Consider the following 57671-nt stretch of genomic DNA (forward strand, 5'->3'; position numbering starts at 1 on the left):
CGGGCGGGGGCCGCGGACTGCTCGATCGCCGCGCGCAGGCGGTGCAGGCCGCGGCGGGCGTGGCTCTTGACCGTGCCCAGGGGCAGACCGGTCCGTTCTGCTATCTGCGCCTGCGTCAGGTCCTCGTAGAACGCCATGCAGAGCACCTCGCGCTGCGGTCGCGGCAGGCGGGCCAGGGCGTCGACGAGCAGCACCCGGTCCAGGACGCGGTCCGGAGCGGCGTCGGCGTCCCCCCGGTCGGAGGCGTGGGCGGCCGAGTCGATGAGCGTCAGGCGCCTCGTACGGGCCGCCAGCGCGTCGACGATCTTGCGGCGGGTGATGCCGACCAACCAGGCGCCGAGCGGCCCCCGTTCCGGGCGGAAGCCGGCCCGGCCGTGCCAGGCGCCGAGGAAGACCTGCTGGGTGACGTCCTCCGCCTCGTGAGTGTCGCCGAGCAACCGGGTGGCCATGGTGTGGACGAGTGAGCCCCAACGGCGGTAGATCGCGGCGAAGGCTTCCTCGTCGGCGGCGAGGAGGCCACGGGCCAGCTCCTCCTCGTACCGCGTCTCCTCCACGGGCGGGGCGAGGTCCGTGCGTCGCGTGTTGGTGATCATGGCCTGGTTCCTCCTGCCGGGCGTCGTGCGGGACGGGAGACCGTCTGTCTGCCGGACCGCACCGGTCGCTGTGCGAAGCGGCGACCCTGCGCTCGACGCCAGTGTTCGGCGCACAAACGACGCGCGACAACATGCGTCGTTTGTGCGTCGTACAGTGAGTGGTATGGCTGGACAGGGACGAAACGACGAGGACCTGCCGAGGGGCGGCGGTGGGCCGGCTGGCGGTGAGTCGGCCGATGGTGGGGCGGCCGGTGGCGGCTCGGTCGGTGGTGGGGCGGTCGGTGGTGGTCTCACCACCGGCGAAGTGGCCAGGCGGCTGGGCGTCGCGCCCACCACCGTCCGCACCTGGGACCGCCGCTACGGCCTCGGGCCCGACGCGCACACCGGCGGCCGGCACCGGCGCTGGACCGCCGGGGACGTGGCACGCCTGGAGCGGATGTGCGCCCTGACGGCGACCGGGATACCGCCCGCCGAGGCGGCGCGCATGGTGCGGGAGGAAGTGCCGCCGGACGTGGGCCCGGCCCCGGCCGGACGCGCCGCCGGAGCCGCGCCGGGAGCGGGCGAAGCCGGGCCTCCCCGCGGAGCCGTGCCGGAGGTGCACCCGGCCGGGCGTCCCGCCGGCGCCGTGCCGGATCTGGCTCCGGCCGGCCCCGGCCCCGGCCCCGGCTCCGGGCCCGGAGCCGGCACGTCGCCGCCTCGCTCCGCGTCCGGGGCGACCCCCACGCCCGTCCCCACCCGCACCCGTGCCCGAAGCCGCGCCGGCAGCGGGCTGCGTCTGGGCGACGTACGCCAGGAGTGCAAGGGCATCGCCCGTGCCGCCCTGCGCCTCGACGCCGCCGCCCTGGACGAACTGCTCCAGTCCGCCATCGACGAGCACGGGCTGGTCACCGCCTGGACCGAAGTGATCACGCCGACGCTCCAGGCGGTCGGCCGCAAGTGGGAGAGCTCCGGCGAGAAGTACGTCGAGGTCGAGCACTTCCTGTCCTGGCACGTCTCCGGCGCGCTGCGGCGCAGCGCCTCCGCCCCGGTCGCCGACCGCCCGGGCGCCCTCACGGTGCTCGCCTGCGTCCCGGGGGAGAACCACACGCTGCCGTTGGAGGTCCTGGCCGCCGCCCTGGCCGAACGGGGCCTGCCGGTACGGATGTTCGGCGGCGCACTGCCCGTCGAGTCGCTCGTCACGGCCGTACGCCGAACGGGACCGGCCGCTGTGGCGCTGTGGGCGCAGTCCCGCGGCACGGCCAGTCGTCCGCTGGCTCAGCACGTGGCCGCGATGGAATGGGGGGTACGCGGTGCCCGGCGCAAGCCGGCCGTCCTGACGATCGGGCCCGGCTGGGCCGGCGGCCGGGCGGTGCCGGGCCTGCCGCGTCCGACGGGGCTGGCCGAGGCGGTCGCGGTGTTGGAGTCGGTCGTGTCGCGGTAGTGCGGAGGTGGTGGTGCGGGGTGGTGGCGCGGGGGTGGTACGGAAGGGCGCCGGTGCATCCAGCCCCGCCCCTCGGCCCGAAGCGGTGACGGAGCAGAACGGAGCGCGGTGGTGTCGTCGACGCAGTGGTGGGAGCGGAGAGTGGACGTGATCGGCGCGCGGGCCGCGGTCGGCACAGAGCGAGGGGCCCGGTGAGCCGCGCCGCCGATGCCACCTCGGACGGGGACCCCACCCCGAGCGGGGACCCCACCCCGAGCGGGGACCCCACCCCGAGCGGGGACCCCACCCCGAGCGGGGACCCCACCCCGAATGGGGACCCCGCACCGAACGGGGACCCCGCACCGAACGGGGACGTCACCCCGCCCGGGGACCCCACCTCGGACGACGACCTCACCTCCGACGTGGTCGTCGTCGGCGGCGGTGCCGCCGGGCTCGGTCTGGCGTACCGGCTGATCCGCACCCGCACCGCGACCGTGACCGTGGTCGAGCCGCCGGACGGCCCCGTACGACCGGCCGAACGGACCTGGTGTTACTGGGACTGGGACGAGGGCCCCGGCGACTTCGCCGAGGCCGTCACCGCCACCTGGCCCCTGCTGCGCGTGCACGCCCCCGACGGCGAGGCGCTCACCCTCGACCCGGCCCCGGCGCGCTACCGCATGGTGCGGTCCACGGCGTTCGAACGGCTGGTGCACGCGCGGCTGGCCGAGGCGCCCGGCGGGCGGCTGCTGCGGGCGACCGCGGACACCGTGCGCGAGGTGCCCGGAGGCGCCGAGGTGCGGTGTACGGACCCCGACGGCCGGACCCTGACCCTGCGCGCCCGGCACGTCTTCGACTCGCGGCCCCTGCCCGCGCTGCCGCCCGCCAGGACACGGTTGCTGCAGCACTTCCGCGGCTGGTTCGTCCGTACGGCCGCCGACCGGTTCGACCCCGCCGTCGCCGACCTCATGGACTTCCGCGTGCCCCAGCCCCGGCACGGTCTCGCCTTCGGCTACGTCCTCCCGCTGGCCCCGGACCGGGCGCTCGTCGAGTACACCGAGTTCTCCCGGGCCCCGCTCACCACCGAGGCGTACGAGGCCGCCCTCGGGCACTACGTCCGCGAGGTGCTGGGCCTGGGCGCGTTCGCCGTGGAGGCGGCGGAACAGGGCGTCATCCCCATGACCGACGCGCGCTTCCCCCGGCGGAGCGGCAGGTCCGTCTTCCGGATCGGGACCGCGGGCGGCGCGACCCGCCCCGCCACCGGGTACACCTTCGCCGCCGCCCAGCGGCACAGCCGGGCCATCGCCGCCGCCCTGCGCGAGGGCCGCGACCCGGTCCCGCCCCCGCACGGGCGGCGGGCGCTCGCCATGGACGCGGTGCTGCTGCGGGCCCTGGACACCGGGCGCGTCGACGGACCCGCGTTCTTCACCGGCTTGTTCCGTAAAACCCCGACCCACCGTCTGCTGCGCTTCCTCGACGGCGCCACCTCGTTGCGGGAGGAGTGGGGCATCGGACTGCGCACCCCGGTGGGCCCGATGCTCCGCACCGCGGTCGAACTGCCCTTCCTGCCCCGCCGAACCCACCCCGCCCCCGGAACCGGAGAGAGCCCGCGATGACCCTGCTGCGCGACCACGACCTGGCACGCGCCTTCGACCACGCGTCCCGCACCTACGACCGGCTCACCGCCCTCAACCCCGGATACCGCACCGACCTGCTGCGCTCGGCCCGCCGGCTGCGGCTGCCCCGGGACGGAGCCGGGCTGCACGTCCTGGACCTCGGGTGCGGCACCGGCGCCTCCACCCGGGCCCTGCTGCGGGCCGCGCCCCGGGCGCGCGTCACCGCGGTGGACGCCTCGGCGGGCATGCTGCGGCGGGCGCTGTCCAAGCCGTGGCCGGAGTCCGTGCGGTTCCTGCACCTGAGCGCAGAGGAGCTGACGACGACCGGTGAAGGCCCGTTCGACGCGGTCTTCGCGGCCTACTTGTTCCGCAACGTCTCCGACCCGGACGCGCTCCTGCGCTCGGTGCGGACGCTGCTGCGGCCGGGCGGACGCCTGGCCGTGCACGAGTACAGCCTCGGCGGTTCCCCGGCGCACCGGGCGCTGTGGACGGCCGTGTGCGGGGGAGTGGTCGTCCCGGCGGGCACGCTCACCGGCGACCGGGCCCTGTACCGGCACCTGTACCGCAGCGTCCTCGCCTTCGACACCGCGTCCGCCTTCACCGCCCGGCTGGCCCGCGCCGGGTTCACGGACGCGCGAACCCTGCCCCTCGCCGGGTGGCAGACCGGCATCACCCACACCTTCGTCGCCCGCAACGGCGCCGCCGCGGCGGGGGAGGGCGCCCGATGAGCACCCGCACCCCCGGCACCGCCCGTCACGGCACCGCCCGCCACAGCACCGCCCGTCGCGGCGCCGCCCGTCGCGGCCGCGACCGCAAGGCCGAGGTGCTGACGCCCGCCCCCGGCCGTGACCGGTTCGACCCCGCCGACGCGCCCGCCGTCGCGGTGGTCGGGGGCGGGATCGCCGGTCTCGCCGCGGCCACCGGACTGGCCGAACGCGGCGCCCGCGTCACCCTCTACGAACGCGGGGAGTCCCTCGGTGGACGCCTCGCCGGTCACCGCACCCTGCTGGCCGACGGCTCCGAGGTCACCATGAGCCGCGGCTTCCACGCCTTCTTCCGCCAGTACTACAACCTGCGCGGCCTGCTGCGGCGCACCGACCCCGCCCTCGCCCGCCTCACCCCCCTGCCCGACTACCCCCTGCGGCACAGCGGCGGACTGACCGACAGCTTCGCCCGCGTCCCGCGCACCCCGCCCCTGAGCGCCCTCGGCTTCGTCGCGCTCAGCCCCACCTTCGGCTGGCGCGACCTCACCGCGATGGACGCCCGGGCGGCGCTGCCGTTGCTGGACGTGCGGGTGCCGGAGGTGTACGAGCGCTTCGACGGGGTCGGCGCGACGGACTTCCTGCACCGCGTCCGCTTCCCCGAGGCCGCGCACCACCTGGCCTTCGAGGTGTTCTCGCGCAGCTTCTTCGCCGACCCGCGCGAACTGTCCGCCGCCGAGCTGATGCTGATGTTCCACATCTACTTCCTCGGCTCGGCGGAAGGCCTGCTCTTCGACGTGCCCGACGAGCCCTTCCCGCAGGCCCTGTGGGACCCGCTCGGTGCCTACCTGCGGCGCCTCGGCGCGAACCTGCGCACCGGCACGCCCGTCGACGCGGTGGAACCCGCCGGCACCGGCGGGGCCGAGGTGCGCAGCGGCACCGGAACCGACCGGTACGACGCGGTGGTGCTCGCCCTCGACACCGCCGGACTGCAACGGCTCGTCGCCGCCTCGCCGGCCCTGGGCACCGGCCCCTGGCGCGACGGCATCGCCGCCCTGCGCACCGCCCCGCCCTTCCTGGTCTCCCGGTTCTGGCTCGACCGCCCGGTCCGCGACGACCGGCCCGGCTTCCTCGGCACCAGCGGCTACGGCGGCCTGGACAACATCAGCGTCCTGGAGCGCTACGAGGGCGAGGCCGCCCGCTGGGCCGGGAAGAACGGCGGCTCCGTCGTCGAACTGCACGCCTACGCCGTGGCCGCCGGGGCGGACCCGCGGACCGCGCAGGACGACCTGCTCGGGCAACTGCGGCGGGTGTACCCGGAGACCCGCGAGGCGCGGGTCGTCGACGCCCGGCACGAGTGGCGGGAGGACTGCCCACTGTTCCGGGCCGGCACGTACGGGAGCAGGCCCACCGTGCGCTCCCCGCACCCCTGGCTGACGCTGGCCGGCGACGGGATCCGCTGCGACCTGCCCGTGGCCCTGATGGAACGCGCCGCCACCACCGGTTTCCTGGCCTCCAACGCCCTGCTCGCCGGGTGGGGTGTGCGCGGCCAGGTGCTGTGGACGGTGCCCCGGGCGGGCCGTTCCCGGGCGCTGCGGGCCCTCAACGCCCTGGCGGGACACCCGGCCCATCGCTGAAACGGACCCGCCGGGGACGGGCCGGGGGCGCCCCGCACAGGCCCGTCCGGCGAAGCAACCCCGACCGGGCCCCCCGGCCCACCCGGGCCGGGCCCCCAGACTCACGTCACCCCGGGAAGCGCCCAGTGCTCCGGAGCGTCCAGCGCCGCTCCGCGTACGCCAGGTCGTCGCGCCACAGGCGCCCGGCCGTGTGCCGCATCAGCGGCCGCAGTACGGGCGCGGCGGCCCGGGCCAGGGCGAAACCGCGGCGGTCCGAGGCGGCCACGACCGCCTCGATCACGGCCGTGCGGGGCCGTGCGTCGCCTTCGGCGGTCAGCGGCGTGGCGTGGGTCTCCACGACGGACGTGGCACCCTCCCCGTCGACGATGCGCATGACGACCGTGCGCGGCTCCGGCGCGGTGAACTCCGCCCGCACCGGCACGACCAGACGCCCCGCCACCCGGAAGGAGACGTCGACCGCGAAGGCGTCGTCGTCCTCGCCCCGCGGCTCCCGGACGACCGTCAGGTCGACGAACGAGTAGGGGTGGAACCAGGACCCGTGCCACGGATCGAGCCGGTTGGCCACCACGTCCTGCGGCTCGCACCGCCCGACCGCCGAGAACACCGCGTCCACCCCGCTGCCCGCCGCGGGCCGCGCCGGGACCACGGGCAGCTCCGTGGGCTCCTCGCCGCCGACCGCGTCCAGCCGCACCCACACCAGCACCCCGTCGTCGTGGACGGGATACGGCTGCCAGCCGGCGAACGGGGAGCCGTCCAGGGCCAGTCCGTGCCAGTGGCACACCAGCGTGCCGCACACCACCCGGCTGTCCCGCAGCGGGGCGCCGAGGTGCGGGCAGACGCCGGCGCCGCCGCGCAGCTCACCCGAGTCCGAGCGCCACAGCACCACCTCCACACCGCCGACGGTCCGGCCGCAGGGGCCGCCCGGGCGGACGTCCCGGGAGGAGCCGACCACGAACCAGTTGCCGGAGGGCCGGGCTGAGGCCCGCTTGAGCGCGTCGGCGATCAGGCCCGGCCGGGCCGCGCGCCAGGTCGGCTCCTGCTGCGCCCAGCCGGGTCCGCGGCGCCGCCGCAGCGGTGAGGTCCAGCGCGTCTTCTCAGGTCGGTCAGCCACGGCCCGTCTCCTTCCCTTCCAGCCCTTCCAGCCCTTCCAGCCCTTCCAGCCCTTCCAGGCCTTCCAGCGGCGCGGCACCCGGCGCGGGCGCCGCGTGCGGCAGCCGGGCGCGCCACCGCGCGCCGGCCACCCGCGCCACCCCGGCCGCCGCGGTGGCCGCCCGGCGGCGGCGCGGCACCACCGCGCGGCGGTGCAGCACGGTGTAGTCGTGCCGCGCGATCGCGTCGAGGATGCCGCCGTACAGCGTGAACGCGGCGCGGATGCAGGGCCGTACCCGCGGGTCGAGCATCGCGATGCCGGGCTCCGCCGCCCGGTACACGTCCCGGGTCAAGGCCTCGGCCGCGACCAACGCCGCCCGGATCCGCGGATCGGTGCGCCCGGTGCGCCTGCTCCACTCCAGCAGCGCGCGGTCGACGCCGTGCGCGGCGAGCAGGTCGGCGGGCAGGTAGACGCGGCCCCGGTCGAGGTCCTCGCCCACGTCCCGCAGGAAGTTGGTGAGCTGGAACGCCACGCCGAGGGCCGCCGCGTGCGGTGCGGCCTCCTCGCGTGGGACGACCGTGCCGAGCACGGGCAGCATCTGCAGGCCGATCACCGCGGCCGAGCCGTGCATGTAGGCCCGCAGGTCGGCGTAGGTCGGGTAGTCCGTGACGGTCAGGTCGGCCCGCATGGAGGCCAGGAAGTCGGCGAACAGGGTGACGTCGATGGCGTACCGCTCGGCGGTGTCGGACACGGCCCGCACCACCGGCTCCGCACCGCCCCCGCTGCGCAGCGCGTGCGCGAGGTCGCCCTCCAGCCGCTTCAGCAACAGGTCGCGTTCGTCGGGCGTGCGGTCGCGGTCCAGGTCGTCGACGATGTCGTCGGCCCAGCGGGCGAAGCCGTACAGCGCGTGCACGGCCGAGCGGCGCTCCAGCGGCAGCAGGCGCGTGGCCAGGAAGTAGGTCCGGCCGTGCCGGGCGTTGAGCCGCCGGCACCGGGCGTAGGCGGCACGCAGGTCCGGGCCGGTGATCCCGGCGGCGTCCAGTTCACGACGGGTCATGGGCACCTGCGCTGGTCGGGGCGGTGGTCGGGGCGTTGGCCGGGGTGGTCGGGTGGCGGTCCGCGGCACGGGCCGGCCGGGGCGTCCGGCCGCGGGCGCCGGTGACGCGGGCGGCGGCGAGCTTCCCGCTGATGAGCACGGTCGGCACGCCCACGCCCGGTGTGGTCCCGCAGCCGGCCAGCACGACGTTGTCCAGCCCGCGCACGAGGTTGCGCGGCCGGAACGGACCGGTCTGGGCGAAGGTGTGGGAGACGGAGAACGGCGTGCCCGCCGCGTGGCCCTGGGCCGTCCAGTCCAGCGGGGTCACCAGGGCCTCCTCCTCGACGCTGTCCGCGAAGCCGTCGAGACCGCGCCGCTCCAGCTCGGCGACCAGGCTGTCGCGGTAGCGCGGGCCCAGCTGCCGCCAGGCGGCGGCGGAGGGGCCCACCTCCGTGTTGGGGCAGGGCGCCAGGACGTAGTGGAGGTGGCGGCCCGGCGGCGCCAGGGAGGGGTCGTGCGCCGTCGGCCGGGTGATCAGCAGCGACGGGTCGCTCATCAGCGCTCCCGTGCGGGTCAGTTCGTCGAAGGTCCGCTCCCAGGCGGCGCCGAACGACAGCGTGTGGTGGGCGAGGTGGGGCCAGGTCCGGTCGGTGCCCGCGTGCAGGATCACCGCGGACGGGGAGTGCCGCAGCGGGACCGGGCGCGCCGGTGCCCGGCCCAGGAGCCGGTGCGCGGTGGACAGTTCGCAGCTGAGGACCACCGCGTCGCACGGGATGCGCTCGCCCGAGGCGAGGTGCACGGCCCGTACCCGGCCCGCCGCGCGTTCCAGCCCGCTCACCTCGGACGACCAGCGCAGCTCGGCACCGGCGGCGGCCGCCGCGCCGGCCATCGCGCGGGGCAGCGCGTGCATGCCGCCCTTGGGGAACCAGACGCCGGCCACCGTGTCCATGTAGGCGATCACCGCGTAGGCGGCCAGCGCCCGGGCCGGGGCGACCCCGGCGTACAGGGCCTGGAAGGAGAAGACCCGGCGCAGACGGGCGTCGGAGAGGAAGCGGCCGATCCGGGCGTCCAGCCGCCCGAAGCCGCCGAGCGCCGCCAGCCGGGCCAGGTCCGGGTGCGCGAGCTGGAACGGCGAGTCGAAGTTGGTGTCGATGAACCGGCGCATCTGGGCCCGGTAGAGCCGTTCCAGCCAGTGCCGCAGCCTGCGGTAGCCCGCCGCCTCGGCCGGTCCGGCGAAGCGGCGCACCTCGGCCTCCATGGCGTCGCCGTCGGTGTGCACGTCGAGCCGGGTCCCGTCGGCGAAGCCGGCCCGGTAGGCCGGGTGCAGGGGCACCAGCTCCACCCGGCGGGCGAGGCTGTCGCCGACGGCCGCGAACGCCTCGTCGGCCAGGTGCGGCATCGTCAGCACGGTGGGCCCGGTGTCCACCAGGAAGTCCCCGAGCCGCAGCCGGCCCGCCCGGCCGCCGGGGCCGGCGTCGCGTTCGACGAGCGTGACCCGGCGCCCGGCGCCCAGCAGGTGCAACGCGCAGGCCAGTCCCGACAGCCCCGCCCCCACCACCACGACGTGGTCGGTCGGCCCGGTCACGGTCCTCATACGAGTTCCCCGGCGGGGCGCGGGGCGACGCCCGCGGCCCGCTCCACCAGGGCGGCGAACTCCCGCCGCACGCCGGGTCCCGCGCCGGTCGCCTCGAAGTGCCGCAGGGCGGCGGCCGCGAGCTGCCGGGTCCGCGCCTCCAGCTCGGCCCGGGCGCCCGTCCGCTCCAGCGCCGCCCGCATCCGCTCCACGGTGTGGTCCGGCCGGGCGTGCGCGCCCGGGGCGAGCACCTCGGCGGCCTCGCGGTCCCCGGTGGCGTCGGCGAGCCGGACGGCGGCGGCGAGCAGCGGGGTGAGCTTGCGGGACCGCAGGTCGTCGTCGGCCGGTTTCCCCGTCAGGGCCGGGTCGCCGAAGGCGCCGAGGAGGTCGTCGCGCAGCTGGAAGGCCAGGCCCGCGCAGTGGCCGGCGGACCGCAGCGCCTGCGTCGTACCGGTGTCGGCGCCGGCCAGGCACGCGCCCAGGGCCAGGGGACGCGCGACCGTGTACCGGGCGCTCTTCAGCACGGCGATGGCCTGCGCCTCCTCGCCGTCGGACGAACCGCTCGCCTGGGCGAGCAGGTCGCGGTACTGCCCGGCGACCATCTCGGTGCGCGTCGCCCGCCACTCGTGGTGCAGCCGGGCGCCCTGCGGCGATCCGAGCGCCGTCTCCGTCAGCAGGTCGTCCGCCCACGCCAGCGCCAGATCACCCGCGAGCACGGCGGCCGACGCTCCGAACGACCCGGCGGACGCGCTGAACGACCCGGAAGACTCTGCGCCCGATGCGCCGAGCGGCCCGGCGGGCGCCGCGCCCGGCGCGCCGAACGCCGCGGCGGGCCCGGCCGGGTGCCTCCCGGCGAACTCCACGTGCAGGGCCGGGCCTCCGCGCCGCACGGGGGATCCGTCCATCACGTCGTCGTGGACGAGGGCGCAGGCCTGGAGCAGTTCGAGTGCAGCGCCCGTGCGCAGCACCGCCGTGGCGTCGCCCGAGCCGCCCGCGGCCCGCCAGCCGCACCAGGCGAACGCCGTCCGCAGCCGCTTGCCGCCCCGCAGGACGAACGCGGCGACGCGCTCGGCCACGTCGCGGGCGAACACCGCGTCGACACCGCGGGCCTGCCGCAGCCGTGCGTCGAGCACCTGTTCCAGGACGGTCTCCACGGCGCCCGTGGCCCAGCGAGCGGTGAGCGTCGCGTCGTCTCCGTCCGCCGGTCCGGCCACCATCGGCCGCGGTCCAAGCATGCGCAACCCCTTCTCGTCCGTTCATCCGCACCTGTGTGCTTCCACCGCCGGCGGCGCACTGGATGCGCCCGCCACCGGCCGTCCGCGCCCGCGCGCCCGCCGAGGCGGGCCGGCCGCCCGTCCCCCAGGCCGATGAGCGGCCCCGGGTACCCCGGTCGGGCGCGCTGCTGCGCCGCAAGCCGCCCGGGTTCGTGCACCGCCGCGCCGCCGACGTCCGCTCCGCGCGGTCGCCGCCGCCTGCGGTGCCACGCAGGTGCGCCTGGCCGCCGGGGTGCGGCTGCGCGTCGACCCGGACGGCACGTACGTACGCCGCTGGGTGCCCGATCCCCGCCCGGGCGACCGGGCCCGAGCGCACGACCAGCCGCCCGCCGCGGCTGCGCGGCGAGGAGTCCGGGTCGGCCAGGCAGTCGGCCAGGCAGTCGGCGGGGAAGGCGGCGCGGTCGGGCGCGTCGAAGCCGGCCGCGGGGACGGCGGGGTCGCGCGCACAGCGGCACCCCCACGTCCGCCACGTCCGCCACGTCCGCCACGTCCGCCACGTACGGCTCGTACGGCGCGGCGCGCGGCGGTGGACGGTCGTGCGGGCGCAGATCCGCGGTGCACAGGACGACCCCGACGGTCATGGCGTCACTCCTGGTGCGGTGGTGCGGAGGGCGTCCGCCGCCGGGCTCCCCGCCCGGCGCGGACGCGTGGGGCGCGCGGGCTCCGCGCGGCGCTCCGGCTCCCGCCCGGGCCCGCGGCCGCGGCCCGGGCGATGTTGCGGGCCATGCCGCCGAAGACGACGGCGTGGAACGGGGCGACGCTCCACCAGTAGGCGTGGCCCAGCAGCCCGCGCGGATGGAACAGGGCCCGCTGCCGGTAGACGGTGCCGCCCCGGTCGTCGGTCTCGGCGTACATCTCCAGCCAGGCCAGGCCCGGCAGCCGCATCTCGGCGCGCAGCCGCAGCAGCCGGCCCGGCTCGATCTCCTCCACGCGCCAGAAGTCCAGCGAGTCGCCGACCCGCAGGCGCTGGGTGTCCCGCCGCCCCCGGCGCAGCCCGACCCCGCCGGCGAACCGGTCGAGCCAGCCGCGGGCCGCCCAGGCCAGCGGGGAGGAGTACCAGCCGTTGTCGCCGCCGATGCCCTCGACCACCTGCCACAGCGCCGCCCGGGAGGCGTCGACCGGCCGCCGCCGCTCGTCCTGGTAGAGGCTGCCGCCCGCCCAGTCCGGGTCGGTGGGCAGCGGGTCGCTGGGGGCACCGGGCACCGAGGCGGAGGACCAGCGGGTGGCGACCTGCGCCTCCCGCACCCGGCGCAGCGCCAGGGCCAGCGCCTCGTCGAACGGCAGCGGACGGCCCGGGCCGTCCGGCACGTACCGGGCGATGTCGTGCTCCTGGCACACGACTTCGTGGCGCAGCGACTCGGTCAGCGGCCGGGCCAGGGACGCGGGCACCGGCGTGACCAGGCCGACCCAGTGGCTGGACAGCCGGGGGGTCAGGAAGGGGACCGGCAGGATGAACCGCCGTGGCAGACCGGCGACGGCGGCGTACCGCAGCATCATGTCCCGGTAGGTGAGGACGTCGGGACCGCCGATGTCGAAGGCCCGGTCGACGTCGTCCGGCATGGCCGCCGAGCCGACGAGGTAGCGCAGCACGTCCCGGACCCCGATGGGCTGGGTGCGGGTGTGCACCCAGCTGGGGGTGACCATGACGGGCAGGCGTTCGGTGAGGTAGCGCAGCATCTCGAAGGAGGCCGAGCCCGAGCCGATGACGACGGCCGCCCGCAGCACCGTGGCGGGCACGGGGCAGGCGAGGAAGATCTCCCCCACCTCGGCGCGCGACCGCAGGTGCGGCGAGAGCGACCGCTCGGGCACGTTCCGGGGTGTGAGCCCGCCGAGGTAGACGATCCGCCGTACGCCGGCGGCGCGCGCCTGCTCGGCGAAGATCCGGGCGGCGTCCCGGTCGGTGTCCTCGAACCGGGAGCCGCTGTTCAGGGCGTGCACCAGGTAGTAGGCGACGTCGACACCGCGCATCGCGGCGGCGACCGACGCCGCGTCCGTGACGTCTCCGCGGACCGTCTCGGCGTGCGGCGCCCAGGGGTGGTCGCGCAGCTTGCCGGGGGAGCGGGCCAGGCACCGGACGCGGTGCCCGGCCTGGAGCAGCTCCGGCACCAGGCGCCCGCCGACGTACCCGGACGCCCCGGTGACCAGGCAGTGCAGCCGCTGCCCGTCCTCGGTCATGCTCCTGCCTCCCGTCTCCGGCCGCGCTCACGGCCGGCCCCTACAGGAGACTTCGCGTCCGGCCCCCGCGGCGGATGCGCGGCACGGCGCCCGCGGCCGTTCAGCCGGACGGAGCATCGGCCCCGGCCGCCCGAGGCGCCGCCGCGTCCCGGCCGGCCGGCACGCTCGGCCACCACGCGCGCGGCCCGAGGTCGATCACCAGTGCGGGCACCAGCAGCGAGCGCACCACGAGCGTGTCCAGCAGCACGCCGAAGGAGACGATGAACGCGATCTGCACCAGGAACGCCAGGGGGATCACCATCAGGGCCGCGAACGTCGCGGCGAGCACCACGCCCGCCGAGGTGATCACCCCTCCGGTGGTGGTCAGTCCGCGCAGCACGCCCCGGCGGTTGCCGTGGACCAGCGCCTCCTCCCGCACCCGGGACATCAGGAAGATGTTGTAGTCGACGCCGAGCGCCACCAGGAACACGAAGCCGTACAACGGCACCGACGCGTCCGTGCCGCCGAAGCCGAGCAGGTGCTCGAAGACGAGCGCCGAGACGCCCAGTGTGGCCAGGAAGTTGAGCCCGACGGTCGCGACCAGCAGGACCGGCACGAGCAGGGAGCGCAGCAGCGCCACCAGGATCAGCAGGATGACGGCGAGCACGATCGGCACGATGACCGTGCGGTCCCGGGCGGCGGTGCGCTGGGTGTCGTACTGCTGCGCCGTGTACCCGCCGACCAGCGCGTCGGCCCCCGGGACCGCGTGCACCCGCGCGCGCAGCCGCTCGACCGTCGCCTTGGCCGCGTCGCTGTCGGCGGCGGCCTCCAGGGTGGCGTCGACGCGTACCCGCCCGTCCACCACGAGCGGCTCGCCCGCCCCGGGCCGTCCGGAGGCGGAGACGGCACCGGCCGACGCGACGCCCTCGGTGGCGCGCGCGGCGGCCGTCACCTCGGCGGTGCGGTCGGCGTCGGCGATGATGACGGCCGGGTTGCCGGAGCCGCCGGGGAAGTGCTCCCCGAGCGTGCGCTGCGCGGCGACGGAGGGCGCGTCGTTGACGAAGATCTCGTCGAGCGGCACGCCCCGGGACGACAGGGAGGGCGCGAAAGCCGCGCAGGCGGTCAGGACGAGCGCCGTGACCACCCAGGTCCGCCGCGGCCGGCCGTCCACCGTCGCCGCGACCCGCCGCCACACCCCGCTGCCCTCGGCGGACTCCTGGGGCGGCTTCGGCCTGGACGGCCAGTAGGCGGTACGGCCCAGCAGCGCCAGAACGGCCGGCAGGAACGTCAGGGTGGTGAGCACGGCACAGGCGATGCCGATGGCGCCGACCGGCCCGAGGGCGCGGTTGTTGGTGAGGTCGCTCGCCAGCAGGGCCAGCAGCCCGAGCGCCACGGTCGCGGCGCTGGCGGTGATCGCCCCGGACGACCGGCGCACCGCGGCCACGGCGGCCGCGCAGCGGTCCCCGCGCACGGCCAGTTCCTCACGGAAGCGCGCGGCCAGCAGCAGGGCGTAGTCGGTGGCGGCGCCGATCACCAGGATGGACAGGATGCCCTGCACCTGCCCGTCGACCCGGACCACGTCCCGCTCCGCCAGCGCGTACACCACGGCACAGGCGACGCCCAGGGCGAAGACCGATCCCAGGATGATCACGAAGGGCAGCAGCACGCTGCGGTAGACGAGCAGCAGGATCAGCAGCACCGCGCCGAGCGCCACGCCGAGCAGCAGTCCGTCGATGCCCGCGAAGGCGTCCGAGAGGTCGGCCTGGCTGGCCGCCGGTCCGGCGATCCGCGCCGTGGTGCCCGGCACGTCCCGGGCGGCCTCGCGCACCTCGCCGAGGACGGTGGGCAGGTCGTCGCCCAGGTCGGGTTCCAGCTGGACGACCGCCTGCAGCGCTTCCCGGTCGTCGGAGAGCAGGGCCGGGGAGGGACGGCCCACGACCCCGGGCTTCCCGGCGAGCGCGGCGACGGCGCGGGTGGCCTCGGCCTGCCGCTCCGCCGTGAACCGCCGCCCGTCCGCCGTCCAGACCACGACGGCCGGCACCGTCTCGGACCGGTCGAACGCCGCCCGGGCGTCGAGCACCCGGGTCGACTCGGCGCTGCGCGGCAGGAAGGCCGCCTGGTCGTTGGTGGCCACCTCGCCGAGCTTGCCCGCGTAGGGGCCGAGGGCGCCGCCCACCCCCAGCCAGACGAGCAGCAGGACGAGCGGGACGAGCCACCTGGCCCGTCGCGGTGCGGTACTCATGCGCATCCCCAGCCTAGAGACGACGGCTCACTCACAAAGTGACTCGATGATAAAGTATCTCAATCATCGAGAAATACTAGGGTGGGGACATGAGCGGTTCCGGCGTGCCCACGGCATCTCTTCCGGCGGACGACCCCATCGGGTTGCAGACCTTCGCCGTTCTGCTGCGCCGGATGAACAGCGAGTTCAACCGCATCGCCCAGGAGTTCGCCCAGGCGCAGGGCCTGCACCTGACCGACATGCAGGCGCTGATCGCGATTCTCGACGCCGACGCGGACCCCGAGGCGGAGGGCGAGCCGATGACGCCCGGGCGGCTGCGCAAGCAGCTCAACCTCACGTCCGGCGCGGTCACCGCCTGCCTGGACCGGCTGGAACGGGCCGGGCACATCCGCCGGGTGCGGGACGCCGGCGACCGGCGCGTGGTCCACCTGCACTACGCGGACGCGGCCCGGGGGCTGGCCAGGGACTACTTCCGCCCGCTGGCCCGGAGTACCGAAGCCGCCCGCGGCCGGTTCAGCACCGAGGAACTGGCGGTGGTGGTCCGCTTCCTCGCCGAGATGAACGCGGAGCTGGCGCTGCTGCGCCGCGGCTCGGGCTGAGGCCTCCGGGCACCCAGCGTCCGCCGCCGTCCGAGGCGGGGGAGCCCGCGGGAGACCGGGCCGTACGCGCCGGACGTCGCGATGACCCTCCCCATGACGAAGCCGCCCGGGACGAAAGAAGCGGCGACGGTCATGCCGAGGGCCGAGGAGAAGGTGGTCGCGCACGGGCGGCCAAACCGGGGGCGCCGGCCGGCACCCCCGGTGGGGTGCCGGCCGGCGGTGGGTCCCGGACCGGCCCCGCGGGCCGGGCGGACGTGCGGGGGCCGGGCCGCCGACGGCCCGGCCCCCGGCGCTCCGTCAGAACTGGAGCGCCCAGGCGTCGATCCGCCCGGTGTCGAAGTTCGCGTTGTCGCTGACGCGGAGCTTCCACGTGCCGTTCGCGGGCTCCGAGGAGGCGTTCACGGTGTACGTGGTGTCGATGTTGTCGGCGCTGCCGCCGGTGCCGTAGCCCTTCAGCGTGTAGGCCGTGCCGTCGGGCGCGACCAGCTGGACCTGGAGGTCACCGATGTAGGTGTGGACGATGTGCACCTCGACGGCCAGGGCCGACGGGGCGTTGCCGGAGACGCCGGAGACCGTCACCGGGGACTCGACGGTGGCGTTGTCCGCGATGGTGTGGTCGGCGGTGTTCTCGAAGCGCGGCCCGGGCGGGGTGGTCGTGCCGCCGCCGACGTACAGCAGCCGGTTGGGTGAACCGGTGCCCGGGCTGGTGACGACGCCGGTGGTGGCGGCGGCCGTCAGCGCGGCGGATACCTGCGCGGGCGTGGCCGTGGGGTTGGCGGCCAGGTGCAGGGCGGCGGCCCCGGCGACGTGCGGGCTCGCCATCGACGTACCGGAGATGGTGCTGGTCGCCGAGTCGCCCGTGCTCCACGCCGAGGTGATCGACGAGCCGGGCGCGAACAGGTCGAGCACCGAACCGTAGTTGGAGTAGCTCGCCTTGGCGTCGCTCGACGTCGTGGCGCCGACCGTGACGGCCTCGGTGACGCGTGCGGGGGACCGGGTGGAGGCGTTGGTGGACTCGTTGCCGGCCGCGACCACGAAGGTGACGCCCGAGGTGATGGCGTTGCGCACGGCCGTGTCGATGGCCGTGTCGCCCGGGCCGCCGAGGGACATGTTCGCCACGGCCGGCTTGACCGCGTTGCGGGCGACCCAGTCGATGCCGGCGACGACCTGCGCGGTGGTGCCCTGGCCGGAGTTGTTCAGCACCCGGACGCCGACGACCCTGGCCTTCTTCGCGACGCCGTAGGCGCTGCCGGCGACCGTGCCGGCGACGTGCGTGCCGTGGCCGTGACCGTCCTGGGCGGTGTTGTCGTTGTCGACGGCGTCGTAGCCGTAGGAGGCCCGGCCGCCGAAGTCGCCGTGCGTGATGCGGACGCCGGTGTCGATGACGTACGCCGTGACGCCCTGGCCCGCCGAGTCGGGGTAGGTGTACGAGCTGTTGAGCGGCAGGCTCTTCTGGTCGATGCGGTCCAGGCCCCAGGAGGGCGGGGAGGGCTGCGTCGCGGTGATGGAGAAGGTCCGGTTCTGCACGACGGACGCGACGGCCGGGTCGGCGGCGAGACGTTTCGCCTCGGACGCGGAGGCCTCGACCTCGTAGCCGTTGAGGGCCTTGGTGTAGGTCCGCTCGATGGCGGCGCCGTACTTGTGCGCGAGGGCGCGGCCCTCGGCGGAACCGGCCTTCGCGGTCTTCAGGGTGACGATGTAGCTGTCGGCGACGGCGTTGGCGGCGCCCTCGTACTGGACGCGCCCCTCGGCGGCGGCCGGAGCCGCGCCGGCGGGGAGGGCGGAGACCAGGCTCGCGACGAGCGCCGCGGTGGCCGTCGCGCCGAGCGCGGCCAGTCTTCGCCGGGTGGATCTGTGGGGAGTACGCATCACTGCCATCTGAGGGGTCCTCCTCATCGGTGGTGCGCTGTGGGGTGTGGTGCACGCCCGTTGGAGCACCCGGAAGTCATGGTCATGTCAACCAAGGGGTGACTCCGGTGCGTCAGCCGAAAGATTGAGGCCTCCACAGGAATTGCACAAGGGCCCTGCACGGGCCGCGGGATACTGGTGACGGACCGTCGGTCACGGAATCCCGTGCTCCGGCTCCCCTTCTCCCAGGCCGGGGGGACGACGGAAGGGCGTAGCCCGGGGGCTTCCGGCCCGGCACGGCGGCAACGCGGGAACCCCGCCCCGTACCGCCGTGGTGAACGGGCGTCCGCCCACCCGCCCGGTACGCGAGGCCACGCACGAGCGGCCCTCAGTGCCGGTCAAGCGGCCGCCGGATGGCGGGAGTCCACCCGGCACGGCCGCCACACGGGTCTCCTGCGCGGCCCGCCCCGGAGGCGGTCGCGGGCACGCCCGTGCCGGCCGCCCGGCCGCCCGCGTTCCGCGCCCGGGCGCCGCCGCTTACGATGCGCCGAGCCGTACCGCCCGACCCCGCCGCCTCACCCAGGAGCACCGTCCCCGTGTCGATACCCCCGCCCCCCGGGGCCCCGCAGCCCCGGGACCCGTACGCTCCGCCCCCCGCCGGCCCGTCGCGGGCCCACGGTCCGTACGGCGGCGCCGGGCGCCCGTACGGCGCACCGGTCTCCGTCAACGCCCTGGCCGTCGCCTCCCTCGTGCTCGGTGTGCTCTGCTTCGTCCCCGCCCTGGGAGCGGTGCTGGGGCTGATCGCGCTGCGTCAGGTCAAGAGGTCCGGCCAGAGCGGGCGGGGACTGGCGATCGCGGGGATGGCGCTGTCGTCCGCCGGGGTCCTGCTGTGGGCGGTGGTGCTGTCCACGGGGGCCGCGTCCAAGGCGTGGGAGGGGTTCAAGGACGGCGCGCGGGGCAACGAGAGCCTGACGCTGGACGAGGGCGACTGCTTCGACGCGCCCGGCGGCCTGGAGGGCGACACCTACGACGTCGACCCGGTCTCCTGCACGGGCCGCCACGACGGCGAGGTCTTCGGGGTCGTCACGCTGCCGGGCGGTGCCTTCCCGGGCGACGGGGCGATCACCGACATCGCCGACGAGCGGTGCTACGCGCTCCAGGACCAGTACGCCATGGATTCCTGGGCGGTGCCGGTCCACGTGGACGTGTACTACCTGCTGCCCTCCCGGGAGAGCTGGCGCTACGGCGACCGCGTGATCACCTGCGTCTTCGGCAACACCGAGGCCGGGGCCCAGCTGACCGGCTCGCTGCGCGGGGACCCCACCACGCTCGACGCCGACCAGGTCGTCTTCCTCTCCACGGCCAACGCCTTCGACACGGCGCTGTACGAGGAGCCCGAGGCCGCCCCCGAGGACGACCTCGCCGGCCACCGGGCCTGGGCCGCCCAGGTGCACGACGTGCTCGGCGAGCAGATCGAGGCGCTGCGCGGCCACTCCTGGCCGTCCGGGGCCCGGCAGCCCGTCGCCCGCCTGGTCGAGGACCTGGAGGACGCGCGCGAGGAGTGGGCCCGGGCGGGCGAGGCCCCCGACGCGGACACCTACTTCACGCACTACGACAAGGCCTACGCCTTCGTGGACGGCCCGGCGACCGTCACGGCGCGCAAGGCCCTCGGGCTGGCCGCGACCCCGCCGGTCCCCGACGAGGACGAGGGCGGTGCCTCCGCAGCGCAGGTGTGAGGGCGGCTATAGCGGGGAGAAAGTGCCTGCGTAAAGCCCTCGGGGCCACCATGTCATCACATCGAGTGATTCTCTGGCCTTTGCTTGCACGACACAACGTACGGTTGCCACGCTGTTGCTGTCTGTACAACCTGATGGGAGCGGCCAGTGACATTCGGTGAGCAGCCGGCGTACTTGCGTGTCGCGGGTGATCTCCGCAGGAAGATCGTCGACGGTCAGCTCCCCCCGCACACCCGCCTCCCCTCCCAGGCCAGGATCCGCCAGGAGTACGGCGTCTCGGACACCGTCGCCCTGGAGGCCCGCAAGGTCCTGATGGCCGAAGGGCTGGTCGAGGGCCGCTCCGGATCGGGGACGTACGTGCGCGAGCGGCCCGTGCCCCGGCGCATCTCCCGCTCCGGCTACCGCCCGACCGGCGGGGCGACGCCGTTCCGCCAGGAGCAGGCCGACGGCGAGGGGCGCGGCACCTGGGAGTCCAGCAGCGAGCAGTCCGAGGCGAGCGTCGCGGTCGCCGAGCGGCTGGGCATCGAGCCGGGCGACCGGGTGATGTGCACGAAGTACCTGTACCGCGAGAGCGGCGAGGCGATGATGCTCTCCACGTCCTGGGAGCCGCTCGCCGTGACGGGCCGTACGCCGGTGATGCTGCCGGAGGAGGGACCGCTCGGCGGCATGGGGGTCGTCGAGCGCATGCGCGCGATCGACGTGATCGTGGACAACGTCACCGAGGAGCTCGGCGCCCGCCCCGGCCTCGCGGAGGAGCTGCTGCTGCTCGGCGGCGTCCCGGGCCACGTGGTCCTGGTCATCCAGCGCACGTTCTACGCCTCGGGCCGTCCCGTCGAGACGGCCGACGTGGTCATCCCGGCCGACCGGTACCGGGTCGCCTACCACCTTCCGGTCAAGTAGCGCGCGCTCCCATCCGCCCCGTGGCGCGCTCCCCGCGCGCCCCGCTCACCCGATCACCGGCACGGCCACCGCCGCCCGGGGTCGTGCGCGACCCCGAGCCGGCCCCCGTCTGCCCAGGTCGCCCGCCGTCCCCGCGGCATGCCTCCGAACAGGTGCGCCGAGGTACCCGGACGGCGCGTTCGCCGACGTGCGCCCCCTGAGTCCTGGCTGGTTGCATACCTCTTGGTGAAAAGCCGTATTCGCTGCGTGAAGGTTAGGCGTACGCTCGGGCATATGCGCATTGCGGTTTCCTTAGCGGGTGGGGCTCGGCACAGGCCGCGGGCGGGAAGTGGAGGGGCGCGATGAACGACAGCACGGTCACTCTTCCCTGGCTCGTGATTCGTCAGGACGACAACGGCAATCGCTACCGCGTCGGTCGGTACGCGACCCGGGCCGAGGCCCAGAAGATCGCCGACAGCCTCGACGGCCGCGGCCACAAGCAGCTGTACTGGGTCGAACGACTGGGCCAGAGCGGGCCGGCCACGCACGACTGACTCGCTGCCGGGCGTCTCGCGCCCGGCCGGCTCGCTGCCGGGCCCTCGCATGCCCGGATGACTCCGCACCGGGCCGTCTCCTGCCCGGCATTCAGCGGGGCTGGCTCTGGCTCCGCGGCAGGGTCGGCTCGGTGCGGGTGGACTTCGTGGCAGGGCAGGCGCGGTGCGGGGGTGGACTTCGTGCCGGGCTGGTCCCATGCAGGGCCGACTCCGTGCCAGGCCGACTCCCGTGCCAGGCCGACTCCGTGCCAGGCCGACACCCTGCACGATCGGCCCGGGCAGGGCCGGCTCCGGGCAGGGCTGGTTCCATGCAGGGCCGGCTCCGGGCAGGCCGGCTCGGTGCGGGGTCGACTCCGTGCGGGGCCGACTCCGTGCAAGACCGACTCCGTGCGGGGCCGACTCCGTGCAAGACCGACTCCGTGTACGACTGGCTCGTGCAGGGCTGGCTCCGGTCAGGGCTGGTTCCATGCGGGCCGACTCGTCCCCGGCTGATCCCTGCCCAGTCACTCAGATCGGCTGATCCGGTGTCAGCAGGGTCGACCCTGTCTGCCCGGGGCTCGGGCCCGGGCCCGGCCGGTCCGCCCGCGGCGCCCGCCCCGCGGGTGGGCCGCGGCGCTCCCGTAGGCTCCCGGCATGACTCAGCACATCGTCGTCGTGGGGGCCGCGCTGATCGACGACGGGCGGCTGCTGGCCGCCCGGCGCAGTGCGCCCGCCGACCTGGCCGGGCGCTGGGAGCTGCCCGGAGGGAAGGTGGAGCCAGGGGAGAGGGCCGAGGCGGCGCTCGTGCGCGAGCTGCGCGAGGAACTCGGCGTCGACGCCGAGACCGGCGAGCGGATCCCGGGCGAGTGGCCCCTGCGGCCGCCCTACGTCCTGCGCGTGTGGACCGCGCGGCTGCGGCCCGGCTCGGCCGCCCCCGAGCCCCTGCAGGACCACGACGAACTGCGCTGGCTCGGCCCCGGCGAGATCTGGGACGTCGACTGGCTCGAGCAGGACGTCCCGGCCGTCCGGCAGACCCTCGCCCACCTGGGGAGCCTCCGCACGGGCGTACGGGAAGAGCCCGGCGCCTGAGACCCGCAAGGGGCGTGCGCCGCGGGGCGCCTGCCGTACGGGCGCCCCGTACGCCTTTCGTGCCACAGTGCGCCGCATCGTGCGGTACTCCGCCCCGGATATCGGGTATGTGCCCATTAACCCCACGAAACCGGACATGGGTGGGTCTGCTGGCTGGGAAGTGATCGGCGTGATCGACACCGAGGGTGACCGCGCCGACTGGACCTTCCCCGCCGAACCGGACGCCGTGCGCGCCGCACGCCAGGCCGTCCGCGGCCGGCTGCGCGGCTGGGACCTGGACAGTCTCGCCGACCTCGCGGCCCTGCTGGTCAGCGAGTTGGTCACCAACGCCCTGCGGTACGCCACCGGCCCCATCGGCGTCCGCCTGGTCCGCCCCTCCGGCCTGGACGGCGTGCTGCTGGTCGAGGTCTCCGACCCGCTGCCGGACCCGCCCCGCGAGCGGACCGCCCGGCCCGAGGACGAGAGCGGCCGCGGCCTGCAACTGGTGGCCTCGTCCTCCCGCCGCTGGGGCACCCGGCCCGGCGGCGCGGGCAAGACGGTGTGGTTCGAACTGGCGGTGCCGGAGTGAAAAAACGGTGTACGTACCCGGTACCGCTGTAGAGCGATTGGTTCAGGCCAGTGGCGGTTGCCGGCGCGAGGGATTCGACGACGTGTCCCCTGGTTAGAAGACTGGAAGTGTTCTCACGGTCCGGACCGAAAACCATCGGGACCGTGCTGTGATCGTGAACACCGTGTCGTGCGGCACCGTAGTGCTGGATACTGCGGGCAGCCGCCCCTGGTGACCGGTACCGGGCGCGGTGAGCTGGAGGGGACGGTTCGCGTGAGCGAGATACCAGCGAAGGCCACGGAGTCCGAGGACCCGTCGGAGGGCGCGAGGGCGAGGGCCGCGGACGGCCCGGCCTCCGCGGTCCCTGGTGCGCTCGCGGCCGACGCGGTGCGGCCCGGGGACGCCATGTGGCAGAGCAGTCCCCCCGGATCCATCTACGACTACATCAAGGTCGCGTCCTTCTCCATCGGCCCGGACGGGCTGGTCGACCAGTGGAGCCTGCGCGCCGAGCACCTCTTCGGCATCCCCGCCGCACGCGCCGTCGGCATGGACCCCATCGAGGCGTTCATCGACCCGCGCCACCGCGAGCGCGGCCTGCGCAAGATGGCCGAGATCCTCGACGGCCGCGAGTGGACCGGCGTGGTGCCCTTCCGGATGCCGAAGGGCGCCGAGGGGGAGTGCGGCCATGAGGGACTCGCCGAGGTGTACGTCATGCCGACGCGCACCGAGGACGGTGAGAAGGCCGCCGTGTGCATCGTCGTCGACGTGCGCACGCTGCGCACCATCGAGACCGACCTCGCCGCCTCGCAGGCCATTTTCAGTCAATCCCCGTTCGGCTTCCTGCTGATCGACACCGACCTGCGGGTGCGCCGCGTCAACCAGCGCTTCGCGTCCATCTTCGGCGGCGCGCCCGACGACCACCGCGGCAAGGGCGTCCACGACTACCTCCCGCGCGGCGAGGCCGAACGGGTCGCCGCCACGCTGCGCCGGGTCCTGGAGACCGGCAGCTCCATCACCGACATGCACGTCACGGGGTTCGTGCCGGGCTCCGACGAGCGCCGCCACTGGTCCGTCAACCTCTACCGCGTGCACAGCGGTTCGGGCCGTCCGATCGGCGTCGCCTGGCTCGGGATCGACATCACCGCCCGCCGCGCCGCCGCCCGCGAGGCCGCCGCCGCCCGGCGCAACCTGGCCCTGCTGAACGAGGCCGGCGCCCGCATCGGCAACTCCCTCGACCTGGAGACCACGGCCCGCCAGCTCCTCGACGTCGTCGTCCCCGGCTTCTGCGACCTGGCCACCGTCGACCTCTACCAGGGTCTGCTGGCCGGCGACGAGACCCCGCCCGGGCTCGCCGACGGCAGCGCCGAGCTGCGCCGCGTGGCCTTCGCGAGCGCCGTGTCCGACGCGCCGTTCGCCGGTACGGGCGCGCCCGTCACGGTCGGCGCCGTCCACCACTACCCGTTCAACTCGCCCTGCGCGGACGCCCTGCGCACGGCCCGCCCGCAGGTCGTCCCCCCCGAGGACGGCGGGCTCGTGCAGTCCACGCTCGCCGTGCCGATGGTCGCCCACGACACCGTCGTCGGACTGGTGCAGTTCGCCCGGGCCAAGGGCAGCGAGCCCTTCGGCGACCGCGACCGCGACCTGGCCGTCGAACTCGCCGCGCGCGCCGCCGTCTGCATCGACAACGCCCGCCTCTACCGGCGCGAGCACGAACGCGCGTTGATACTGCAACGGTCCCTGCTCCCGCCCGGCGACCCGGAGGCCTCCGGCCTGGACATCGCCTGCCGCTACCTGCCCGGCAACGCCAACACGGGCCGGCCCAGCGAGGTCGGCGGCGACTGGTTCGACGTCATCGAGCTGCCCGGGCACCGCACCGCCCTGGTCGTCGGCGACGTCATGGGCCGCGGCCTGCGCGCCGCCGTCGCCATGGGCGAACTGCGCACGGCCGTACGGACCCTGGCCCAGCTCGACCTCGAACCGGCCGAGGTGCTCTCGCAGCTCGACGAGATCGCCCGCAACCTCGGTGCTCCCGGGGGCCCCTCCCAGGCTTTCGGCACGGGGGGAGGCGTGCAGCAGGCGACCCGGGCGGCCCGCCGCCCCAGGGAGGCGGACCTGTCCGAGGTCTACCTCGCCACCTGCGTGTACGCCGTCTACGACTCCGTCACCCGGCGCTGCACGTTCGCCAACGCGGGCCATCTGCCGCCCGTCCTGGTCGAACCGGGCGAGGCGGCGCTGATGCTGGACGTGCCGCCGGGCATGCCGCTCGGCGTGGGCGGCGAGCCCTTCGAGGAGGTGGAGGTGGAACTGCCCGAGGGCGCCCTGCTCGCGCTCTACACGGACGGCCTGGTCGAGAGCCGCGACCATCCGCTGGACGAGGGCCTGCAGGCCTTCGTCAGCGCCCTCGCCGACCCCACCCAGCCGCTGGAGGACGTCTGCGACCACGTCCTCAACACCCTCGACACGCACCACGGCGAGGACGACATCGCGCTGCTGATGGCACGTGTCCAGGGCCTGCCCACCGAGTCCGTCGGCGACTGGACCCTGCCGCGCGAACCGCGCAGCGTGGGCCGGGCCCGGGAGTACGCGCGCGCCCAGCTGCTCAGCTGGGACATGGAGCCCCTCGTCGACACCACCGAACTGCTCGTCAGCGAACTGGTCACCAACGCCCTGCGCTATGGCGAGGGCGAGATCCGGCTCCGCCTGCTGCTGGACCGCACCCTGGTCTGCGAGGTGTGGGACTCCGGCCTGGTCCAGCCGCGCCGCCGCCGGGCCCGCGACACGGACGAGGGCGGCCGCGGCCTCCAGCTCGTCGGCCTCCTCAGCGCCGCCTGGGGCTCACGCCGCACGCCCCGCGGCAAGACGGTCTGGTTCGAACTCCCGCTGCCGGACGGCGGGAACGGCCTGCCGGACCCGGCGGAGGCGCTGCTGAGCCTGTTCTGAGCCGCGGCGAGCGGCCACCGCCGGTCCCCCCCCCCCCCCGGGGAGCGCTTCGCCGCGACGGAGGCGGACCGGCGGGCGTACGAGGAGGAGTGGGGTGAGCCGGTGATCAGCCCGCCGAGGAACGTCTCCGGATCTTGGAGCCGAGCCAGACCAGAGGGTCGTACTTGCGGTCGATCGCCCGTTCCTTCAGGGGGATCAACGCGTTGTCCGTGATCTTGATGCCCTCGGGGCAGACCTCCGTGCAGCACTTGGTGATGTTGCAGTAGCCCAGGCCGTGTTCGTCCTGGGCGGTGGACTTGCGGTCCAGGCCCGCCTCCGCCGCCGCGTCCAGCGGATGCATGTCCAGCTCCGCGACCCGCATGAGGAACCTCGGCCCGGCGAACGCCTGCTTGTTCTCCTCGTGGTCGCGCACCACGTGGCAGGTGTCCTGGCACAGGAAGCACTCGATGCACTTGCGGAACTCCTGCGGCCGGTCCACGTCCTGCTGCATCATGCGGTACTCGCCCGGGGCGAGCCCGGCCGGCGGGACGAAGGCCGGGACCTCCCTGGCCTTCTGGTAGTTGAAGCCGACGTCCGTGACCAGGTCGCGGATCACCGGGAAGGCACGCAGGGGCGTGACCGTGATCGTCTCCTCCCGGCCGAACACCGACATGCGCGTCATGCACATCAGCCGCGGCCGCCCGTTGATCTCCGCCGAGCAGGAACCGCACTTGCCGGCCTTGCAGTTCCAGCGCACGGCGAGGTCGGGCGCCTGGGTGGCCTGGAGCCGGTGGATGATGTCGAGCACCACCTCGCCCTCGTTGACCTCGACCTCGAAGTCCTCCAGGCCGCCGCCGCTCACGTCCCCGCGCCACACCTTGAAGTGGGCCGCATAGCCGCTCATTCGTACAGCTCCTCTTCGGCGAGGTACTTGACCAGCTCTTCCTTGTCGAACAGGGCGAGCAGGTCGGCACGGACGGGTTCGGTGGTCTCACGGGTGAGCGTGATCCGGCCGCGGGCCGGGTCCGTCGCCGCGGGTTCGCCCGCCGGGTCGGCGAGCGCGCACAGCAGGTTGATCCGCCGCCACTTGCGGTCCATCGACGGGTGGTCCTCGCGCGTGTGCCCGCCGCGCGACTCGGTGCGCTCCAGGGCGGCCCGCGCCACGCACTCGCTGACCAGCAGCATGTTCCGCAGGTCCAGGGCGAGGTGCCAGCCCGGATTGAACTGCCGGTGCCCCTCGACCCCGGCCCGCCGCGCCCGCACCCGCAACTCGGCCAGCTTCTCCAGGGCCTGCTTCATCTCCGTCTCGCGGCGGATGATGCCGACCAGGTCGTTCATGGTCTGCTGCAACTCCTGGTGCAGCGTGTACGGGTTCTCCGGCGGGCGCCCGGCCGCGTCCCCGGTCTCCGTCTCGGCCGAGAAGGGCCGCAGGGCCTCGGCCGCGGCGGCGTCGACCTGCTCGTCGTCGACGGCCGGGCGCGCCCCGGCCAGTCCCGCCGCGTACTCGGCCGCGTGCCGGCCTGCCCGGCGGCCGAACACCAGCAGGTCGGACAGCGAGTTGCCGCCGAGCCGGTTGGAGCCGTGCATGCCGCCGGCCACTTCACCGGCCGCGTACAGCCCGGGCACCCCGCGCGCCGCCGCCGTGTCGGACTCGACGGCGATCCCGCCCATCACGTAGTGGCAGGTGGGCCCGACCTCCATCGCCTCCGCGGTGATGTCGACGTCCGCCAGCTCCTTGAACTGGTGGTACATCGACGGCAGCCGCCGCTTGATCACCTCGGCGGGCATCCGCGTCGACACGTCGAGGAACACGCCCCCATGCGGGGAGCCGCGCCCCTCCTTCACCTCGGAGTTGATCGCCCGGGCGACCTCGTCGCGGGGGAGCAGCTCGGGGGGACGCCGGTTGTGGTCCGGGTCGTCGTACCAGCGGTCGGCCTCCTCCTCCGTCTCGGCGTACTTGTCCTTGAAGACGTCCGGGACGTAGTCGAACATGAACCGCTTGCCGTCGGAGTTGCGCAGCACGCCGCCGTCGCCGCGCACCGACTCGGTGACGAGGATGCCCTTCACCGACGGCGGCCAGACCATGCCGGTCGGATGGAACTGCACGAACTCCATGTTCAGCAGGGGAGCGCCCGCGAGGAGGGCCAGCGCGTGGCCGTCGCCGGTGTACTCCCAGGAGTTCGACGTCACCTTGAAGGACTTGCCGATGCCGCCCGTGGCGATCACCACGGCCGGTGCCTCCAGGACGAAGAAGCGGCCCGACTCGCGCTCGTAGCCGAAGACGCCGCCGACCCGTCCGTCCTCCTTGAGCACCCGCGTGACCGTGCACTCCTGGAAGACCTTCAGCCGGGACTCGTAGTCGCCGGTCTCCTCGAAGTCCTCCTGCTGGAGGGAGACGATCTTCTGCTGGAGGGTGCGGATCAGCTCCAGGCCCGTGCGGTCGCCGACGTGGGCCAGCCGCGGGTACTCGTGGCCGCCGAAGTTGCGCTGGGAGATCCGGCCGTCCCTGGTGCGGTCGAACAGCGCCCCCCAGGTCTCCAGCTCCCACACCCGCTGCGGCGCCTCCTGCGCGTGCAGCTCGGCCATCCGCCACTGGTTGAGGAACTTGCCGCCGCGCATGGTGTCGCGGAAGTGGACCCGCCAGTTGTCGTTCTCGTTCGCGTTTCCCATCGCCGCCGCGATGCCGCCCTCGGCCATCACCGTGTGCGCCTTGCCGAACAGCGACTTGCAGATCACGGCCGTGCGGGCGCCCCGCTCACGGGCCTCGATGGCGGCGCGCAGCCCGGCACCGCCCGCGCCCACCACGACGACGTCCCACTCCTGCCGGTCGACCACGGACATCAAAGCGCCTCACTCATCAGAAGAACCGCGGATCGTCGAAGACCCCGGACGCGACCAGGTAGACGTAGAGATCGGCGAGCGCCACGCTCACCAGGGACGCCCAGGCGAGCTGCATGTGCCGGGCGTTGAGCTTGCCCGCCCACTGCCACATCCGGTAGCGCACGGGGTGCTTGGAGAAGTGCTTGAGCTTGCCGCCGACGATGTGCCGGCAGGAGTGGCAGGAGATCGTGTACGCCCAGATCAGCACGATGTTGACCAGGAACACGAGCGTGCCGAGACCCATGTGGCCCCACGCGTAGTGCTCGTCGCGGAAGGCGAGCACCGTGTCGTAGGTGAGGATCCCGGCGACGAGGAGCGCGGCGTAGAAGAAGTACCGGTGGACGTTCTGCAGGATCAGCGGGAAGCGGGTCTCGCCGGTGTACTTCTTGTGCGGCTCGGCCACCGCGCAGGCCGGCGGGGACGCCCAGAAACCCCGGTAGTAGGCCTTGCGGTAGTAGTAGCAGGTCAGCCGGAAGCCCAGCGGGAAGATCAGGATGATGATCGCGGGCGAGATGCCCCACCAGCTGCCGAAGACCTCCCAGTTCGGGCCGGCCCTCATCGGCTCGCACCGCTCCGCCAGGCACGGGGAGTAGAAGGGCGAGACGTACGGCGCCGCGTAGTAGTCGGCGTCGGCGAAGGCCCGCCAGGTCGAGTAGACGATGAAGGCCAGCAGGCCCGCGGCCGTGCCGGCCGGGGCCAGCCACCAGCGGTCGGTGCGCAGGTGCGGGGCGGCGATCGCGGCGCGCGTACCCGCCCGTACGCCGCCGCTGCTGGGAAGGGGTTCGGTGGCGGGGGGTTCCGTACCAGTGGCCACGTGACGACTCCGGTCGGGTTCGGGGGAGGTGCCGGTCGCTCGACGCCCTCCCGGTCAGGGAGCGCGCCGGTCCCGGGCGCCCAGCCCCTCGTCGTCCGAGTCGATCCAGAGCGACGGGTCGTACGGCGCGTCCGAGATGGTGACGAGCTCGGGGCGCTTGGGTGCGGTCGGTGACGCGGCGGCCTCACGCAGCAGGGCGAGGCTCTCGCGCAGGTGGTTGGCGTCGGCCCGGACGCGGCGCATCTCCAGGCCGCCGGTGCCGAGCTGCTTCTCCAGGCGTCCCAGCGACCGGAGCAGGTCGTCGAGGGAGCGCTGGACCGAGGTCAGATCGTCGTGAACGGACATGACTTGCCCTCACTTCCACGGGTCCTTCGAGGCCCAAGGCGGCAACGTTCATGCGCCTGCGAGTGTTGCGCGTCACACCTTGTGCTGTGAAGGGGATGTGCATCGATTGGCCGAGGCGTGTGGGTGCATCGCGCGGTGCGTTGGGCCGCACGGGTGGCTTCCCGTCCGTGACCGCCGTGTCGCCCTGTGTTGCCGAACCCTTTCCTCTTCAGTGGCCGCGTACATCAGATGAACTCCAAATACCGCCAAATGTGATCGTAACGCCCGTGGCTCCCCGGAGGTAGCACAGATGTCCCAGCACGGTGTCGGCCCGCGTGCGGTCACGCGCTCGGTCGCCTTCCTCACCGCGGGCGTGCTCGCGGTGCCCGCGCTCGCCGGGTGCGGTTCCGAGGACCCGGCCGGCAAGCCGCTCGCCGCCCCGGACATCCGGCCCGCCGCCCGCGACAAGATCGCCGACGGCGGCACCCTGCGCTGGGCCGTCGACTCCGTGCCGGACACGCTGAACACCTTCCAGTCGGACGCCGACGCCACCACCACCCGCGTCGCCCAGGCCGTCCTGCCGTCGATGTTCCGGATGGACGCCTCCGGCCGCCCCGAGCGCAACCCCGCCTACCTGGAGTCCGCGAAGGTCGTCGAGACCGAGCCCAAGCAGGTCGTGCTGTACAAGCTCAACCAGCAGGCCGTCTGGAGCGACGGCCGGGAGATCGGCGCCGCCGACTTCGCCGCCCAGTGGCGCGCCCTGTCCGGCAAGGACACCGCCTACTGGACCGCCCGCAACGCCGGCTACGACCGCATCCAGAAGGTCGAGCGCGGCGACAGCGCCCTGGAGGTCCGGGTCACCTTCAGCCGCCCCTACGCCGACTGGCGCTCGCTGTTCTCCCCGCTGTACCCGAAGGACGTCATGGGCACCCCGGACTCCTTCAACGACGGCGCCCGCGAGAAGCTCAAGGTCACCGCCGGCCCCTTCACGGTGCGGAAGGTCGACACCGACAACGACAGGATCACCCTGGCCCGCAACCCGCGCTGGTGGGGCGAGCCCGCCAAGCTCTCCGCGATCGAGCTGCGCACCGTCCCGCGCGCCAAGCGGGCCGCCGAGCTGGCCGCCGGCACCCTCGACCTGGCCGAAATCGACCCCACCGCGGCCCGTCGCATCACCGTCGCCGCCCGCCCGCACAGCTCCAGCAGCCCGCTGATGGGCCCGGGCGCCGACCGGTCCGCAGCGGACGCCCTGCGTTCCTGGGCCGTCGCCCACGGCAGCGACGAGGACGCCGCCGACGAGGAGACCGTCGCCCGCAAGAAGCTGCGCAAGGCGGCCGCCAAGTACGCCCGGCAGCAGCAGGCCCTGCGCGGCTTCGAGGTGCGCAAGTCCCTGGAGCCGGCCTTCACCCAGCTCGCCCTGAACGGCGCCGAGGGCCCCCTGGCCGACGAACGGGTCCGCCGGGCCGTCGCCCGCGCCCTGGACCGCGAGGAACTCGCCGAGGCCGTCCTCGAACCCCTGGGCCTGCCCGCCGTCCCGGTCGGCAGCCACCTGGCCCTGTCCGGCCAGGCCGCCTACGCCGACAACAGCGGCGCCCTCGGCGACCAGGACACCGAAGAGGCCCAGGCCCTGCTCGCGGACGCCGGCTGGGTACGCGGCGGCCCGGTCAAGGAGCAGAAGAAGGACAAGGACAAGGACAAGGACACGGAGGCGGAGAAGGCGGCCGGGGCCGAGGGCGAGGAGGCCGACGGCTCCTCCGACGCCGAGGACGGCAAGGCACCCGCACAGGACCCGGCCGGCCACCTCGCCCAGGACGGCAAGCAGTACAAGCACCCGCACCCGGGCGGCGCCCCCGGCGCGTACGCCCCGCGGGGCACCGCCGCCCCGGCGAACCAGGAGGCCGCCCCGTTCGCCAAGAACGGCAAGGCCCTCACGCTCCGGTTCGTGCTCCCCTCCGGGCCCGGCTCCCAGACGCTGCGCACGGTCGCCGACCGCATCACGCGCATGCTGCGGCGCGTCGGCATCGGCACGGAGATCTCGAAGGTCTCCGACGAGTCCTACTTCAAGGACCACATCGCCTCCGGCCAGTACGACCTGGCCCTCTACTCCTGGCCCGCCACGGCCTACCCCGCCACCGACGCCCGCCCCGTCTACGCCAAGCCCGTCCCGGCCGCCGACGGCTCCCTGAGCGTCGAGCAGAACTACACCCGCGTCGGCACCGACCAGGTCGACCAGCTCTTCGACGAGGCCGTGGCCACGCTCGACGAGGACAAGTCCCGCTCCCTCATCCGCAAGGCCGACTCCCGCATCTGGGCGGCGGCCGGTTCCATCCCCCTGTTCCAGCGCCCCCAGCTCCTCGCGGCCCGCAAGAACCTCGCCAACGCCGGCGCCTTCGGCCTCGGCACACCGATCTACGAGGACATGGGCTTCCTGAAGAAGGGCGCGAAGCCGGCCCCGGGCCCGTCCGTGAAGGGCTCGACCGCCCGTTAGCTCCGGAAACGCTCAAATGCCTTGCCGCCGCCCGCCCGGCGTCCCCACCATGAGGCCGGCAGTGATCATGGTGCGGGCGCCGGGCGTCCGCGTACGGGGGGGGGCGGACATGGACGGAACGGTACGGCGGGCCTGCGCGGCCGGCCTGGCCATCGGGGCGCTGGTGGCCGCGCTGACGGCGTGCACCGGGGAACCGGGGGCTCGCGCCACCCCGCGTGAGAGCGGCACGTCCCGGGCGCGGGCCTGCGCAGCGGGCACCTTCACCTGGTCCCCGGTCACCACGCGCGACCGGCTGACCGGCGTCTCGCGTCCGGAGCGGCTGGACGAGGGAGGCGGCGCGCTGCGCAACCCGGTACGGCGCGTGTACACGCCCGTCCCCTCGGTCCGCGCCGACGGACCGGCACCACCCGCCGCTGAGGTCCTGTTCTCCCTCGGCAAGGAGACCGGGGAGATCGACTCCGACGCGCCCACCCTGGCGGAGGCGGGCGACACCTGGGCGTTCACCGACCCCGGGCAGCGGGCCCCGGCGCTCGGCGAGGGCCGCCTCACCCCGCGTGAGGCGGGCACGTACTACCAGTACGCCGGTGTCCGGGAAGTCTCGGCGGACTTCCGCCACACCTGCCCGGACGGCAGGACCGCCTCCGGCCGGGCCCGTACCTGGACGGTCGACATCGCCGGCGTCACCGGCTGCGCCGAGCGCCCGGACACCGCTCTGGCCCGGGAGGCCGCCCGGCACGCCTGCGGACCGGGCGAACCCCGCACGACAAGGCCCTGACCTGCACCGACGCAACCCGGCTCACCCCTACGGTGGCGGACCCGTACCATGGGGTGAGGCCGTGGCATGTTGAGCCCGGCAGGGCCCGCGCACCACCGACGTACGCGCAGGGCATTCCTCACCACTCCGGGAGTACGCCTTTTATGGCCACGCGCCACGACATCCGCAACGTCGCCATCGTCGCCCACGTCGACCACGGCAAGACCACCATCGTCGACGGCATGCTGAAGCAGGCCGGTGCCTTCGCCGCCCACCAGCTCGACTCGGTCGACGACCGCATGATGGACTCGAACGACCTGGAGCGTGAGAAGGGCATCACGATCCTCGCCAAGAACACGGCGGTGAAGTACCACCCCAAGGACGGCGGGGAGCCCATCACCATCAACATCATCGACACCCCCGGCCACGCCGACTTCGGCGGCGAGGTCGAGCGCGGTCTGTCGATGGTCGACGGCGTCGTCCTGCTCGTGGACGCCTCCGAGGGCCCGCTGCCGCAGACGCGCTTCGTGCTGCGCAAGGCGCTCCAGCAGCGGCTGCCCGTCATCCTGTGCATCAACAAGACGGACCGCCCCGACTCCCGGATCGACGAGGTCGTCAACGAGACGTACGACCTGTTCCTGGACCTGGACGCCGACGAGGACCAGATCGAGTTCCCGATCGTCTACGCCTGCGGCCGCGACGGCATCGCCTCCCTCACCAAGCCGGACGACGGCACCGTCCCGGGCGACTCCACCAGCCTGGAGCCGTTCTTCTCGACGATCCTGGAGCACATCCCGGCCCCGACCTACGACGAGTCGGCCCCGCTCCAGGCGCACGTGACGAACCTGGACGCCGACAACTTCCTCGGCCGCATCGCGCTGCTGCGCGTCCAGCAGGGCGAGCTGAAGAAGGGCCAGACGGTCGCGTGGATGAAGCGCGACGGGTCCGTCCAGAACGTGCGCATCTCCGAGCTGATGATGACCGAGGCGCTCACCCGCAAGCCCGCCGAGAAGGCCGGCCCCGGTGACATCTGCGCCGTCGCCGGTATCCCGGACATCATGATCGGCGAAACGCTGGCCGACCCGGAGAACCCGGTCGCGCTGCCGCTGATCACCGTCGACGAGCCGGCGATCTCCATGGTCATCGGCACCAACACCTCCCCGCTGGTCGGCCGCGGCGCCACCGGCAAGGGCGCCGACAACAAGGCGGCCGTCAAGGACCGCAAGGTCACCGCCCGCCAGGTCAAGGACCGCCTGGACCGCGAGCTGATCGGCAACGTGTCGCTGCGCGTCCTGGAGACCGAGCGCCCGGACGCCTGGGAGGTGCAGGGCCGCGGCGAGCTGGCGCTGGCCATCCTGGTCGAGACCATGCGCCGCGAGGGCTACGAGCTGACCGTCGGCAAGCCCCAGGTGGTCACCCGGGAGATCGACGGCAAGACGTACGAGCCCGTCGAGCGCATGACCGTCGACGTGCCCGAGGAGCACATGGGCGCCGTCACGCAGCTCATGGGCGTCCGCAAGGGCCGCATGGACAACATGTCGAACCACGGCTCCGGCTGGGTCCGCATGGAGTTCGTCGTGCCCTCCCGCGGCCTGATCGGCTTCCGGACCGAGTTCCTGACGCAGACCCGCGGCACGGGCATCGCCCACTCCATCCACGAGGGCTTCGAGCCCTGGTTCGGCACGCTCCAGACCCGCAACAACGGCTCCCTGGTCGCCGACCGTGCCGGTGCGGTCACCGCGTTCGCGATGACCAACCTCCAGGAGCGCGGCGTGCTGTTCGTGGAGCCGGGCACCGAGGTGTACGAGGGCATGATCGTCGGTGAGAACTCCCGCGCCGACGACATGGACGTCAACATCACCAAGGAGAAGAAGCTCACGAACATGCGGTCCTCGACGGCCGATGTGACCGAGTCGATCGTCCCGCCCCGCAAGCTGTCGCTGGAGCAGTCCCTGGAGTTCTGCCGGGACGACGAGTGCGTCGAGGTCACCCCGGAGGCCGTGCGCATCCGCAAGGTGAACCTGGACGCCCGCGAGCGCGCCCGCGCCGCCAGCCGCGCCAAGCACGGCTGACGCCTCCCCCCAACGACAGCACCGGGCACCCCGCTCCCGTGGGGTGCCCGGTGCTGTTCGTCAAAGGGAGAACGACGCGAAGGAAGGGTTGAGGAAGGGTTAGGGAAAACCCTCGATTTGCCCGGCGTCGCCGTCCGGAACGGCCCGCTCCCACTACCCTGCTGCGGAAGTGCCGCGCCTCGCCGGCCACGGGGCCGCACAACGGCCTTGCCGCACAAGCCTCTTGAGCGCGCGACAACCACCGGTGGCACCCTGCACGGGAGCCACGGTAGTCGCAAGCGGTTTATCTCACTCTCGCGTCCGGAATGCGGACAGTGACCACCGATAGATGTGTAACAAGTCCGTTTCGCAGGGATCTTTCACCAAACCCTTTGTCCGGATTTTGGAAGATGTAGGCGAGAGCTGTGATCGAACCGAGACCTCGAGAGTGTGGTTCGGTCCTGGCGTTTGGCAGATAGTTAGGCGCGTAGAGCTCGGATGAACGGGTCACCCGCCGGCAGCGGCGCCGACTCACGAGCGCGGGGGCACTTGACGATTTCCGGCACCGGCGACGGGCGGTGGCGGTGGTCTGTCTGTGCTCCCTTTGCGGTGAACCAATGACTTCATAGGAGGAACCCATGCGCGGTGCCAAGAGCGCCAAGTGGGTCGCGGGGGCGATTGTCGTCGCCCTGGCCGCCACTGCCTGCGGTGGCGGCGACGGTGAGGGTAAGAGCAAGGGTTCCGGCCCTGCGGGGTACGTCTCGATCGACGTCGGCGAGCCGCAGAAGCCGCTGATCCCGGCCGACACCAACGAGAACAACGGCTCGTACGTCATCCAGGCTCTTTTCACCCAGCTGCTGGACTTCGACGCCAAGGGCAACATCGTCTACACCAACGCCGAGTCGGTCGACACCAAGGACTCGAAGACGTGGACGGTCAAGCTCAAGAAGGGCTGGAAGTTCCACAACGGTGAGGAAGTCACCTCCAAGTCGTACATCGACGCTTGGAACTGGTACGCCAACATCAAGAACAACCAGCAGAACTCCTTCTGGTTCCAGGACATCAAGGGTTACGACGATGTCCACCCGGAGAAGGGTGACCCGAAGGCCGACGCCATGTCCGGTCTGAAGGCGGTGGACGACCACACCTTCACCATCGAGCTGAAGTACACGATGCCGTACTTCAACTACAAGCTCGGCTACTACACCTTCGCCCCGCTGCCGAAGGCCTTCTACGACGACCCGAAGGCCTTCGGTCAGAAGCCGGTCGGCAACGGTCCCTACAAGTTCGAGAAGTGGGACCACAAGAAGCTCATCCAGGTCAAGGCCTGGGACGAGTACCAGGGCCCGAACAAGGCGAAGAACAAGGGCGTCCAGTTCAAGAACTACACGACGGTCGAGGCCGCCTACAAGGACGTCGTCTCCGGCAACCTGGACATGATCCGCCAGGTCGGCCCGACGGACCTGCCGAAGTACAAGCAGGACCTGGGCGACGGCGCCATCGAGCAGCCGTACGCGGCCGTCCAGTCGCTGACTCCTGCGTTCTACTCCAAGACCTTCAAGGACATCGACCCGAAGGTCCTGCAGGGCCTGTCGATGGCGATCGACCGTGACACGATCACCAAGACGGTTCTGAACAACACCCGCACGCCCGCCAAGGGCTTCACGCCGCCGGGCGTCAAGGGCTACCAGAACCTGGACACCGACGTGTTCACGTACAACCCGGCGAAGGCCAAGAAGCTCGTCCAGGAGGGCGGCGGCGTTCCGGGTAACAAGTTCACCATCCAGTACAACGCCGACGGTGGACACAAGGAGTGGGTGACCGCGGTCTGCGAGTCCATCCGCAAGGTCACCGGTGTCGAGTGCGTGGGCGACCCCAAGCCGGACTTCCCCACGGACCTCGAGGCGCGTGACAACAACCAGGTGAAGGGCATGTACCGCGGTGGCTGGGTCGCCGACTACCCGGTCAACGCCAACTTCATGAAGGAGCTGTACCACACCACCGCCGAGGCCAACAACGGCCGCTTCTCCAACAAGGAGATCGACGGGCTCATGAACAAGGCCGACCAGGCCAAGTCCCTCGACGAGTCGGTGAAGGCCTTCCAGGAGGTCGAGAAGAAGCTGGTCGAGCACATGCCGGCCATCCCGCTCTGGTACTACCGCATCAACGGCGGCCACGGTAAGAACGTCGACAATGTCAACGTCGACTTCCACGGTGACCTCGAAGTGTGGGGCGTCACCACCAAGTAAGAGGGACTTCTCGAACCTCTTCCCCTCGGCCGTAAACCCGCCGCCGTTCAGGTGGCGGTGGGAGGTGCATGGGGGTCGTCTCCTCGCCAGGAGGCGACCCCCGCACCTGCGTTAACCCCTCACGGAGGCACCTATGGGGCGTTATGTCGCACGGCGACTGCTCCAGATGATCCCGGTGTTCATCGGGTCAACCTTGATCATCTTCTGCATGATGTACGCCCTGCCCGGCGATCCCGTCCGGGCGATGATGGGGGATCAGGCGTACGACCCGGCGGTGGTGGCGAGCATCAAGAAGGATCTCGGCCTTGATCAGCCGCTCCTTCAGCAGTACATGAACTACATGATCGGGTTGGTTCAGGGCGACTTCGGTACCCAGGTCGCCAGTAAGCAGCCCATCGCGGACATCATCGCCGGTGCGTTCCCGGTGACCCTCCGGCTGACGCTCTTCGCCTTCACCTTCGTCACGCTCGTGGGTGTCGGCCTCGGTGTCGTCGCCGGCCTGCGCCCCGACACGCTGCGGGACCGCGGACTGCTGACGCTGACGCTGGTCCTGGTCTCGATGCCGTCCTTCGTGCTGGGCTTCCTGCTGCAGTACCTGTTCGCGTTCAAGTGGCAGGTCACCACGCCCACCGTGACCGACACGACGGACTTCGGCCAGCTCGCGCTGCCGGCCATCGTGCTGGCGTCGCTGTCCCTCGCCTACGTCGCCCGGTTGACCCGCACGTCGATCGCGGAGAACCTGCGTTCCGACTACATTCGCACCGCCGTGGCCAAGGGGCTGCCGCGCCGCCGTGTCATCGGTGTCCACCTGATGCGCAACTCGCTGATCCCCGTGGTCACCTTCCTCGGTATCGAGATCGGCAGCCTGATGACCGGAGCCATCGTGACCGAGGGCATCTTCAACGTGCGGGGTGTCGGCTTCGAGGTCTACGAGGCGCTCACCCGGCGGGAGGGCGCCACGGTCGTGGGCATCGCCTCGCTGCTGGTGCTCATCTACCTCGCCGCCAGCCTGATCGTCGACCTGCTCTACGCGGTCCTGGACCCGAGGATCCGGTATGCCTGACAAGACCGTTGAGAAGAAGGTCGACGCCCTTCCCGGCGACACCGTGAGCACCGCGGCCGTTGTCGTGGCCGACGCCGGCCCCGCTCCCGAGAAGGCCCGCAGCCTGTGGTCCGACGCCTGGCACGACCTGCGGCGCAACCCGCTGTTCCTGGTCTCGGGCGTGCTGATCGTGTTCCTGCTGGTGATGGCGGTCTGGCCGGGACTGTTCACCAGCGCCTCCCCGCGCGACGCCGACCTGGCCAAGCACTACCTGGGCAAGCCGAACTGGGGACACGTCTTCGCCGCCGACTGGTTCGGCTACGACGTCCAGGGCCGTTCGATCTACGCCCGCGTCGTCTACGGCGCCCGCGCCTCGATCAGCGTCGGTGTGGGCGTCACCGTCGCCGTCACCATCCTCGGCACGGTCATCGGCATGATCGCCGGCTACTTCGGCGGCTGGACCGACACCCTGCTCTCGCGGATGACGGACGTCTTCCTCGGCATCCCGTTCCTGCTCGGCGCCCTGGTGGTCCTCAACTCCTTCGACGACCGCACCGTGCCGGTCGTCATCATGGCTCTCGCCTTCCTCGGCTGGACCCAGATCGCCCGAGTCGCCCGTGGTGCCGTGATCACCATCAAGCAGTCGGACTACGTGGTGGCCGCGAAGGCGCTCGGCGCATCGACAAGCCGGATCCTGCTCCGGCACATCCTGCCCAACGCGCTCGCGCCCATCATCGTCGTGGCGACCATCGCGCTCGGCGGCTACATCGCGGCCGAGGCCACCCTGTCCTTCCTGGGCGTGGGTCTCGGCGACACGGCGGTGTCCTGGGGCGGCGACGTGGCGCGAGGACGTGAGCAGCTGCGCATCGCCCCGCACACCCTGATCATCCCGTCGGTGATGGTCTCGATTACGGTGCTCTCGTTCCTGATGTTCGGCGATGCGGTGCGCAACGCCCTCGATCCCAAGATGCGCTGAGGGAGGCGTACGTGACCATCATCGATGAAACGGCCGAGTCTCCGGCGCCGGACGGCTCGGGAGATCCGGGCCGCCCGCTGCTCGAGGTCCGCGACCTGCACGTGGAGTTCCACACCCGTGACGGGGTCGCCAAGGCCGTCAACGGCGTCAACTACTCCGTCGCCGCCGGTGAGACGCTCGCCGTGCTCGGCGAGTCCGGCTCCGGCAAGTCCGTGACCGCGCAGGCGATCATGGGCATCCTCGACATGCCACCCGGTCGTATCCCCAAGGGGGAGATCCTCTTCCGCGGCCAGGACATGCTGAAGATGTCCAACGAGGAGCGCCGCAGGATCCGCGGCAGCAAGATCGCGATGATCTTCCAGGACGCGCTGTCCTCGCTGAACCCGGTGCTCTCCGTGGGCTACCAGCTCGGCGAGATGTTCCGCGTCCACCAGGGCCTGAGCAAGAAGGACGCCAAGGCCAAGGCCATCGAGCTGATGGACCGCGTGAAGATCCCGGCAGCCAAGGAGCGCGTCAACGACTACCCGCACCAGTTCTCCGGCGGCATGCGCCAGCGCATCATGATCGCGATGGCGCTCGCCCTGGAGCCGGACCTGATCATCGCCGACGAGCCGACCACGGCCCTCGACGTGACGGTCCAGGCCCAGGTGATGGACCTGCTCGCGGAGCTGCAGCGCGAGTACAACATGGGCCTGATCCTGATCACCCACGACCTCGGCGTGGTCGCCGACGTCGCGGACAAGATCGCCGTGATGTACGCGGGGCGGATCGTGGAGACCGCCCCCGTGCACGAGCTGTACAAGAGGCCCGCGCACCCGTACACCAAGGGGTTGCTGGACTCGATCCCACGCCTGGACCAGAAGGGCCAGGAGTTGTACGCGATCAAGGGCCTGCCGCCCAACCTGCTGCGCATCCCGCCCGGTTGCGCCTTCAACCCGCGTTGCCCCCAGGCCCAGGACGTCTGCCGTACCGACATCCCGCCCCTGCACCCTGTCACCGAGCGGGACGGCACCGAGCTGGCCGGCCGCGGCTCGGCCTGCCACTTCTGGAAGGAGACGATCCATGGCTGAGCTCAGCAAGACCGACGAGCCGCAGGACGCCACTCCCAACGTCTCCGAGGTCGAGGTCGTCGACGCGCACTCCGAGTCGGAGGCGGTCGCGGCGGTCGAGGCGCCGGTCGAGCGGGGAGAGCCGATCCTGCAAGTGCGGAACCTGGTCAAGCACTTCCCACTCACCCAGGGCATCCTCTTCAAGAAGCAGGTCGGGGCGGTCAAGGCGGTCGACGGCATCTCCTTCGACCTCTACCAGGGCGAGACGCTCGGCATAGTGGGCGAGTCCGGTTGCGGCAAGTCCACGGTCGCCAAGCTCCTGATGATGCTGGAGAAGGCGACCGCCGGCGAGATCTTCTACAAGGGCCAGGACATCACCAAGCTGTCCGGGCGCGCGTTGAAGGCCGTACGCCGCAACATCCAGATGGTCTTCCAGGACCCGTACACCTCGCTCAACCCCCGTATGACGGTGGGCGACATCATCGGGGAGCCCTTCGACATCCACCCCGAGGTGGCCCCGAAGGGCGACCGGCGTCGCAAGGTGCAGGAGCTGCTGGACGTCGTCGGCCTCAACCCGGAGTACATCAACCGCTATCCGCACCAGTTCTCCGGCGGCCAGCGCCAGCGCATCGGCATCGCCCGCGGCCTGGCACTGAACCCCGAGATCATCATCTGCGACGAGCCGGTATCGGCCCTGGACGTCTCCGTCCAGGCCCAGGTCATCAACCTGATGGAACGACTGCAGGACGAGTTCAACCTGTCCTACATGTTCATCGCCCACGACCTGTCGATCGTCCGGCACATCTCGGACCGGGTCGGGGTCATGTACCTCGGCAAGATGGCCGAGATCGGCACCGACGAGCAGATCTACGACCACCCGACGCATCCCTACACCCAGGCGCTGCTGTCGGCCGTCCCGGTCCCCGACCCGGAGTCCCGTGAGGGCCGCGAGCGGATCATCCTCACCGGCGACGTCCCGTCCCCGGCCAACCCGCCCTCGGGCTGCCGCTTCCGCACCCGCTGCTGGAAGGCCCAGGACAAGTGCGCCCAGGAGGTGCCCCTCCTGGCCATCCCGGAGCACTTCCAGGGCGAGGACACCCCGGCGGCCCACGAGTCGGCCTGCCACTTCGCCGAGGAGAAGGACGTGGTCCACGCGGCCTGATCGTCTGCCACAGGGCTGGTCCCCCACGCCGTTCGGTGCTGGAGCCAGCCCTTTCGGCATGGGCGGGAGGGAAAGCCCCACCGCCCTCCGCCGTACACGCGGACGCCGCTCAGTGCTGCGTGGGCACGGGCGATGTAGGACAGCGTGGCGGGAGTCGTCCTGCCGGCGTCCGCCTCCTCGGCCACGGCACTGTGCAAGGCGGACGCCGTCCGAGCGGCGCTACCGGGTTCGCCGGCGGCCGGTGCGCCGAGACGCCCAGGCCGCCCAGGGGTGAGGCCAGTACGGCGGTCCCCACCCGGGGGACCTCAAGCGACCGTGCCAGACGGTTGACCGGGCCTCCTGCTTCGACCAGCGTCTCCAGCACGCTCGAAACCCCCTTGCCCGCCACCACCGCCGCCGCCTGGGAGAGTCGGTAGTCGTGGTGGACACGACCACGTCGTCTGACAGGGACGTCACAGACGCGGGCGTGGCGTCGTCTGCCCGCCCCAGGCGTCAGCACCCCGGCGACCCGAACATCAAGCAAGCGCATCGCAGACGCGCCCGACATGCTCAGCTCCAGTGCGACGACCGATCGCTCCTGGGCAAGGGTGCTTCCGCCGGGAATAATTCCGGGTCCGGTCGGGCGATCTGCAAAAGGGCCCGGAGAGCCTCGTCCGCGGCGACGGGCACGGCCTCCGTGCGGAAGACCGTGCTGCGGCTGAGCGTCACGGCGCAGATGATCGGCGAGTCGGGGGAGTCGAGGCGCGCGGCGGGCAGCGCCAGGTGCTCACACAGATGGTCCGCGCCGGGCGCTTGGGCAGGGTCGTCGGCGGAGCCGACGGGTGCGACCAGCCCGAGGGCGACGTACTCCGCGTCCGGTATCTCGGCCGCCCGCAGCCGGCTTTCGGGCCAGGCTGTCCCCCGGCTGCCGCCGTTCACCACGCCTCCCGCACGTTCGGTCCCCACACATCCTCCCGAGGCCCGTGCACAGCCCACTGCGGTCGTACGCCTTCCGGCACCTCGGCCTGCGCCTCCTCGACCGGAAGATCGGCCGTGGTGCCTGCCCCCGGCCGGCAGCGCTGGACGGCAGTGAGTGGTAGTGCCGATTCGAGTCGGGCGGTGGCCACCGCTGCCAGCCGTGCCGCCGCAGTATGCGCCCTGAGCAGGGCTTCTGGATCCAGGGGCGAGGACAGGAAGGTTTGGATCTCGTCCGCCAGCCGCTTCGCACACGCGACAGCCCGTGACGTGGTGGTACTCACGACTGACAGAAGGGCCGCCCAGAGGCGCCCGCTGTGAGGAGAGCCCAGGAGTATGGACGCCGTGACGGCCGAGAGGCCGGGGCGAGGCCCCACCAGCGGAACAGTCACGGCGATCTCGGCCCGCTCGTGTTCCGGTCGTGGGCTCGCGGCACCGGTCGCTTCCGCACTGTCCACGCCGTGAGGACGACACGCTGGTCCCGCCCGTCGGCGGCGACGGCACGACTGAGGGGTGAGCCGGTGAGCGGAGCGGTCATCAGGGTTACGGCCAGAGAGGCCGGGCCGTCGGCCGATCCACGAAGCCGCCCGCGGGGCACAGCCGGTGCGTTGACGTGTCGGCCACGCCGGGTTCAGTTGGGCGGCGCAGCTAGAGGCCGAGAGTGTGGGTGCGCGGATGCCGCCGGGGAGGCGGTGGCTGTTGTGCGGGGCGTAAGCACACACATGCGCATCAACTGCGTTAACACCCAGGCAACTTCACCGACCCGGTCCCGATATACGGACGCGCCAGGCTGGTCGCCGTACGGCCGTGCGGGTGCCGTAGACGGGCCGGGGCGCGCCATGTTGCCCCGGCCCGTCGCCGTGTGCTCAGCGGGTCGTGATGCCGAGGGAGCGCTTGAGGAAGTCCACCTGGAGCAGCAGCAGGTTCTCCGCGACCTGTTCCTGCGGGGTCATGTGCGTGACGCCCGACAGGGGCAGCACCTCGTGGGGCCGGCCGGCGGCCAGCAGGGCCGAGGACAGGCGCAGGGCGTGGGCGACCACGACGTTGTCGTCGGCGAGGCCGTGCACGACCATCAGGGGGCGGTGCGGCTCGGCGGGGGAGGCGAGGCCGTCCTCCGTGACCAGGGAGCTCCTGGCGTAGGCGTCCGGCTGCTCCTGCGGCGTGCCGAGGTAGCGCTCCGTGTAGTGGGTGTCGTACAGGCGCCAGTCGGTGACCGGCGCGCCCGCGATCCCCGCGTGGAAGACGTCCGGGCGGCGCAGCACCGCGAGTCCCGCCAGCCAGCCGCCGTAGGACCAGCCGCGGATCGCCACCCGGCCCAGGTCCAGCGGGTAGCGCTTGGCCAGGTCCTCCAGCGCCGTCACCTGGTCGTCCAGCGAGACGGTGAAGTCCCTGTGGATCGCCTTCTCCCAGGCGGGGGAGCGGCCCGGCGTGCCGCGTCCGTCCGCGACCACCACCGCGAAGCCCTGGTCCGCGAACCACTGCGAGGTGAGGTGCGCGTTGTGGGCGGCGACGACCCGCTGCCCGTGCGGGCCACCGTACGGGTCCATGAGCACCGGCAGGGGGGTGTCACCGGCGTAGTCCCGAGGCATAAGCACGGCGCACGGGATGCGGTGTGCGCCCCCCTCGGTCAGCGCCACGCGGGGGGACATACCGGGATCTTCCGCATGACAACGGATCGTCAGGGTCGGTTTTCCGTCGCGCAGGACCTGTGCACGCGTGCCCGGCCGGTCGAGCACCGCCGACACCAGCACGGTCACGCCCCCGGCGCGCACCGCCGCGTGCACGCCCGGCTCGCGCGACACCCGCTCCAGGCCGAGTTCGTTCACCCGGTACACGTGCACCTGACCCGTCTCCGGCTCCGCCGCCTCCTGGCCGGCCGACGCCGAGACCAGCACGTCGTCGCCGGTGACGTCCAGCACCGCCCTGACGTGCAACTGCGCTCCCGTCAGCGGCCGTTCACCGACCGCCAGCACCCGCGCACCGCCCTCGTCCGCGATCCGGACCAGCTGTCCGGAGGGACTCCAGCACGGCACCCCGGGGAAAAGATCCAGCCATGTTCGATCTTCATCGGCGTGCACCATCCGGGTCGCGCCCGACTCCGGGTCCACGGCCAGGATCAGCTGGCTGCGCTGGTCGCGCGCCTGGACCAGCAGCAGCGGGGCGCCCGCCGCTGACCAGTGCACATGCGCCAGATACGGGTAGCGCGCCCGGTCCCAGGCGACCTCCGTGCGCACCCCGTCCAGCCCGATCACGAACAGCCGGACCTCCGCGTTGCCGGTGCCCGCCGCCGGGTACGGCACCCGCTGCGGCTCCCGGTCCGGATGCGCCGGGTCGGAGATCCACCAGCGCCCCACCGGCGTGTCGTCCACGCGCGCCACGAGCAGCCGGTCCGACTCCGGAGCCCACCAGAACCCCCGCGAGCGCCCCATCTCCTCGGCGGCGACGAACTCGGCGAGACCGAATGAGACATTCTCCGACTCCGGCTCCGCGAGCGCCCGGTCACCGTCCCCCTCCGCCTCCACCACGCGCAGGGCGCCCCCGGCGACGTAGGCGAGGTACCGCCCGTCGGGCGACGGGCGCGGGTCGATCACCGGCCCGGGCACCGCCACCTCGCGCGCCGTCCCGGCCCGCAGTTCCGCCGTGAAGAGCCGTCCTGACAAGGCGAAAGAGGCCAGCTCCACGGCCGCGTCCGTGGCGTACCCGACGATGCCGGCGCCGCCCTCGCGACTGCGCTCGCGCCGCGCCCGCTCCTCGGCGGAGAGGTCCTCCGAGGCACCTCCCAGCAGAGCGCGCGGGTCGGCGGCCAGGCGTTCGCCGCCCTCCTGCGGGTCGAGGACCCACAGCGAACTCGCCCGGTCCGTACCGGAACCGGAGCGCAGGAACACGACACGGGAACCGTCGGGCGCCACACTGAACGAACGCGGCGCGCCGAGCGTGAAGCGCTGGGTGCGGGCGTGCCGTCGGGGGAAGGAGTCAGCCTCGGTCGTCATGCCCTGACCATATTGGCCATGCGCCCCCTTGTGCGGCCGTGCGCCGATCGATGCGCACGGACGGATAGTTATGATCAATGTCGCATAGTGGGTATGAACCTGCTGGCCGCTGTACGGATTTGATGCCCCCATAGTCCGACCCCCCGCGCCCTCGTGGATCTTTGGAGGTGAGCCGCCGTGGCACTCTCGATTTCGGCGGTGGTGCTGCTGGCGATCATCGTCTTCCTGCTGATCAAGAAGTCAGGGTTGAAGGCGGGGCATGCGATCGTCTGCATGCTGCTGGGCTTCTATCTCGCCTCGTCGACCGTCGCTCCCACGATCAACGAGCTGACGACGAACATCGCGGGCATGATCGGCAGCATCAAGTTCTGACCGTCGCCGGACCTCGTAGGGTGGGGTCCATGACGGAACAGCCCGGCCGTCGTCTGCTGCTGGTGCACGCGCACCCGGACGACGAGTCGATCAACAACGGCGCGACCATGGCCAGGTACGCGGCCGAGGGTGCCCACGTCACCCTGGTCACCTGCACCCTCGGTGAACGCGGCGAGGTCATCCCGCCCGAGCTCGCGCACCTGAGCGGCGCCGCCCTGGGCCAGCACCGCCGCAACGAGCTGGCGGCCGCCATGGCCCTGCTCGGCGTCCGCGACGTCCGCCTGCTCGGCGGCGCCGGGCGCTACAGCGACTCCGGAATGATGGGCCTGCCCGACAACGGCGATCCGGCGTGCTTCTGGCAGGCCGACGTCGACGAGGCCGCCGCCCACCTCGTCGCGGTGATCCACGAGGTACGCCCCCACGTCCTCGTCACCTACGACGACAACGGCGGCTACGGCCACCCCGACCACATCCAGGCCCACCGCGTCGCCATGCGCGCCGCCGAACTGGCCGCCGAGACCGGCTGGCGCATCCCGAAGGTCTACTGGAACCGGGTTCCCCGGCCTGTTGTGGAGGACGCCTTCGCCCGGCTCCGGGAGGACCTGCCCGGCACCCCCTTCACCAAGGCCGCCGCCGTCGACGACGTCCCGGGCGTGGTGCCCGAGGAGCGCATCACCACCGTGATCGACGGCACCGCGCACGCCGCCGCCAAGGCCGCGGCGATGCGCGCCCACGCCACCCAGATCACCGTGGCCGAGCCCTACTTCGTCCTGTCCAACGAACTCGCCCAGCCGATCCTCACCACCGAGTACTACGAGCTGGTGCGCGGCGAGCGGGGCGCCGGTGAGCGGGAGACGGACCTGTTCGCAGGGATCGGGGCGGACCTCCTCGCCGGCGTCGAGGAGGCGTCATGAGCGACCGCGGCCCGCTGCTCGCCCAGCCGGTGCGGCCCCCGTCCGCCGGACGGGCCGCCGCCCTCCTGGGGTTCTTCGTGCTCGGAGCCGTCGTCGGCACGGCCGGGGCGCTCGTGCAGCCCGGGTGGTTCCCGGTCGGCCCGATCCTCGCGCTCGCCGGCGAGGCCGGGCTCGTCCTGGGCGCCGCGCGCCTCACCCGCAGCCGCTCCGGGGGCGTCGCGGCCGCCGTCGGCTGGATGCTCTCCGTCGTCCTGCTCAACCCCAGCCGCCCCGAGGGCGACTTCCTCTTCGCCGCGGTCAAGGGCTCGTACCTCTTCCTCGTCGGCGGCTTCATCGTGGCTGTGATCTGCGCCACCCTCCACCCGGGACGGCAACCGGACGGCGGCCCCGTCCGACTTGGCAAGTGACGTACCGGTTCGCCGGGACGCGCCCCTGGGGGTCCGGTGTGAGTTTCCCCAGCGGTCCCGAGATACCGGTGAGAAGTGGCCAGTATGGTGGTGGCGCCGCCGAGCTGCCCGCGTGAGGTTGTGACGGGCGGCGGAGCCAACCGGGAGAACCTGCCTTGAGTCGTGAAACTGACACTCCGTCCTCCGGGCCCAACGGGCGCGGCGGAGCCGCCTACCCGTCGGGCACGCCGCCCTACGGCACCCCGGCGGTCTCCAGTGACGGCACGGACGCGGGCCGTTCGGCCCCGCGGCCGGAGGAACGCAAGACCGAGACCACGCTGACGACCCGGATCCGGATCAACATCCCCGGATCACGGCCCATTCCGCCGGTGGTCATGCGCAAGCCCGTCGCGGAGGCGGACGCTCCCGCCGGTACGGACGCGCAGGGGCAGTCGCCCTCGGCGCCCGGCGCCGCGGCTCCCCGGGGCGCGGGCGCGCCCCAGGGCTCTGGCTCTGGCTCTGGCTCTGGAGAGTCTCCCGCCGAGGACAGGCCGACCAGTGACTGGTTCGCGCCGCGCAAGTCCGGCGCCGGTGCGGGCGGTCAGGGCGGCGGCTCCGCCAACGGGGCGGGTCTGCCGGGCGGTTCCGCTCCGGCGGCCGGCGGTTCCGGTACGGGCGGCCCCGGTTCGGGTGCGTCCGGCCCGTCCGCGTCCGGTGGGGCGCGCCCGGGTGCCGCGCGGCCGGGCGGCGTGGTCGGCTCCATGAGCGCGCCGGGCGGCTCCCGGTCCGGCGGCACGAACGGCGCGGGCCTCCCGGGCGGCGCGACCGGCGGCCCCGTCGCACCTGGGCACGGCGGCGGCACCGGCTCCTTCGACGTCACCGAGGCGCTGGCGGCGGGTCCGCTCGGCAACGGCTCACGCGCCACGCCGGGCAGCGGCGGCGGCGAACCGCGCCGTGACGACCTGCCGTACCTCTCCGACCACGGCGGCGGCCCGAACACGGCCAACGGCTTCCACGAGCCGGGCACGCCCGGCACCGGCGCGCAGGGACCGGCCGGCCCCACGGGCGGGCCGGTGACCGGAGACGGACCGATGGTGCCGCCGGCGGGCGGTCCCGGCGGGACCGGGGCCTACAGCGAGCCCGGCGGGCCCGGTGGCCCGGGTGGTTCCGGCGGGCCGGGTGGATTCGGTGGCGAGCAGGGCGGTCCCGGCGCGCCGAACGGGCCGGGCGGCCCCGGTGCGTTCCATGAGCCGAGCGCTCCGGGAGGTCCCGGTGGCCCTGGCGCGTCCGGTGTCCCCGGTGGCTTCCACGCGCCCGGTGGCCCTGGCACGCCGGGTGGCCCCGGTGGCTTCCACGCGTCCGGTGGTCCCGGTGCCCAGGGCGGCCCCGGCGCCTTCGACGAATCCGGCGGCCCCGGCTCCGCCAGCGGCTTCGGCCACCCCGGCGGCCCCGAGGCGTTCGACGACCCCGGTCGCCCGGCCGGCCCCGGAGCCCCGGGCGCCTTCGACGACCCCGGTCGCCCGGCCGGCCCCGGAGCCCCGGGCGCCTTCGACGACCCCGGCCGATCCGGCGGCCCCGGTGGCATAGGCGGCGGCCCCGCCGGCCCCGGTGCACCCGGCGGCACCGCCGGTCCCGCGGGCCCGGGCGCCGCGGGCCCGGGGAGCGGCCTGAGCGACGACACCGCCATCCTCACCCCGCAGAAGCCCGCCCCCGAGCCCTCGGACGGCCCCGGCTACGGCCCCCGGCACGACAACGTCTCCGGGCACACCGTCACCAGCGGCATGCCCGTCGTACAGCCCGGCGCGGCCTCCCCGTTCGGCCCGGGCGCGCCCGGCGACGGACCGGCGCCGCACACGGCCCCGAAGCTGCCCGAGCCGGTCTCGCCGCCCCCGGCGAGCTCCGCCAAGGCGCCCAGGAAGAAGGGCCGCAACAAGCTCGTGCTGCTCGCCGCGGGCCTGGTCGTCGCCGCCGGCGGCCTCTACGGCGCCGGCCTGCTGATGAACCGCACCGACGTGCCCAAGGGCACCACCGTGCTCGGCGTCGACATCGGCGGCACCACCCGCGACGGCGCGGTCAAGAAGCTCGACGAGGCCTTCGACGACCGCGTCGGCAAGGAGCTGAAGCTGTCGGTGGGCGGCAGGACGGTCGCCCTGGACCCGGACAACGCGGGCCTGCAGTTCGACATGGACGCCACGGTCGACGCGGCGGCCAGGAGCGACTACAACCCGGTCTCCGTGATCGGCTCGCTGTTCGGCAACCACCGGGTCGTCGCCCCGGACATGCCCGTCGACGAGGAGAAGCTGCACGCCGCCCTGGAGAGCGCGGCGGGCGGCTCGGGCGCGTCCACCGACGGGACGATCGAGTTCAAGGGCGGCAAGGCCGTCCCCGTCTACGGCAAGCCGGGCACGGGCGTCGACCTGGCCAGGTCGACGAAGGCGGTGGAGGAGGCGTACCGCGCCCAGGTGGAGACCGGCGCGGCCGGCACGGTGAACCTGCCGACCACCACACGGCAGCCGACGGTCTCGAACGCCGAGGTGGACCGGGTGCTCAAGGAGATCGCGCAGCCCGCGATGTCCGACCTGGTCACCGTCCGCACCGACGCGGCCCACAGCATCGACTTCGGCCCGGTCTCCCTGCCGAAGATCCTCAGCTTCAAGGCCGTCGACGGCAAACTCGTGGACACGTACAACCTCGAGGCGCTCCAGGAGGCCTACGGCCAGACCTTCGAGGGCGTGCAGATCGAGGGCGCGAGCGGCAAGCGGGACGTCACGCCGCAGGACGTCGTCGCCGCGCTGCGCACAGCCCTGCGCGGCAAGACGCCCGAGGAGCGGATCGGAGTCATCGACACCAACCCGAACTGACCTCCGGCCGCCCGCCGTACGGGAGAGCCCCCGCCCGAGCCGCGCGGGGGCTCTCCCGTCCCCGGTCGCCCCACGGGCATGCCGACACCTGTCACGCGCCGTCGCGGACGCCCGGCCTGCCCGCGCCACCCCGCCCGCGGCCGCGCTGTCCGCAGGGCGGTCCGGCGGTGGGCCACCCGCGCGGAAGCGGCCCGCGTGGCCCGGGACGCGGACCGGCCGCAGGACGCGCCCAGGGGCGTCAGTTCAGCATCGCCCGGGCCACCGACGCCTCCCCCCGCACCCGCTCCGCGGCCGCCTCGTCCACGGCCCCCACCACCTCCGCGTAGGCCTCCAGCTCCGACGCCCCACCCAGGAAGTCCCCCCGCCGCACCAGCAACTGCGCCCGCTCGTACCGCAACCGCGCCGGATGCGACGGCAGCAGCAGCGACAACTCCACGGCCCACAACGCCACGTCCGACCGCTCGGGCCGGGCCGCGGCCCACGCCCGCACGTTGTTCAGGATCCGCAGCACCACGTCCAGCGGGTCCGCGGGGCGCAGCATCGCCGGCTCCAGCCCCGCCCCGGTCGCCCCGGCCACCAGCAACTCCGCGTCCGCCCCGCTCAGCACCCGCCCCCCGTCGAACGGATCGGCCAGCACCTGCCCCTCCTCGGGCCCGAACCCGACCACGAAGTGCCCCGGCAGAGCCACCCCGTACACCGGCGCCCCCGCCCGCCGCGCCACCTCCATCCACACCACGGACAGCAGGATCGGCAGCCCTCTGCGCCGCCGGAGCACCTCGTGCAGCAGCGAGGACTCCAGGCGCCGGTAATCGGCCGGGGTGCCGTGGAAGCCCAGCCGCTCACCGAGCAGCTCCCGCAGCGCCACCGCCCACGCCCGCGGCCCCCCGGGCCGGAACGGCAGCAGCCCGGCGAGCCGGTCCAGCTCGACCTGCGCGGCGTCCAGGCCCGCCTCGTCCAGCTCCCGGTCGGCCTCCGCCCCCACCAGCAGGCACAGGGTCGACAGGTCGGGCCGCTCGGACCGGGCCTCTTCGGCGAACCGCCGCCGCAGCTCGGCGGAACGCCCGGGGGAGGGGGGATACGGGGGTCGCATGGCTGGCTCGTGCCCTCTCACGCCGCTCGGTCGCCGGCCGGTGCGCCGCCGGCGTCCGGCGCCCGGTAGTGGTGGTAGGCGTGGTGCGCGGCGAACCCCATCCCGGCGTACAGTGCCCGCGCTCCCGCGTTGTCGGCCTCGACCTGGAGCCAGGCGGCGGACGCGCCCTCGTCGAGCGCCCGCCGGGCCAGCGCGGCCATCACGGCCGTTGCGAGCCCCCGGCGCCGCAGCGCCGGATCGACCTCGACGGCGGCGAACCCGGCCCACCGCCCGTCGACCACGCACCGCCCGATGGCGGCCGGCTCCACCCGCCCGGGCACGGTCGCGAACCACACCGACGGCCCGCTCCCCAGCACCCGCAGCGCCACCTCGCCCGCACCCTTGCGCCGGTACCGGGAAAGCCACGCCTCGTCGACCTGCCTCGACAGCTCGACCCCGGCCGGGTCGCCCAGGTCGGCGATCGGCGCCAGCGGTCCCACCCACAGCTCGGCGGTCACCTCCCGCACCCAGCCCCGTGCCTCCAGCTCGGCGCAGAGCACCTCCTGCGCGCCCTCGGCGCCGGTCGCCGTCTGCACGTAGGCGGGCAGCCCGCGCTCGCCGTACCAGCGGCGCACGGCGGCGAGGGCCTCGTCCAGAGGGACGCCGGGATCACCGAGCGGCAGCACCGAGTTGGCCCGCCGGGTGAACCCGGAGGCGGCCCGCAGCTCCCAGTCGCCGAGCCGCTCGCGCTCCACGGGCCGCCAGGCCCGCGCGGCGACCCGGGCCAGTTCCTCGCAGGAGGCGGCCGGACCGCGGCGACGCGCCGGAGCGGCGGGTACGACCTTGCCCGCGACCAGCGCGGATTCCGCTATGCGGACGCTCTGGCCACTCTTCTGTGTGATCAGCAGCACACCGTTGTCCCATGATGTGAGAACACCGACCGTATCGGTGAACTTCTCTCCCGGGGCACCATGTTCGATCAAGCTCCGGACGGAGACCCGTTTGCCCACGTCAGCAGCGGTGATACGGACCTCCAGTCGCCCGGCGGCAGAGATTTCCACAGGTCAGTTCACCCCTCCTGTTCGGATCATGCCCAAGAACGGAGATACTAGGGGCGGGCATCGACGACGCCGCGCTCCCGCGCGCCAGGCGGCGGAGCCTGAGGAGGCCCGCCAGCGCCCTATCGAGGAGGAACGACAGCGTGACCTACGTCATCGCGCAGCCTTGTGTCGACGTCAAGGACAAGGCGTGCATCGAGGAGTGCCCGGTCGACTGCATCTACGAGGGCCAGCGGTCCTTGTACATCCACCCGGACGAATGCGTCGACTGCGGGGCCTGCGAGCCGGTCTGCCCGGTCGAGGCCATCTTCTACGAGGACGACACTCCCGAGGAGTGGAAGGACTACTACAAGGCGAACGTCGAGTTCTTCGACGAGCTCGGTTCGCCCGGCGGCGCCAGCAAGCTGGGGCTGATCGAGCGGGACCACCCGTTCGTCGCCGCGCTGCCGCCGCAGAACCAGTAAGAGCGGTCCGCGCCAGCGCCGCCTCGGTCCCGTACGGCCCGATCACCCGTTGATCGCCGTACGGGACCGAGGCGTTCGCCGTCACCCGGCTCGTACGGACCAGAAAGTGAGCCAGAACCCGTGTCCGCAGTCTCCGACCGCCTCCCGGCCTTCCCCTGGGACAAGCTGACCCCGTACAAGGCCACGGCCGCCGCCCACCCGGACGGCATCGTGGACCTGTCCGTCGGCACCCCGGTCGACCCGGTGCCCGAGCTGATCCAGAAAGCGCTGGTCGCGGCCGCGGACTCGCCGGGCTATCCGACCGTCTGGGGCACGCCCGAGCTGCGCGACGCGATCACCGGCTGGGTCGAGCGGCGCCTCGGCGCCCGGGACGTCACCCACCGCCACGTCCTGCCGATCGTCGGCTCCAAGGAGCTCGTCGCCTGGCTCCCCACCCAGCTCGGGCTCGGGCCGGGCGACCGGGTGGCCTTCCCGCGCCTGGCCTACCCGACCTACGAGGTGGGCGCCCGCCTGGCCCGGGCCGCGTACGAGGTCTACGACGACCCGACCGAGCTCGACCCCGAGGGCCTGAAGCTCCTGTGGCTGAACTCGCCGTCCAACCCCACGGGCAAGGTCCTGGACAAGCAGGAGCTGACCCGGATCGTCGCGTGGGCCCGCTCGCACGACGTCCTGGTCTTCTCCGACGAGTGCTACCTGGAGCTGGGCTGGGAGGCCGACCCGGTCTCGGTGCTGCATCCGGACGTCAACGGCGGCTCCTACGACGGCGTCGTCTCCGTCCACAGCCTGTCCAAGCGCTCCAACCTGGCCGGCTACCGCGCGGCCTTCCTGGCCGGCGACCCGGCGGTGCTCGGCCCGCTCCTGGAGATCCGCAAGCACGGCGGCATGATGACGTCCGCGCCGACCCAGGCCGCGGTCGTGGCGGCCCTCGGCGACGACGAGCACGTGCGCGTGCAGCGCGAGCGCTACGCCGCCCGCCGCACGCTGCTGCGCGAGGCTCTGCTGGACCACGGCTTCCGCATCGAGCACAGCGAGGCGAGTCTGTACCTGTGGGCGACGCGCGGCGAGTCCTGCTGGGACACGGTGGCCCACCTCGCCGAGCGGGGGATCCTCGTCGCCCCGGGCGACTTCTACGGCCCCGCGGGCGCGCGGTTCGTCCGCGTGGCCCTGACGGCGACGGACGAGCGGGTGGCGGCGGCCGTACGGCGTCTGTGACCGCTGCCCCGGTCCATGACGAAGGGGTCCGGGGAATTTTCCCCGGACCCCTTCGCGTGCGCGCCGCGGTGTCAGCCGACCGGCAGGCTCTTCACCGGCAGCGAGTCCGCGGACGGCACGCCGCCCTTGGCGAGGGAGTCCGTCGGCAGACCGCCCTTGGCGGAACCGGCGGTCTCACCGACGAGCTGCCCGGCGGAGCCCGCCGTGTCACCGGCCGCCTTCTGCGCCGCCGGCGTAGCCTTCTTGACCGCCTTGCCGCCGGTCTTGCCCGCGGCCGGCACCGCCTTCTTCACGGTCTTGCCGCCGGTGTCACCCGCGGTCTCGGTGACGTTCTGAGCCGCGCCGTCGACGGTGTTGCCGACGTTCGCCCCGTCCAGGGCGGTCAGCCCACCGAGGTTCGGGGTGGCCGGCAGTTCGGGCGCCGCACTGGCGGAGCCGGCCGCACCGACCCCGGCAGCCGCTCCCGCAGCGACGATCAGCGCGGCACGGGCGATCCGGCGGGTCAGGGGGAGGGACATGGTGCTCCTTCGACGGAGAGAACAGTGAGGTTCGTGAAGTGTCCGACCCGGTCCGGTAGTTGATCGACTGGCTGTTGATCGCCCCGGCTCGGACGCAGTGACTACCGCTCGAAGCCCGCGAAGGTTGCGGCACCGCAACGTAAAGAGTTGGTAATGCGTCGCATTATCGGCTGCGGATAAAAACGGGCAAAGAGGCTCCTGCGCGAAAGCCCGCCGAATCCTTCCCCCCTGTGTTTCCAAGGGATTCCCCCGAGTGAGGGACGACGGGTCGAAAGCCCGCGCACACCGTCGCCGCGCGATGCCCGGGTAATCCCCTGGGGTGATTCCCCGTACCCCTGCGCGATCTAGCGCATCGTGACGATCCGGACCGCGTCCGCGGTCCGCTCGGCTCCCGCCGTGCCCTTGGCCGAGGCGGTGCGCCACTCGCTCGCGGTGTTCCCGGCGACCCACTCCCGGCCCGCGTACGTCACCCGCGCGATGTGCAGCTCGGAGGCGTTGGCCACCGCCCAGTGCGCCAGCTGCCAGCCGCGCCGCTCCGGATCCCGCCCGCCCGCGGCACTCGTGTCGCCGCCGGCCACCGGCAGCGTCACCGTCCGCCCGCCGGAGCCACCCGTGGCGCTCGGGGACGGCGCGGCCGGGGCCGCGGACGAGCCGTCCACCTCCGCACCGGCCGGTGCCAGCACGTCGCGGCCGAAGTCGCGCACCAGCGCGGCACGCACCCCGTCCGGGCCCGACGCCCGGGTCGCGGCGGGCCGTCCCTTGCAGGTCAGCGTGGCCGCGGACTGACCGGTCAGGGCCGCGGCGAGCAGCGCGGCGTCCGGCTCGTGCTTGGCGTAGGCCTGCGGGAAGCCGCTGCGCTGCACGCGCTGCGCGGCGACGGTCAGCGGCAGCCGCGTGTACCCCGGGACCTTGACCAGGTGGTCGTAGAACTCGCCCGCCGAGTACGTCGGGTCCATGATCTCCTTCGGCGTGCCCCAGCCCTGCGAGGGCCGCTGCTGGAACAGGCCGAGCGAGTCACGGTCACCGTGGTCGATGTTGCGCAGGGCGGACTCCTGCAGGGCGGTCGCCAGCGCGATGGTCACGGCCCGCTCGGGCAGACCGCGCGCGGTGCCGACGGCGGTGATCGTCGCCGCGTTCACGGCCTGCTCGGGGGTGAACTCGTACGAGGCCCCGTCGCCCTTGCCGGAGACGACTTTGCAGCCGGGACCGCTCGCGCCCCCGGTGATGTACTGCACGACGAGGTAGCCGGCGACCGCGAGCAGGGCCACGAAGGCGGCCCCGCATCGGAAGAGGCGGCCACGACGCTTGGGAGAGGACGGCTCTGGCACGCCGTACAAGGTACTGGAGAGTACGCGGTGGTAGGAGCCGGGTGGGGAAGGTGCGCGCGGGGCCCGGCACGTTAGGGTCGACGGCATGGCCGACACCTCCCTTGACCTCACGCTGGACGCCGCGGAGCTGACCGCCCGGCTCGTCGACTTCCGTTCCGAGAGCGGCACCGAGAAGCCGCTCGCGGACGCGATCGAGACCGCGCTGCGCTCGCTGCCCCACCTGACGGTCGACCGGTACGGCAACAACGTCGTCGCCCGCACGGACCTGGGCCGCGCCGAGCGGGTCGTCCTGGCCGGCCACATCGACACCGTCCCGATCGCGGACAACGTGCCCTCCCGGCTCGACGAGGACGGCGTGCTGTGGGGCTGCGGCACCTGCGACATGAAGTCGGGCGTCGCGGTGCAGCTGCGCATCGCGGCCACCGTCCCGTCACCCAACCGCGACCTGACCTTCGTCTTCTACGACAACGAGGAGGTCGCCGCCGAGCTCAACGGTCTCAGGCACGTCGCCGAGGCCCACCCCGAGTGGCTGGCGGGCGACTTCGCGGTCCTGCTGGAACCCTCCGACGGCCAGGTCGAGGGCGGCTGCCAGGGAACGCTGCGGGTACTGCTGAGGACCACCGGCGAGCGGGCCCACTCGGCGCGCGGCTGGATGGGCTCCAACGCGATCCACGCGGCGGCCCCGATCCTCGCCCGCCTGGCGGCCTACGAGCCGCGGTGGCCGGTCATCGACGGCCTGGAGTACCGCGAGGGCCTGAACGCGGTCGGCATCGCCGGGGGAGTGGCCGGCAACGTCATCCCCGACGAGTGCGTGGTCACCGTCAACTTCCGCTACGCGCCCGACCGCACCCCCGAGGAGGCCGTGGCGCACGTCCGGGAGGTTTTCGCGGACTGCGGGGTGGCGGAGTTCGAGGTCGTCGACCACAGCCCCGCCGCGATGCCCGGGCTGTCCCACCCGGCCGCGAAGGCGTTCATCGAGGCCGTCGGCGGCACCCCGATGCCGAAGTACGGCTGGACCGACGTCTCCCGCTTCTCGGCCCTGGGCGTCCCGGCGGTCAACTACGGCCCGGGCAACCCCCACTTGGCGCACAAGCGGGACGAGCGCGTGGAGGTCGCGAAGATCCTCGCGGGCGAGGAGCGCCTGCGGCGCTGGCTGACCGCCTGATCGCGCCCCGGGCCGTTCGTGTTTACGGCGCTCCAACGCGGACATGCTCACGTCCCTCGTTCGTAACCCGCGTGGATCTACGCTGAGGTGGAAAGACAGGCACGACGGAGGGAGCGCACATGGCGACCGGCAACCCCGAGGGGAAGAAGCAGCCGCCCCAGGAGAAGCGCCAGGGGCCGGTCCTCCGGCGGCGGGACCAGGCGCAGGGCAGCACCTCCGACCAGCGGCTGCTGGACGAGCGAGCCCCTTCCGACTGGGTCCACACCGACCCCTGGCGTGTGCTGCGCATCCAGTCGGAGTTCATCGAGGGCTTCGGAGCGCTCGCCGAACTCCCGCCCGCGATCAGTGTGTTCGGCTCGGCCCGGACCCCCGCGGACTCGCCCGAATACGACGCGGGCGTACGGCTGGGCCGAGGGCTGGTGGAGGCGGGCTTCGCGGTCATCACGGGCGGCGGCCCGGGCGCGATGGAGGCGGCCAACAAGGGCGCCCTGGAGGCCAAGGGCATCTCGGTCGGCCTCGGCATCGAGCTGCCGTTCGAGCAGGGCCTGAACCCGTACGTCGACATCGGGCTCAACTTCCGCTACTTCTTCGTCAGAAAAATGATGTTCGTGAAGTACGCGCAAGGCTTCGTGGTCCTGCCCGGCGGCCTCGGCACCCTCGACGAGCTCTTCGAGGCCCTCACCCTCGTCCAGACCCAGAAGGTCACCCGCTTCCCGATCGTCCTGTTCGGCACCCAGTACTGGGGCGGCCTGGTGAACTGGCTGCGGGACACGGTGATCGCGCAGGGGAAGGCGGCGGAGAAGGACCTGCTGCTGTTCCACGTGACGGACGACGTGGACGAGGCGGTGGCACTGGTGTCCAAGGAAGCGGGCCGCTGACGCCGCCCCCGGGGCCAGGGGGCAGCCCTCCTGGTCCCGGCTAGGCCAGCCCGCGCCGGGCGACGGCGGGCACCCGGTGGCCCGCGATCGCCGAGACCATGTCCAGCACCTGCCGCGTCTCGGCGACCTCGTGCACCCGGTACACCTGCGCCCCCAGCCACGCGGACACGGCCGTCGTCGCCAGCGTGCCCACCAGCCGCTCCTTCACGGGCCGGTCCAGCGTCTCCCCGACGAAGTCCTTGTTGGACAGC

The 57671-nt window shown here is 73.2% G+C and carries 46 protein-coding genes (2 of these 46 only partly in view); 27 read left to right on the plus strand and 19 right to left on the minus strand.

The features are described 5' to 3' along the window. Positions 1 to 593 carry the 5' portion of an RNA polymerase sigma factor gene (locus AC07DA_RS15090; RefSeq protein ID WP_479128149.1) on the minus strand. Its footprint begins 10 nt before the window's first position, so 593 of the gene's 603 nt are visible here — the first part of the coding sequence; it begins with the start codon at positions 591 to 593; its stop codon lies off the left edge, out of view. A 163-nt stretch (positions 594 to 756) separates the two neighbouring features. On the opposite strand from AC07DA_RS15090, the gene AC07DA_RS15095 reads away from it, so the two are divergent. The 4 genes from AC07DA_RS15095 to AC07DA_RS15110 all read left to right on the plus strand — a co-directional run bounded on the left by AC07DA_RS15095 (position 757) and on the right by AC07DA_RS15110 (position 5943). Further along, positions 757 to 2013, plus strand: a complete 1257-nt coding sequence (locus AC07DA_RS15095; RefSeq protein WP_479128151.1) for a MerR family transcriptional regulator — start codon at positions 757 to 759, stop codon at positions 2011 to 2013. A 401-nt stretch (positions 2014 to 2414) separates the two neighbouring features. Then, entirely contained in the window at positions 2415 to 3605 is a 1191-nt protein-coding gene (locus AC07DA_RS15100) for a lycopene cyclase family protein (protein ID WP_479128398.1), read from the plus strand. After that, entirely contained in the window at positions 3602 to 4333 is a 732-nt protein-coding gene (locus tag AC07DA_RS15105; RefSeq protein ID WP_479128153.1) for a methyltransferase domain-containing protein, read from the plus strand. Before AC07DA_RS15100 ends, AC07DA_RS15105 begins: the two co-directional genes overlap by 4 nt. Next, positions 4330 to 5943, plus strand: coding sequence for an FAD-dependent oxidoreductase (locus AC07DA_RS15110; protein ID WP_479128155.1), 1614 nt, complete (start codon positions 4330 to 4332; stop codon positions 5941 to 5943). Before AC07DA_RS15105 ends, AC07DA_RS15110 begins: the two co-directional genes overlap by 4 nt. A 106-nt stretch (positions 5944 to 6049) precedes the next feature. Here the strand turns inward: AC07DA_RS15110 and AC07DA_RS15115 are convergent, their stop codons facing one another. The 6 genes from AC07DA_RS15115 to AC07DA_RS15140 all read right to left on the minus strand — a co-directional run bounded on the left by AC07DA_RS15115 (position 6050) and on the right by AC07DA_RS15140 (position 15312). After that, positions 6050 to 7054 carry a Rieske (2Fe-2S) protein gene (locus tag AC07DA_RS15115; protein ID WP_479128157.1) on the minus strand — a complete coding sequence of 335 codons (1005 nt, stop codon included), beginning with the start codon at positions 7052 to 7054 and terminating at the stop codon, positions 6050 to 6052. Further along, the gene (locus AC07DA_RS15120) at positions 7047 to 8090 is read right to left on the minus strand and encodes a phytoene/squalene synthase family protein (protein WP_479128159.1); all 1044 of its coding nucleotides are present in this window, start codon (positions 8088 to 8090) and stop codon (positions 7047 to 7049) included. The genes AC07DA_RS15115 and AC07DA_RS15120 overlap by 8 nt, the downstream gene beginning before the upstream one ends. Continuing rightward, positions 8077 to 9663 carry a phytoene desaturase family protein gene (gene crtI / locus AC07DA_RS15125; RefSeq protein ID WP_479128161.1) on the minus strand — a complete coding sequence of 529 codons (1587 nt, stop codon included), beginning with the start codon at positions 9661 to 9663 and terminating at the stop codon, positions 8077 to 8079. Before crtI ends, AC07DA_RS15120 begins: the two co-directional genes overlap by 14 nt. Next, the gene (locus tag AC07DA_RS15130) at positions 9660 to 10877 is read right to left on the minus strand and encodes a polyprenyl synthetase family protein (protein ID WP_479128163.1); all 1218 of its coding nucleotides are present in this window, start codon (positions 10875 to 10877) and stop codon (positions 9660 to 9662) included. Before AC07DA_RS15130 ends, crtI begins: the two co-directional genes overlap by 4 nt. A gap of 624 nt (positions 10878 to 11501) precedes the next feature. Beyond that, positions 11502 to 13091 (minus strand): SDR family oxidoreductase, encoded by a 1590-nt coding sequence (locus AC07DA_RS15135; protein WP_479128165.1) that lies wholly within the window; start codon positions 13089 to 13091, stop codon positions 11502 to 11504. A gap of 100 nt (positions 13092 to 13191) precedes the next feature. Next, positions 13192 to 15312, minus strand: a complete 2121-nt coding sequence (locus AC07DA_RS15140) for an MMPL family transporter (protein ID WP_479128167.1) — start codon at positions 15310 to 15312, stop codon at positions 13192 to 13194. Between the two features lie 89 nt (positions 15313 to 15401). Between AC07DA_RS15140 and AC07DA_RS15145 the strand changes: the two genes are divergently transcribed. Next, positions 15402 to 15911, plus strand: a complete 510-nt coding sequence (locus tag AC07DA_RS15145; RefSeq protein ID WP_479128169.1) for a MarR family winged helix-turn-helix transcriptional regulator — start codon at positions 15402 to 15404, stop codon at positions 15909 to 15911. Between the two features lie 297 nt (positions 15912 to 16208). Here AC07DA_RS15145 and AC07DA_RS15150 read toward each other — a convergent pair whose 3' ends face one another. After that, on the minus strand, positions 16209 to 17789 hold the full coding sequence (locus AC07DA_RS15150; RefSeq protein ID WP_479128171.1) for a S8 family peptidase: 1581 nt from the start codon (positions 17787 to 17789) through the stop codon (positions 16209 to 16211). Between the two features lie 566 nt (positions 17790 to 18355). Here AC07DA_RS15150 and AC07DA_RS15155 point away from each other — a divergent pair. The 6 genes from AC07DA_RS15155 (at position 18356) to AC07DA_RS15180 (ending at position 25483) form a co-directional block, all read left to right on the plus strand. Continuing rightward, complete coding sequence (locus tag AC07DA_RS15155; protein ID WP_479128173.1) at positions 18356 to 19495, plus strand: DUF4190 domain-containing protein; 1140 nt, start codon at positions 18356 to 18358, stop codon at positions 19493 to 19495. Positions 19496 to 19642: 147 nt separating this feature from the next. Continuing rightward, positions 19643 to 20395 (plus strand): GntR family transcriptional regulator, encoded by a 753-nt coding sequence (locus tag AC07DA_RS15160; RefSeq protein ID WP_479128175.1) that lies wholly within the window; start codon positions 19643 to 19645, stop codon positions 20393 to 20395. A 341-nt stretch (positions 20396 to 20736) separates the two neighbouring features. Next, the gene (locus AC07DA_RS15165) at positions 20737 to 20928 is read left to right on the plus strand and encodes an SPOR domain-containing protein (protein ID WP_479128177.1); all 192 of its coding nucleotides are present in this window, start codon (positions 20737 to 20739) and stop codon (positions 20926 to 20928) included. Positions 20929 to 21561: 633 nt separating this feature from the next. Continuing rightward, a complete protein-coding gene (locus tag AC07DA_RS15170) occupies positions 21562 to 21996 on the plus strand; it encodes a (deoxy)nucleoside triphosphate pyrophosphohydrolase (protein ID WP_479128179.1) in 435 nt (144 codons plus the stop codon). 136 nt (positions 21997 to 22132) lie between these two features. After that, the gene (locus AC07DA_RS15175) at positions 22133 to 22564 is read left to right on the plus strand and encodes an ATP-binding protein (protein WP_479128181.1); all 432 of its coding nucleotides are present in this window, start codon (positions 22133 to 22135) and stop codon (positions 22562 to 22564) included. A 252-nt stretch (positions 22565 to 22816) separates the two neighbouring features. Next, positions 22817 to 25483: a SpoIIE family protein phosphatase gene (locus AC07DA_RS15180; RefSeq protein ID WP_479128183.1), complete on the plus strand. Its 2667-nt coding sequence runs from the start codon at positions 22817 to 22819 to the stop codon at positions 25481 to 25483. A gap of 106 nt (positions 25484 to 25589) precedes the next feature. Here AC07DA_RS15180 and AC07DA_RS15185 read toward each other — a convergent pair whose 3' ends face one another. The 4 genes from AC07DA_RS15185 to AC07DA_RS15200 are packed head-to-tail and all read right to left on the minus strand — an operon-like array spanning position 25590 to position 29501. Continuing rightward, positions 25590 to 26366: a succinate dehydrogenase/fumarate reductase iron-sulfur subunit gene (locus tag AC07DA_RS15185; protein WP_479128185.1), complete on the minus strand. Its 777-nt coding sequence runs from the start codon at positions 26364 to 26366 to the stop codon at positions 25590 to 25592. Beyond that, entirely contained in the window at positions 26363 to 28303 is a 1941-nt protein-coding gene (locus tag AC07DA_RS15190; RefSeq protein WP_479128186.1) for a fumarate reductase/succinate dehydrogenase flavoprotein subunit, read from the minus strand. Before AC07DA_RS15190 ends, AC07DA_RS15185 begins: the two co-directional genes overlap by 4 nt. Positions 28304 to 28319: 16 nt before the next feature. Continuing rightward, the gene (locus tag AC07DA_RS15195) at positions 28320 to 29156 is read right to left on the minus strand and encodes a hypothetical protein (protein ID WP_479128188.1); all 837 of its coding nucleotides are present in this window, start codon (positions 29154 to 29156) and stop codon (positions 28320 to 28322) included. A 54-nt stretch (positions 29157 to 29210) separates the two neighbouring features. Then, positions 29211 to 29501, minus strand: coding sequence for a hypothetical protein (locus tag AC07DA_RS15200; protein ID WP_479128190.1), 291 nt, complete (start codon positions 29499 to 29501; stop codon positions 29211 to 29213). A gap of 289 nt (positions 29502 to 29790) precedes the next feature. On the opposite strand from AC07DA_RS15200, the gene AC07DA_RS15205 reads away from it, so the two are divergent. The 8 genes from AC07DA_RS15205 (at position 29791) to AC07DA_RS15240 (ending at position 41251) form a co-directional block, all read left to right on the plus strand. Continuing rightward, the gene (locus AC07DA_RS15205; RefSeq protein ID WP_479128192.1) at positions 29791 to 31968 is read left to right on the plus strand and encodes an ABC transporter family substrate-binding protein; all 2178 of its coding nucleotides are present in this window, start codon (positions 29791 to 29793) and stop codon (positions 31966 to 31968) included. A gap of 109 nt (positions 31969 to 32077) precedes the next feature. Beyond that, positions 32078 to 32743: a hypothetical protein gene (locus tag AC07DA_RS15210; RefSeq protein WP_479128194.1), complete on the plus strand. Its 666-nt coding sequence runs from the start codon at positions 32078 to 32080 to the stop codon at positions 32741 to 32743. A gap of 143 nt (positions 32744 to 32886) precedes the next feature. Continuing rightward, positions 32887 to 34794, plus strand: a complete 1908-nt coding sequence (gene typA / locus AC07DA_RS15215) for a translational GTPase TypA (RefSeq protein WP_479128196.1) — start codon at positions 32887 to 32889, stop codon at positions 34792 to 34794. A gap of 617 nt (positions 34795 to 35411) precedes the next feature. After that, positions 35412 to 37022: a peptide ABC transporter substrate-binding protein gene (locus AC07DA_RS15220; protein ID WP_479128198.1), complete on the plus strand. Its 1611-nt coding sequence runs from the start codon at positions 35412 to 35414 to the stop codon at positions 37020 to 37022. A 133-nt stretch (positions 37023 to 37155) separates the two neighbouring features. Next, positions 37156 to 38085: an ABC transporter permease gene (locus AC07DA_RS15225; RefSeq protein ID WP_479128200.1), complete on the plus strand. Its 930-nt coding sequence runs from the start codon at positions 37156 to 37158 to the stop codon at positions 38083 to 38085. Further along, positions 38078 to 39040, plus strand: a complete 963-nt coding sequence (locus tag AC07DA_RS15230) for an ABC transporter permease (protein ID WP_479128202.1) — start codon at positions 38078 to 38080, stop codon at positions 39038 to 39040. Before AC07DA_RS15225 ends, AC07DA_RS15230 begins: the two co-directional genes overlap by 8 nt. A gap of 11 nt (positions 39041 to 39051) precedes the next feature. Then, on the plus strand, positions 39052 to 40110 hold the full coding sequence (locus tag AC07DA_RS15235) for an ABC transporter ATP-binding protein (RefSeq protein WP_479128204.1): 1059 nt from the start codon (positions 39052 to 39054) through the stop codon (positions 40108 to 40110). Next, on the plus strand, positions 40103 to 41251 hold the full coding sequence (locus AC07DA_RS15240) for an ABC transporter ATP-binding protein (RefSeq protein ID WP_479128206.1): 1149 nt from the start codon (positions 40103 to 40105) through the stop codon (positions 41249 to 41251). The genes AC07DA_RS15235 and AC07DA_RS15240 overlap by 8 nt, the downstream gene beginning before the upstream one ends. 549 nt (positions 41252 to 41800) lie before the next feature. On the opposite strand, the gene AC07DA_RS15245 is transcribed toward AC07DA_RS15240, so the two are convergent. Further along, entirely contained in the window at positions 41801 to 42196 is a 396-nt protein-coding gene (locus tag AC07DA_RS15245) for a hypothetical protein (protein ID WP_479128208.1), read from the minus strand. Positions 42197 to 43071: 875 nt separating this feature from the next. Then, complete coding sequence (locus AC07DA_RS15250) at positions 43072 to 45195, minus strand: S9 family peptidase (RefSeq protein ID WP_479128210.1); 2124 nt, start codon at positions 45193 to 45195, stop codon at positions 43072 to 43074. Positions 45196 to 45372: 177 nt separating this feature from the next. Here AC07DA_RS15250 and AC07DA_RS15255 point away from each other — a divergent pair, with 177 nt between their 5' ends. The 4 genes from AC07DA_RS15255 to AC07DA_RS15270 all read left to right on the plus strand — a co-directional run bounded on the left by AC07DA_RS15255 (position 45373) and on the right by AC07DA_RS15270 (position 49728). Further along, entirely contained in the window at positions 45373 to 45567 is a 195-nt protein-coding gene (locus AC07DA_RS15255) for a hypothetical protein (RefSeq protein ID WP_030842840.1), read from the plus strand. 29 nt (positions 45568 to 45596) lie between these two features. Then, a complete protein-coding gene (mshB, locus tag AC07DA_RS15260) occupies positions 45597 to 46481 on the plus strand; it encodes an N-acetyl-1-D-myo-inositol-2-amino-2-deoxy-alpha-D-glucopyranoside deacetylase (protein ID WP_479128212.1) in 885 nt (294 codons plus the stop codon). Next, entirely contained in the window at positions 46478 to 46888 is a 411-nt protein-coding gene (locus AC07DA_RS15265) for a DUF6113 family protein (protein ID WP_479128214.1), read from the plus strand. Before mshB ends, AC07DA_RS15265 begins: the two co-directional genes overlap by 4 nt. Positions 46889 to 47043: 155 nt before the next feature. Continuing rightward, complete coding sequence (locus AC07DA_RS15270) at positions 47044 to 49728, plus strand: hypothetical protein (protein ID WP_479128216.1); 2685 nt, start codon at positions 47044 to 47046, stop codon at positions 49726 to 49728. Between the two features lie 238 nt (positions 49729 to 49966). On the opposite strand, the gene AC07DA_RS15275 is transcribed toward AC07DA_RS15270, so the two are convergent. Beyond that, positions 49967 to 50818: a transglutaminase family protein gene (locus AC07DA_RS15275; RefSeq protein WP_479128217.1), complete on the minus strand. Its 852-nt coding sequence runs from the start codon at positions 50816 to 50818 to the stop codon at positions 49967 to 49969. Between the two features lie 17 nt (positions 50819 to 50835). Further along, positions 50836 to 51858, minus strand: coding sequence for a GNAT family N-acetyltransferase (locus AC07DA_RS15280; RefSeq protein WP_479128219.1), 1023 nt, complete (start codon positions 51856 to 51858; stop codon positions 50836 to 50838). Between the two features lie 140 nt (positions 51859 to 51998). Between AC07DA_RS15280 and fdxA the strand changes: the two genes are divergently transcribed. Both fdxA and AC07DA_RS15290 read left to right on the plus strand, forming a co-directional pair. Then, positions 51999 to 52319, plus strand: coding sequence for a ferredoxin (gene fdxA, locus AC07DA_RS15285; RefSeq protein ID WP_003973842.1), 321 nt, complete (start codon positions 51999 to 52001; stop codon positions 52317 to 52319). A gap of 120 nt (positions 52320 to 52439) precedes the next feature. Beyond that, the gene (locus AC07DA_RS15290; protein WP_479128222.1) at positions 52440 to 53531 is read left to right on the plus strand and encodes a bifunctional succinyldiaminopimelate transaminase/glutamate-prephenate aminotransferase; all 1092 of its coding nucleotides are present in this window, start codon (positions 52440 to 52442) and stop codon (positions 53529 to 53531) included. Between the two features lie 71 nt (positions 53532 to 53602). On the opposite strand, the gene AC07DA_RS15295 is transcribed toward AC07DA_RS15290, so the two are convergent. Both AC07DA_RS15295 and AC07DA_RS15300 read right to left on the minus strand, forming a co-directional pair. Beyond that, a complete protein-coding gene (locus AC07DA_RS15295; RefSeq protein WP_479128224.1) occupies positions 53603 to 54049 on the minus strand; it encodes an ATP-binding protein in 447 nt (148 codons plus the stop codon). A 344-nt stretch (positions 54050 to 54393) separates the two neighbouring features. Beyond that, entirely contained in the window at positions 54394 to 55377 is a 984-nt protein-coding gene (locus AC07DA_RS15300) for a VldE C-terminal domain-containing protein (RefSeq protein ID WP_479128226.1), read from the minus strand. 85 nt (positions 55378 to 55462) lie between these two features. Here AC07DA_RS15300 and dapE point away from each other — a divergent pair, with 85 nt between their 5' ends. Both dapE and AC07DA_RS15310 read left to right on the plus strand, forming a co-directional pair. After that, positions 55463 to 56542 carry a succinyl-diaminopimelate desuccinylase gene (dapE, locus tag AC07DA_RS15305; RefSeq protein ID WP_479128228.1) on the plus strand — a complete coding sequence of 360 codons (1080 nt, stop codon included), beginning with the start codon at positions 55463 to 55465 and terminating at the stop codon, positions 56540 to 56542. A 119-nt stretch (positions 56543 to 56661) separates the two neighbouring features. Beyond that, positions 56662 to 57420 carry an LOG family protein gene (locus AC07DA_RS15310; RefSeq protein ID WP_479128230.1) on the plus strand — a complete coding sequence of 253 codons (759 nt, stop codon included), beginning with the start codon at positions 56662 to 56664 and terminating at the stop codon, positions 57418 to 57420. A gap of 40 nt (positions 57421 to 57460) precedes the next feature. Here AC07DA_RS15310 and folP read toward each other — a convergent pair whose 3' ends face one another. Next, a protein-coding gene (folP, locus tag AC07DA_RS15315) for a dihydropteroate synthase (protein ID WP_479128232.1) crosses the window boundary here: on the minus strand, positions 57461 to 57671 show its final stretch. 650 nt of this gene lie beyond the right edge of the window; only the last 211 of its 861 coding nucleotides appear in the window; the start codon falls outside the window, past its right edge; the stop codon is at positions 57461 to 57463.

The organism is Streptomyces sp. NPDC044921 (genome assembly GCF_056432865.1).

Coding starts and splice junctions, on each gene's coding strand:
- AC07DA_RS15275 (WP_479128217.1), bottom strand. CDS start 50,818: ATGCGACCCCCGTATCCCCCCTCCCCCGGGCGTTCCGCCGAGCTGCGG.
- AC07DA_RS15130 (WP_479128163.1), bottom strand. CDS start 10,877: ATGCTTGGACCGCGGCCGATGGTGGCCGGACCGGCGGACGGAGACGAC.
- AC07DA_RS15095 (WP_479128151.1), top strand. CDS start 757: ATGGCTGGACAGGGACGAAACGACGAGGACCTGCCGAGGGGCGGCGGT.
- AC07DA_RS15170 (WP_479128179.1), top strand. CDS start 21,562: ATGACTCAGCACATCGTCGTCGTGGGGGCCGCGCTGATCGACGACGGG.
- AC07DA_RS15135 (WP_479128165.1), bottom strand. CDS start 13,091: ATGACCGAGGACGGGCAGCGGCTGCACTGCCTGGTCACCGGGGCGTCC.
- AC07DA_RS15165 (WP_479128177.1), top strand. CDS start 20,737: ATGAACGACAGCACGGTCACTCTTCCCTGGCTCGTGATTCGTCAGGAC.
- dapE (WP_479128228.1), top strand. CDS start 55,463: ATGGCCGACACCTCCCTTGACCTCACGCTGGACGCCGCGGAGCTGACC.
- mshB (WP_479128212.1), top strand. CDS start 45,597: ATGACGGAACAGCCCGGCCGTCGTCTGCTGCTGGTGCACGCGCACCCG.
- AC07DA_RS15265 (WP_479128214.1), top strand. CDS start 46,478: ATGAGCGACCGCGGCCCGCTGCTCGCCCAGCCGGTGCGGCCCCCGTCC.
- crtI (WP_479128161.1), bottom strand. CDS start 9,663: ATGAGGACCGTGACCGGGCCGACCGACCACGTCGTGGTGGTGGGGGCG.
- AC07DA_RS15190 (WP_479128186.1), bottom strand. CDS start 28,303: ATGTCCGTGGTCGACCGGCAGGAGTGGGACGTCGTCGTGGTGGGCGCG.
- AC07DA_RS15120 (WP_479128159.1), bottom strand. CDS start 8,090: ATGACCCGTCGTGAACTGGACGCCGCCGGGATCACCGGCCCGGACCTG.
- AC07DA_RS15230 (WP_479128202.1), top strand. CDS start 38,078: ATGCCTGACAAGACCGTTGAGAAGAAGGTCGACGCCCTTCCCGGCGAC.
- AC07DA_RS15105 (WP_479128153.1), top strand. CDS start 3,602: ATGACCCTGCTGCGCGACCACGACCTGGCACGCGCCTTCGACCACGCG.
- AC07DA_RS15140 (WP_479128167.1), bottom strand. CDS start 15,312: ATGAGTACCGCACCGCGACGGGCCAGGTGGCTCGTCCCGCTCGTCCTG.
- AC07DA_RS15200 (WP_479128190.1), bottom strand. CDS start 29,501: ATGTCCGTTCACGACGATCTGACCTCGGTCCAGCGCTCCCTCGACGAC.
- AC07DA_RS15295 (WP_479128224.1), bottom strand. CDS start 54,049: ATGTCCCTCCCCCTGACCCGCCGGATCGCCCGTGCCGCGCTGATCGTC.
- AC07DA_RS15175 (WP_479128181.1), top strand. CDS start 22,133: ATGGGTGGGTCTGCTGGCTGGGAAGTGATCGGCGTGATCGACACCGAG.
- AC07DA_RS15250 (WP_479128210.1), bottom strand. CDS start 45,195: ATGACGACCGAGGCTGACTCCTTCCCCCGACGGCACGCCCGCACCCAG.
- AC07DA_RS15210 (WP_479128194.1), top strand. CDS start 32,078: ATGGACGGAACGGTACGGCGGGCCTGCGCGGCCGGCCTGGCCATCGGG.
- AC07DA_RS15205 (WP_479128192.1), top strand. CDS start 29,791: ATGTCCCAGCACGGTGTCGGCCCGCGTGCGGTCACGCGCTCGGTCGCC.
- AC07DA_RS15310 (WP_479128230.1), top strand. CDS start 56,662: ATGGCGACCGGCAACCCCGAGGGGAAGAAGCAGCCGCCCCAGGAGAAG.
- typA (WP_479128196.1), top strand. CDS start 32,887: ATGGCCACGCGCCACGACATCCGCAACGTCGCCATCGTCGCCCACGTC.
- AC07DA_RS15240 (WP_479128206.1), top strand. CDS start 40,103: ATGGCTGAGCTCAGCAAGACCGACGAGCCGCAGGACGCCACTCCCAAC.
- AC07DA_RS15225 (WP_479128200.1), top strand. CDS start 37,156: ATGGGGCGTTATGTCGCACGGCGACTGCTCCAGATGATCCCGGTGTTC.
- AC07DA_RS15185 (WP_479128185.1), bottom strand. CDS start 26,366: ATGAGCGGCTATGCGGCCCACTTCAAGGTGTGGCGCGGGGACGTGAGC.
- AC07DA_RS15220 (WP_479128198.1), top strand. CDS start 35,412: ATGCGCGGTGCCAAGAGCGCCAAGTGGGTCGCGGGGGCGATTGTCGTC.
- AC07DA_RS15150 (WP_479128171.1), bottom strand. CDS start 17,789: ATGGCAGTGATGCGTACTCCCCACAGATCCACCCGGCGAAGACTGGCC.
- AC07DA_RS15145 (WP_479128169.1), top strand. CDS start 15,402: ATGAGCGGTTCCGGCGTGCCCACGGCATCTCTTCCGGCGGACGACCCC.
- AC07DA_RS15110 (WP_479128155.1), top strand. CDS start 4,330: ATGAGCACCCGCACCCCCGGCACCGCCCGTCACGGCACCGCCCGCCAC.